This is a genomic window from Rubidibacter lacunae KORDI 51-2 (genome assembly GCF_000473895.1).
GTDB classification, from domain to species: Bacteria; Cyanobacteriota; Cyanobacteriia; order Cyanobacteriales; family Rubidibacteraceae; genus Rubidibacter; species Rubidibacter lacunae.
On the sequence record NZ_ASSJ01000082.1, the window covers coordinates 1 to 47222 of the forward strand.

Genomic DNA, 47222 nt, shown 5'->3' on the forward strand with positions numbered 1-47222 from the left:
CCCTACCTGGAGCAGTTTGCATCGGCGTATCCGCGGGACCTGCACGTGATGCAGGTCGATGGAGCGGGAGCGCACCGAGTAGGAGCGCTGAAAGTGCCCGAGAACGTAATATTGCTGCTTCAGACGGCTTACAGTCCCCAGGTGAATCCAATCGAGCGGTGCTGGGAATGGTTAAAGAGCGGACTGAAGTGGCTGAACTGCGGTGACTTGGAGGAACTCCGAGAGAAGGTCAGGAAGCGACTGCAGCTGGCGGGACGGGACCTCATCGCCTCGCTGACCGGGTGGCGGTGGCTCATGACCAGCTATCCGTGTCAGGACTTTAAGGAATTGGTATAAGTGCATAGATACCACTGGGAGTGTGTTGACGGTGCGGCGCTGGTCGCCCGCGCGCCCCATTTTACCGATGCTTTCGGCGTTTTTAACCCAGTTGATCGTCGTGTCCTTTTTCTATTCAGATCTTTTCAACTTCGATCGCCGCGCGACGGGACTGTGGTTCGGATTGTACTTAAGCGATTGCCTGGTAGGAACATATTATTTAGCTCGATTAGGCGGACGACTTGTTCCGGAAGATGGTCGCGTCGAAGTGAGGCGATCGCACAATTTACAAGCACTAATACTAGGTATTTATGGTGTGGGTTTGTTACTCTTTCCAGCGCTGTTCAGCGGTTTTTGGCCGTGGCCGTTAGATGCCTTTCACGGCCGGCTTTACAGCGCTATTTTCATAAGTGGCGCGATCGGATTAGCTTACTAGCCCGTGGGGGAACTGCCTTAGAAGTTCGCACCCTTGGCGGGCTACAAATCGCTGCGGGCAGCTTGGTCCTGGCAGCATTGGTATTAGTCGATGGACGCGTGCACAAAGTAGATTGGGCTGACGTAGGTACCTGGGTATGGCTGTGCGGGTTTGCCAGCTTAGCCCTACTTGGGGTGAGAGCGCTCTTAAGGAGATACCAATAAGTCATTCAACGTTAGAAAAGCGATTTAACGCATGCCAAATCAAAGAATCAGATTTGGCATGCGTGCATTAGGGCAACTCGAAAAATTGCCGGATTATGGTGTTAAGTGCGGCTGAAGTGCCCTTGCTGCCGTGCCGACCTTCGGTCTTGAGCGAATTAATCGAGGTGCCCATTAGCTAGAGCTTCGAGGATAACGCCATAGCTCCGGTTCCCATTTACTCTACGGGCAGTATTAGAAAAAGTAATGATGCATTGTAACGGTAGGCGATCGCCCCACCCAAGGGGAGGGAGCGCTCCCCAAGCTGCAATAGCATCCCAACCAGCCCCGCAAAATCGAGCGCGTAAAATGTAACGAATGTCTGTGCCGCCCGCGGCAATCCCCGCCAACGTCTTTAACTGTTGCCACCGATGGTCCAAACTCCCACCCGCACCGCCGCTGCCACCGAACTTGCCGACCTCGCGATCGGCACCATCCGCGCCGCCGGTTGCGAGTACGGCGACATTCGCATCTGCCGCGATCGCGTCCAAAATCTGGCCGCACGCGATCGCTCCCTCAGTTCCCTGAGCGACAACGTCAGTGCAGGGTTCGGCGTGCGCGTGCTGTGGAAAGGCTCGTGGGGATTTGCCGCCAGCCCGCGCCAGACTCCCGAAGCGATCGCGCGCGTTGTCGCCCTCGCCGTCGAGATCGCCAAAGCCAGCCACCTGACACAACAAGAACCCGTGCGGCTCGCACCCGTGGAAGCCTATCGCGACACCTTTACCACGCCGATCGCGATCGATCCCTTCGATGTGCCCGTCGATGAAAAAGCAACCCTGCTGCTAGAACTCAACGAGCGCCTGCTAAGCAGCGACGACGCGATCGCAAAAGCATATTCATTCCTGCGCTTCAGCCATCAGGAAAAAACCTTCGCCTCCACGGTTGGTTCGCTCATCGAGCAGACGATTTACCGCTCCTATCCCAGCTTCAGTTGCACGGCCGTAGCCAACGGCGATGCCCAAAGCCGCAGCTACGAGCGACCACCGCTGAATGTCGGTTACGAACACATCCGTCCCGACGATCTCCATGCCCAAGTCGAACGCGTAGCTGCCGAGGCGATCGCCAAGCTGAACGCACCCGAGGCTCCGGCCAGCGGCACCGCCGACTTGCTCCTCAAGCCCAGCAACTTGTATTTGACCATCCACGAATCCGTCGGTCACCCCACCGAACTCGACCGCGTCTTCGGCTATGAAGCCAACTTCGCTGGCACCAGCTTTGCTACCACCGATCGCCTCGGCACGCTGCAATACGCCGCGCCCTGGGTAAACTTCAAATGCGATCGCACCCAACCTGCCGGTCGCGCAACGGTTGGCTTCGACGACGAAGGCGTGCCCGGTCAGGATTGGTACGTCGTCAAGGATGGCAGGTTGGTCGATTACCTGACCGATCGTGAAACCGCACAGCGCCTCGGCCGCAAGAGCAGCAACGGGTGCGCCGCCGCCGACAGTTGGGCTAGCGTGCCCATGGTCCGGATTCCCAACCTCGGGCTCGAACCCGGCCCCGACGGCGGCAGCCACACTGCCACCCTCGCCGAGGCAATCGCCGACACCCGCGAAGGCTTTTTAATCGACGGCGTCGGCAGCTTCTCCATCGACCAACAGCGGCGCAACTTCCAATTTGGCGGCGACGCCTTCTGGAAAATCGAGCGCGGGCGCATCGTCGGCATGGTCAAAAACCTGACCTACCATGCCATGACCACCGATTTCTGGAATAGTATCGACGCGATCGGACCGGCATCAGAGCGCGAGCAGAGCGGCACCAACATGTGCGGCAAAGGCGAACCAATTCAGGTCGCCCAGATGACGCACGCCTGCGTCCCTGTCCGCGCTCGCAACATCCGCATTGGTCGCGACTCCTAGGCCTACCGAGGCGATCGCCGGGTTTGTGCCCCAGCTCTCGCGGGACTCAACCGGTACTGAAGCGCACCTCAACGCAGTCGCCGACCTCCAACTGCAGGTGTTCTTTAGCACTGCCGCAGTTAACCGCCACTTCCACCCAGCCATGACTGCCGACGAGCGCCACCACCCCGCCCGGCGCGCGATCGCTGTAGGACCGACAGCCCGGCACGACTGTCCCCGACGGCAAAATTAGCGACCAGGCGCGATCGCTCACCGCCGCTGCCGACACGTTCGAAACCAAATTGCCGAATCCGTCAACGTACTGAATGCAGCCGCGCCATCCCGCCCGCATGCGTTCGACCGCCGCGACCGGTAAAGCAACCAATTCTGACACCGCGATCGCCGGACCGAGAGCCTTCAGCGGAACGCCGGTTGCAAGGTGCGCTCCCACCGGCGCGAAGATATCCCGACCGTGAAACGTCGCACTCGGCATGTCCGTGCCCCAATAGTGCGGTTCTGTTAATTCCACCGCAGCAATCGCCGCGCGCTCGGTTAGCACTCCGCTCAACAGACCGTTATCCGGACCGACTAGAAATCCACCATCGAATTGCACCGCGATCCCGCGCCGGGCAGTGCCTACGCCCGGGTCGACTACCGCGACGTGTACCGTGCCAATCGGAAAAAACGACACGGCGCTGGCCAAGGCAAACCGACCTGCTGCCACATCCTGTGCTGGAATGCGGTGGGTTAAATCCACCACGCCGACCTGCGGTGCCACCCGCGCGATCGCGCCTTTCATCATCCCAACATAGACATCGCAATCGCCGAAATCGCTGAGCAATGTCAAAAAGCCTCGACTCATTGCAGCACTCCTCGCGCGAACTTGTCTCCCATTCACCCTACGCTAGACCCGTCACCCGAGATAATCTCCAGAAAAAATAATCGGTTTGATATAATTTCAGTAACATCGGATACCTAAGTCGTCCGATCTTTTCAAGTTAAGACATACCTAATTATCAATCCCCTCAGAGGAGAACGCTCGATGGTATCTAGCAACCTACAAGAGGCTGCCAAGCTGGCTGCCGCCGTGCATCGCGATAGTCTGCGCAAAAATATCCAGCACCGCCTGACGATTGCCCGCAATGAGGGCAACGAGCGGCTGGTGCGCCAACTTGAAGCCGAAGCGAACTACCTGCGTCTCGGCTGAGATTCGCCTACCAATCGACCGCGACCGTTGAGATCCCCACAGGTCTCCAGCTCGCCGGACGTCTTGTGCGATGGAGATACAGAAGTCGTGAACTGTCGGCAGAATGTCGAGACGCGATCGCTTGCAACCAACCTCGCCCTCGTCCTCCCCTTCACGAGGAACCCGCTAAGGGCATTCTGCAAACCAACCGTTTCCAAGCTCCCTTCCCTTGGCGATGAACTTAAGGATGATCAGGATCGCGGAGGGGCATGCAAACACGTGGCGCGATTCTAAGCACATTCAGCTCGACGCTGGCTAGTGGGTCCGGTGATACCCCAAGGGAGCAGTCGCTTGGTCCTCACCAGTCGCTGTCCGTAGGCGTGCAGTCATGATAGCTGCTGGCAGCAGACAACCATCGATTCCTATCTTCGAACAACCACCAAACCCGAAACATTGATGGGAAGCGCGATCGCGCGCTATGCAACTATCCGTAACGTTCGTCCGCTGAAAATTGCCGTTGTCCGGGTGCCCGTGCTAGCCTACTGGCGTAGGCAAAGTGCGCGCACTCTGCTGTCAGTGTGATTGAGGGTTGTTTCCGGTTCTGAGTTGGTCTTCGCCGAGGGCAGCTCGTTTGCACCGGAAGCCTAGTTTCATCACGGTTTCGTGTTCTCGGAGAAGCTTAATGTCCATCTATGTCGGCAACCTGTCGTATGAGGCGACAGAACAGGATCTAAACGAGGTGTTTGCAGAGTACGGCTCGGTCAAGCGCGTGCACTTGCCCGTCGATCGGGAAACCGGTCGAATGCGAGGTTTTGGGTTCGTAGAGCTATCGAGCGAGTCAGAGGAAGATGCAGCGATTGAAGCGCTGGACGGAGCCGAATGGATGGGTCGGGTCCTGCGGGTTAATAAGGCGCGTCCGCGCGAGAATAACCGCGGTGGCAACGGTCGCTCTGGCGGACGGCAGGGCGGTTTTGGTGGCGATCGCTACTAAGTGACTCAATTGCCAAAAGTGCGGCAACGGCGCATTGTTTTGCAGTCGCTGCCGCTCTTTGGTTGTGGGCAATTTTTAACTGATATCGCGATTGGAAGGTGTTGGGGGGTAAACCGGGTGCCTCTGCGGTCCGTCCACACCCCCTAACGGTCGCGATGTTGCGAATGTGTGCCTGCTCGGTGATATGAGGTAAACCAGGAAAGACAAATTATTTTTTGGTTTGCGGTTTACCCCACCTCTTCGAGCCCCCACAATGGCGCACCCCCCATGATTGCCAAACGGCTCCAAACGTTTGAGTGATTTTTTTTCGATCTGGGTCTGCAGCGTCCTGGGTCGATATTGTGAGGATCCACTCACATCTGCGCTAACGTGAAAAAACCATCAGTAGGAGGACTGGAATGGCTCAGGTTACGGTCGGACAAAATGAAGGCATCGAATCGGCTTTACGTCGTTTCAAGCGGCAGGTATCTAAAGCCGGGATTTTTCCCGACCTTAAAAAGCATCGTTATTTCGAGACCCCGATTGAAAAGAAGAAGCGCAAGGCGATCGCGCGCCGTCGCCAGCGCCGTCGGGCCTCATCGCGGTATGGCAATAGCCGCCGCTAGCCTACCCGGACTAGACCGTTGGGTCTTCCGTCCGCTGTCGGTTGCTCCGGCGAGTGTTCGAGACATTCCGTCTCCATGCACTTGTTAGAGCCAGGATGCGATGGGCAGGGCAATCAGCGCAACACCGCCGAGCATCAGAGTCACCCTAAGGCTCGCTCGGCAAATTTTTTTGAAAAACAAGCAGCTGAAGAGTACGCTAGTGCGCGTAATAGCGATCGGCCGAGCAACTGTCGTCAGGTCAATTGCTTGCATTAATAGCAATACGTTCGCGCCTTGGAACAATCCGATGGGTGCCGAGCACGCACCATTTTGGGGGATTTTGGCCGAGTTGCCGCGCGTCTTCAGCAGTATCATCGGACACATGCCCGTGTCAATGAAACTGAAGTTGGCAAGTGTCTAGAACGTCTGCGGCGAGTTCACATGCCGACGAATTAAATTCTTGAGGTCAAGCTCTAGAAATAAACCACGAAATAACATCAGTTACTGACCTTGCTGCTGGCATAGGGCGCGAAACAGATCAATTACGCCGCGGGAGCGCGCGCTTGAGATTGAGCGTGTGGGAGCCGCCGACCATTAGCGCGACGCCAACTGTGTCGGGGAGTGTCAAGATTTAGACGGCCACGAGCGACAAGCCACCATTAGAACCACGAGCGACAATGCCGCCAATAGAAATAGTGGAGTTGAGATGACGAACGTGAAAGAGAGCGACAGGTCCGAGTAATTGAGTGCCCTAACTTAGGCAGTATCGACACGATGTTGGGACTTTCGCCACATGCCAGCGCTAGTGTAAAGCTATCTTCGAGCAGCGCCCATTTGATTTAGACAAGTTACGGTAACTGCAGAATCAAGACAAACCCCGCTATCTCGACTAGGCAACACCTTATTCGTCGATCTGAGCAAGGACCTGCTTGCTGGCTAAGTCCTTACTGGCTACGTCCTTAAACAACTCTCTGCAGGTCCTCATTGCGGCGAATGAGATCACCCCATAGGCGTTTCCTCCGCAAAGTACAGCCACCTTCTAGATGCCCCAAACGTGCAGGGTGCCGACTCAAGCAGGGCGCTCCCGATTCATTTGCAAGGTCTGGATAACTGCAACCCGGTGCACCTGTTCTTCGGTTTGCGATTGATTTGAACCCAACGTGATTACCGATAACCCAACTAGATTACAGAAAAGCGAGGAATGGAACGCTAACGAGTTCCCCGGTTGCCGCATCGCTGTTCGCGCCGCCAAAGGTCAGTTGCATCCCGGCAGCAGCAAGCTTGGTACGAACGTATGCAAGGGCGATCGCGCCATCTGCAGTCGGGACGACACTGGTTGCGATTCCGACTTTCTTGCCATCCTGCAGAATAGGCGTTCCCGGCGCGATCGGGGCAGCGAGCTGCACGCCCCACAACTTTTGTTTAACGCCATCATAGGTTTTGAGTCGCGCGATCGTTTCTTGTCCGATGTAACAGCCCTTATCGAACGAGATTGCCCTTAGCAGACCGGCTTCAAGCGGATTGTAGTCATCCGTAAGTTCGCTGCCTGGCATGGGGCGACCTTGGGTCACACGCAATCGTTCCCAGGCTCGATCGCCCAGCGGTCTGGCACCAACGGCAATACAGCACTCCCAAAACGTCCAGGCCGACTCGCGCGGCACGATCGCCGTAAATCCCGGCAACTCCAGTCCACATCCTGGGGAAATGCGAACAGTTGTCCCGCTCTTGAGAGTTAAGAGTCGGTGTGTTGCGGCTGGTAGTGCCACGGACTGCGGTGCATCGGGTCGGTCGGCATCGGCATTCAAAGACTCTTGCATCAGCCGACCGAGCAAGATACGACTGCCCGGTCCGACCGCATCGAAGACAGCAAAGTGCGCGGATACATCGTCGATCTCGACGCGATCGGCGGGAAACAGGTAGCGATCGAGCCATGCTGGCAAGGTTTGACAGCCCGAGGGCGATACTAATAGCAGGAGGGCGTCCTCAGTGGCGTAAACCGTCGCTAAGTCAATGGTTCGCGCGGTCGAGGTTACGAAGACCGTCTCGCAGCTCGTGCCCGGTTGCAGCTGCCGAATGTCGTTTGTACTTTGGTTGTGCAAGAATTCCAGGCGATCGTCGCCGGTAACGCGCAACAGGCCCCAATGACTTCGATCGGTCAGCGCCACTCCGTTCATCGCCGCTGCGATCGCCTCTTCGTCGCAACCGTAGCTGAGGACCCGACCGGTGTCGGGATCGAAGGTCCCTCCGGCTTCGGCCTGTAGCGTGTGAAGGTCTGTCATTGGCAGTAGGTTCTGGTGAATTAGGAGTTGGCAGAGGCAGCCGGGTGGAGTGCCGAGCATTACGGCACGCAGCAGGATCATAAAGCGATTTCCCAATCGCCTGCAATTCGCCCCACACTGCTTGTCAAGGATGCGCTCGCGGGTATTTCGAAGCCTGCAGGGCAACCATTCCTTGCCATCTACTTCCGTCGCAGGGTCGAGGAGATCGCAACGATCGTACTTGCTGCTAACCGCGATCCCCACACGTTTTGCGTAAATAATCTCAAACTTCATCACAGGCGTTTGGATGCGATCGCTAGACTAAAAGGAAAGGGAATTAAAGACTAAACGTAAAGGGAATAAATAACTGTCATGGGTGAAGCAATTTCGCAGCCAACGGCAGGCAGTTCGCGTACAGAACAATTTGTTCTTTGGTATGAAGATGTAGATCGCGATGATGCGGGTTTAGTGGGCGGTAAAAACTCCTCATTAGGCGAACTGATCCAACAACTCGTCCCTAAAGAAATAAATGTTCCTCGAGGATTCGCGACAACAGCCTTTGCCTATCGATACTACGTGCGCGTCACTGGAATCGACCCGCAACTTCGAGCGCTCTTTACCAAACTCGACGTCAATGATGTTGATAGTTTGCAGCGCTGTGGGAAGCAGGCACGCGCGCTCCTCCTCAACACGCCGTTTCCACCCGAGCTGAACGAGGCGATCGCCTCGGCCTATCGTCAACTCTGCGCATCCTATGGCGAAGAAACTGATGTTGCCGTGCGCTCTAGTGCAACGGCGGAGGATCTGCCCGATGCAAGTTTTGCAGGACAACAGGAAAGTTATCTGAACGTTCAGGGCGAGAAAAGCGTCCTAGCAGCCTGTCAGCGTTGCTTTGCCTCGCTGTTTACCAACCGCGCCATTTCCTATCGCGCCCATGGTAGGTTCGACCACTTTAGCGTCGCTCTTTCAGTTGGAGTGCAAAAGATGGTGCGCTCGGATTTAGCAACATCTGGCGTGATGTTTTCTATCGACACCGAAACGGGATTTCAAAATACTGCATTGATCACCGCTGGCTATGGTTTGGGCGAAAATATCGTGCAAGGGGCAATCAATCCTGATGAATATTTGGTCTTCAAACCGACGCTTGGAAGCGGTTTCTGTCCGATTCTTGACAAGCGCCTTGGCAGCAAGGAAATGAAGCTGGTCTACGACACGGGCGGGTCGAAGATGACCAAGAACGTGCCCGTGTCCGTTCGGGATCGCGAGCGTTTCTGCCTGAGCGACGACGAAATTTTGCAGCTCGCGCGCTGGGCCGTGGAGATCGAGCAACACTACTCGCGCGATCGCTACACGCCGATGGACATCGAGTGGGCGAAGGACGGTCGCACGGGCGAACTCTTCGTCGTCCAGGCACGACCGGAAACCGTCCAGTCGCGCAAGAGTGGCAACGTACTCAAGACCTATCTCCTCAAGGAACGTGGCGAGGTGCTCGCGACCGGGCGCAGCATCGGCGAGGCGATCGGTCAGGGAAACGCGCGCGTTATTCCCAATGCCGCCCAAATGCATCTCTTCCAGCCGGGTGAAGTGCTGGTGACCAGTCGCACCGATCCCGATTGGGAACCGATCGTGAATGTGGCAAGTGCGATCGTTACCGATCGCGGCGGGCGAACCTGTCATGCCGCCATCATCGCCCGCGAGCGCGGCATTCCAGCGGTGGTCGGCAGCAACGATGCCAGCAAGGTTATTCAAACTGGTCAGGACATCACTGTTTCCTGTGCCGAAGGCGATGACGGCTACGCCTACGCCGGACTGCTGCCATACGAAATCGAGGAACGCGAACTCGGCGATCTGCCGCGCACGCGCACGAAAATTTTGCTTAATATTGCCAATCCCGAGCGCGCTTTTGCCCAATCGGTTCTACCGTGCGATGGCGTTGGGCTGGCGCGTTTGGAGTTCATCATTGCCAACCACATCCAGGCACATCCACTGGCGCTGCTGAACTTCGATACCCTCGAAGACCCCATCGCCAAAGACCAAATTGCCCGCCTGACGTGTCATTACGACAACAAGCCGGAGTATTTCGTCGATCGCCTGGCCCGGGGCGTGGGCGCGATCGCAGCCGCCTTCCATCCGCGCCCGGTCATCGTGCGCTTGTCGGACTTTAAAACTAACGAGTACGCGCATTTGCTGGGCGGCAGTGCCTTCGAGCCAATTGAAGACAACCCGATGTTGGGTTGGCGCGGTGCGTCGCGTTACTACGACCCGCGCTATCGCGAGGCATTTGCCCTGGAATGTCAGGGGTTATGGCGCGTGCGCGAATATATGGGTTTGACTAATGTCATTCCGATGGTGCCGTTCTGCCGCACCCCGGAAGAAGGGCAGCAGGTAATAGACGAGATGGCGCGTAACAAATTAGTACGAGGTGAAAACGGTTTACAGGTGTATGTGATGGCCGAGCTACCGAGCAATATTGTCCTGGCTGACGAGTTTGCCGAGATCTTCGACGGCTTTTCCATCGGCTCCAACGACCTCACACAGCTCACGCTCGGGCTCGATCGCGACTCCGCCCTCGTGGCGCACCTATTCGACGAGCGCAACCTCGGGGTTCGGCGCTCGATCCAGTCGCTGATCGAAACCGCGAAAGCCAAGGGGCGCAAGGTCGGCATCTGCGGCCAAGCGCCTAGCGACTACCCAGAGTTCGCACGCTTCTTGGTCGAAGCTGGCATCGACTCCATCAGCCTCAATCCCGATTCCGTCCTGAATACGTTGTTGACCGTCGCTGACGCCGAACGGCAGTAGGGGATTGCAACGAACGCAAACCTTTGTGTAGCCAGCTCAGCAATTGCTTGGACCACTCTGTAAGGCAACCTGCCAAGCATCGACTCGACAGGTCGCCCTGGAGAGGATCGCCCGGGATTGATGCGATCGCGTGCTATTAGGCAATCAACTCCTTCACTTTGGCCGCGATGCCGTCGGAGTCGATGCCCTGGTGCGGGAACTGCTCCCACAGGCCGCCGCAGCCTTCGTGGTACGTGCCCAAGTAAGCGTACTTCGGACTGTAGCCGCGCTCTAGGAGCCAAGAGCCGAAGCGGCTGCCCAGACCCGTGCGGCGGTTGAAGGCTTCTACCACCAACACGAAGGGTGCCTTGCCGACCTTCGCCATCATGTCTTCATCGACAACGTTGAGGGTGGACTTGTTGATCAGCCCTACATCGATGCCCGCTTGCTTGAGGCGATCGACAGCGTCCACCGCGCGATACAGCCCGTCGCCGAAGCTGACGACATAGCCGGCTGTGCCTTCGCGGACGACCTCGTCCTTGCCGGGCGCGAAGGTGTAGTCATTGCCATACAAGAGGTTACCGTCGGCATCGAGCAGGCTCGGCACCTTGGAGCGCGTCGAGAAAATAAAGCGCATGCCGGGGTTGGAGAAGACCGCGCGCACACAGGCGCGCATCTGACCCGAATCGGCGGGGAAATACAGGCGAGTTTCGTAACCGTCATCGAGACCGTTGTCGGCAAACATATTGTTCAAACCGAAGTGGCAAGTGTTGTCCGCCATGTCATCGATGCCCGCATGGGAGAAGTGGCACAGGAGGTTCGAGAAGTTCAGGCGTGCCATCGTGATCTCCGAGATGCACATCTCCAGAAAAGCGCTGAAGGTGGCAAAGATGCCTTGCTTGCCAGCCGCCATGCCGAAGCCCGCTGCCAGGGAGAGGTTGCCGCGCTCCATTATGCCGCCGCTGACGAAAATCTCGGGGTGCGCCGTACGGATTTGCTGGAGTCCGCACGACCCTTCGAGGTCGCTATCGACAACGAGGTTGTTCTTGCGCGCTTCGGGGGTCATGGCGTTGAGGATTTCCACAACCGTGTCGCCGAAGATATTGCGGTTCGAGCCCTTCTTGCCGTCGGAACCGATGTAGGTGTAGGAGGGCTTGGGCTTTTCAACGCCTTTGAGATAATTGACGGCGTCGGTCAGTCCGCGTCCTTCCAGGTACTGCAGCGCGAGGTCGACTGAAATGACATCGTGACCGTGGGTTTTGCCCTCGAGACCGGCGATGCCGGGGCACATCTTACGCTTGTTCATGACAGCGACCGGACCGTCGGCAGTGACGGCTTGGCACATGCGCGCGTAGAGACTGTCGAGGTCTTCACCATCACCCGTAAGGATTTGGAGGCCGAAGGCACCGAGGACTTTTCCGAGGTCGAAACCGGTCATGTATTGCGAGGGGTGGCCCGCGATAGTAACATCGTTATCGTCGATGAAAAGTTTGACGTTGAGGTTGCCAGCAACGGCGGCACGGGCAGCTTCGGCATCATTACCTTCCTGCTGGGAACCGTCCGAGCCGAGGCAGCAGACGACTTTCTCGGGGTTGGCGTAGGCAACCCCGTTGACGTACGGCCACATATGTCCGAGACGGCCGGAGCTGAACTTGACACCCGGGGTCAAGCCGAGTTCGGGGTGACCGGGCAGTTGCGAGTGGGCTGCGCGGTAGCTTAGCAGGCGCTCGGCAGGCAGATCGCCGTAAATGGCAGCCATCAAATACTGCGTTGCAACGCGGTGACCGGCTTCGTCGAAGAAGACCGGCACGAACATCTCCGGCTTGCCTCGGAAGAATGCATCGAGAATCATGACTTCGGGAACGGTATCGAAGGGACCGCCCGTGTGACCGCCGACGCCGCGCGCCGCGCCGGTGGCAGTGAAGAAGACGATCGCGTCCCGGCACAGCTGGATGTTGGCTTGGAGGGTGCTGCGTTGGGCATCGGTAAGCGTCGTGACGGCCGGGTCGAGCGCGAGAGGCTGAAACGCCGCGAGGTCGATCGGAAAGGCAGCTTTAGCAACGGTCATAGGAATTTCTCCTGGGCTGATCTGGAGCGCATCTCCTTTGCAGGATAGTGGGCGATGTCGACTGCTTACAAGCGCGATCGCGATCGCCTCGAGTTGCAAAGCGCACGAGCAGTTGGCAGTTGCTTCAGCGGCAAGGTTCCAGAAACTCGATTGGCTATGGAGCGCCGGCTATCGATCGCGGAATATGCTAAATCTCGGTCCCGGCAGTAAAAGCACCGGCCGCAGCATCGATCGCGCCCACCTGCAGCACTTGCACTACCTCGCCGGCCGCGATTGCGGGCTGTCCCAGCGGCACCACAGCCAAACCGTTTGTCCCGGCAAGGTTAATGAGGTTGCCCGAGCTGTGGCTCCCTCCTGCCAGCGAGAAGGTCAGCTCCCCCGCCGCGATCGCCAGCCGACCCCACAAATAGGTTTCGCGCCGACCGGCTCCACACAGATTGTCGCGCGTGCGAGCGGGGACAAATAGCGGCTGCCAGCCGCAGCGGCGTCCGGAGAGTTTCCGCAGTGCAGGTCCAACGAAACGCCAGCAGCTCGCCAGCGCCGAGACCGGGTTGCCCGGTAGACCGAAGTACAGGCAAACGCGATCGTCGGAAGTAAAGGTGGCAACCGTCAGGGGTTTGCCGGGTTTGATCGCAACGGCACGCACGTGCAGGGTGCCGCCCAGTTCTGCCAGCACTTGTTCAACATAGTCGTACTCGCCGACCGAAACCCCCCCGGTCGAAAGCACCACATCGGCAGTGGCAATCGCGTGGGCAATCGCGCCCCGCAAAGCATCCGGGCGATCGGGAATGATGCCAAAACGCAGGGGCACTCCGCCGTTCTGAGCGACCCATGTTGCCAGTGCGTGTTGATTGGAGTCGACGATCTGCGCGGGCTGAGGTGAGACGCCAGGGGCAACCAGTTCGTCGCCAGTTGAAAAGATCGCTACGCGCGGCCGTCGGTAGACGAGTGCTTCCGTGTGCCGCGCGACGGCCAGAACCGCAACTTCCGGCGGTCCAAGTAACGTGCCCGGGGAAAGCAGCGGCGTTCCGGCGCGATAGAACGAAGCGCGCGTGCGGACAAAGGTATGAGGCGGCACGGGCTCCCAGACAGCAACGCGATCGCCTTCGCGCCGCGCGTTTTCCTGGATGACGATCGCGTCAGCCCCGTCGGGCAACATGCCGCCGGTAAAGATCCGCGCCGCTTCACCCGGATCGAGCGACGCACGCGGCATGCGTCCGGCTGGAATCTCCTCGACAACTCGCAACCACCTTGGCTGCTGCGGACTGCAGTCTTTTAGGTCGGCTGCCCGAACGGCATAGCCATCCATAGCCGAGTTGTCCGCAGCAGGAAAATCATCGGCGCTGACGATCGGCTCGGCCAGCACGCGCTCGACCAAAGCATCCAGACCAGCAACTTCGCACTCGCGCAGCGGTGCGACCAATCCGAAGACAATCGCTTCGGCCTCGGCAACGGAAATCGGTGGGCTCATGGGCAGGTGCGGCTGTTAAGACGGACCCGATTGTAGTGCGCGTTTGTCCCAGTCCGCAGTAGTTGCGGAAGTTTTGTGCGCGATCCCGGCGAATGGCGATCGTTTTCCCCCTTCTCGAGCTCTGTGCGCAATCGTTCGGGTTTTATAATTAATAACAAGATGGATCTGGCTTTTAAAGCAGCATCCCGCGAACCACAGCGATATGCGGCCGAACAGCGTGGTCATGTGCCACCGATTGATGGTTGGTGCGACAGAGGAACATCAAGGGAACGGTAAGCTATGTCCGATCAAATGGAACTGACTCCTACCAACGTTGAGAAAGTGCTCGACGATCTACGACCGTACCTGATGGCCGATGGCGGCAATGTCGAACTCGTCGAGATCGACGGTCCGGTCGTACGTTTGCGCTTGCAGGGAGCGTGCGGCTCTTGCCCCAGTTCGGCGATGACTCTGAAGATGGGCATCGAGCGCCGCTTGTGTGAATTCATCCCCGAGATTGCCGAGGTACAGGCCGTCGCGTAGTACTGACGGCCGCTCTACGGCTCGAACCTCTCCCGACCGGGTTGGCGATCGCCAACCCGGTTTTTTGGTTTGCTCGGGCGCTCGATTGACCCGCAATCGCAGGCGCGTCCGATAACCAGCTGCGGCCGATTCGACACATCACTGTGAGTGCTGCCTAGATTTTTCACTATTGTTAGGATTGTGCTGCCCGAGGAGCGTGCATGAACCATCCGCTTTACATCGCGTTTATCTGGCATCACCACCAACCCTTTTGTCATACCCGCGGTCCGGGCAGCGCGACTGCCCAGTATGGCTTGCCCTGGGCGCGCCTGCACGGTATCAAGGACTATCTCGACTCAGCGCTGCTGCTGGAGCGCTATCCACAGCTGCATCAAACGGTTGGCTTTTCGCCGGCGCTCTTACAGCAACTCGGCGATTATGCAGGCGGTATGGCAATCGATCCGTATCTAGCCGCAACTCTGACGCCGGCCGAGCAACTCGACATCGAGACGCGCGCGTTTATCGTCGATCGAGGCTTTGATGCCTGCTACCGCACGCTCGTGGCACCCCACCCGCGCTATGCCGAACTATACGACTGTCGCGTCCAACGCGGTCGGGCTTGGTGTTTGGAGCATTGGACGCCCCAGGATTACAGCGACCTACTGGCATGGCAGAACCTGGCGTGGTTCGACCCGCTGTTCTGGGACGAGCCGGACATTGCCGCCTGGCTGCAGCGCGGTCGCGGTTTTACCCTCAGCGATCGCCAGCGCATCATCTCCAAACAGCGCGAGCTAATCGGCCGCATCGTCCCGCAACACAGCCGGATGCAGGCTGCCGGCCAGCTCGAACTGATTGTCAGTCCTTACGGTCATCCACTCTTGCCGCTGCTACACGACACCGATCTCGCGCGTGCCGCCCTGCCGGACCTGCCGTTGCCGCAGTCGCGCTTTCGCCGACCGGAGGACGTCGCCCGTCATTTGGATAAAGCTCGAGACTGCAGCGTCGAGTACTTCGGATACAAGTCGCACGGGCTGTGGCCTCCTGAGCTGGCAATTGCTCCAGACATACTGCCTGCGATCGCGCGCAGCGGCTTTCGCTGGTTCTGTTCGGACGAGACGGTGCTGAGCCGGAGCATGCAGCATCCGTTTCACCGCAACGATGCCGGCCGCCTGCGCGAACCGGAGTTGCTCTACCGACCCTATCGGTTGGCAACACCGGTGGGAGAGTTGACGGCAATCTTCCGCGATCGCTACTTGTCGGACCTCATTGCCTGCACCTACAGCACCTTATGTGCAGGTGCTGCTGCCGACGACCTGCTCGGCCATCTGGAGGCGACCGCGCGCGAACGGCACCGTAGCCTCGACGGCAGGCCGTGGTTGGTTGCGATCGCCCTTGATAGCAGCAGCGTTTGGGAACGCTATGACCGCGACGGTCTGACGTTTCTGACTGCGCTCTACGACCGGCTACAGCGCAGCACTGTCCTCGCACCGGTGACAGTAGCAGAGTACCTCGCGCGGTTTCCCCCACAGACGACGTTGCAGCCGCAAGGCTTGAAAAGCGGTTCCCGGATCCGCGGCGACCTTGCCACCTGGATCGGCACCCCCATCAAAAATCGTGCCTGGGACTTGCTGGCAGCTGCGCGTTCGCTTCTCGCCGAACGTCCGGAAGCCACGGAAGCAAACAACCGCGATGCTTGGGAGGCGCTCTATGCTGCTGAAGGCTCGGATTGGTTCGCGCGCATCGGGGCAGGGCAGACAACGGGCAGCGACACGATCGCCGACTGTCTCTTCCGCGAACACCTGACTGCGATCTACCGCGCGCTCAATCATCCCGTGCCGCCGGAACTCCGGCGCCCGCTCGTCCCACCACCATCAACCGACCCCGTGCTGCCGCAAGGTAGCCGTTCTCCTGCAGGGGCAGGCAGCAGCTTCCACTTTGCCTGGGAAAACGCCTGGCGGATCGATCTCAAAACGGGCGAGTCACCGCATCGACTCAGTCGCGTCCGTAGCCTGCAGTACGGTCTCGATCGCTTGCAATTCTATCTGCGCCTAGATTTTGCAACCGACGCGCAGCCGGGCGTAAACTTCCCCTCAGAGCTGCATCTGTTGTGGTTTTATCCCGGCGTGTCCCACGCCATCAGTCCAGCTCCGATCGCCGAGCTTCCGGACCGCGCCCCTCTCAACTACCTGTTCCGCCATCATTTGGGAGTGGACTTGCTGGCAAACTCGGTTTGGTTTGAGGAAGCGGGCGAGCGCTACACCTGGCAGCCGCGGCACAGCCGCGCGCGCGTGACGTGCGATCGCGGTTTGGAAGTTGCTTTACCGTGGGGGGATTTACCTGCCGCTCCCGAGACAATGATGCAGATGGCGATCGTCCCAGCTGATAGTGGCATCTACCGCGGGTGTTTTCCCAACATCGAACTGGTTCCCTTACGGGTTCCGTAAGCGCGCGCAGCCGGGCACCCCAGAATGGCATTCTTCGCTAGTCGGTGCATGCAGAGGAGCGGGCCGGGCGCGTGTCGCTGACAACGCGACCGTAGTCGAGGGCGATCGTGCGGTCGGCGCAGTGGAAATAGCGGTCGTCGTGACTGATGGCGATGACGGTTTTGCCGCGATCGCGCAGTTCCGGCAACAACTGCTCGTAGAACACGGCGCGAAAGTGCGGGTCTTGGTCGGCAGCCCACTCGTCAAAGACATACATCGGTCGATCTTCAAGATAGGCAACGAGCAATGCTAAGCGCTTGCGCTGCCCTTGAGAGAGTTGTGTGGTCGATAATCGCCCGCGCTCGATCTGCACCTTGCCGTCGAGTTGCAAGGTCTGCAAGTACTTCAAGGCCCGTGCGTCGAGGTCGGGCTCGTCAAATCCCAACAGGCGCTCGAACAGATAAAAATCTGCGAACACGGCTGAGAAATGCTGCCGGTACCAATCGCGATCGCCGGACTCCACGCGATCGCCGTCGAAGTAGATAGCACCCGCACTCGGAACGTAAAGTCCCAGAAGAAGCTTCGCTAACGTGGATTTTCCGCTCCCGTTCCCGCCGACGATGAAGACAACTTCACCGGGATGAAGCGTCAGGTCGATCGGCCCGAGCGCGAACTCGCTGCCGTCAGTCCCGCGGTAGGTGTAGGCTGCCGCACGCAATTCGAGCGTTTGCCAGCGCGATCGCGGCGCACGTGTCACGCTTGCTACTTCCGCACCGTCTTGAAGTTGTAATTTCAGGGCTTCGAGGTTCTGTAATGCAACGCTGGCGCGACTCACCAACGGCAATTTGTTGACGATGTTTTCCAGCGGACCGACCACAAAGGCAAAGGTCACAACGAAACCGGCAATCGCTTCGGTATCGATCGCGAACGCCTGAGGCAACGCGAACAAAATCAACCCGATTGCTACGAAAAAGATCGACTTGCCCCAACTGTCGGTGGTGGCAAACAAAATCAAGCCGCGCGCGCTCAGCAAGCGGTAGCGATCGGCCGTCGCGCGCAGGTCGGCCGTCAAGAAATCCGTGCGCCCGCGCGCGTGCAGCTTCAGTTCCTTGATCCCACCCGTTAGGGCAGCAAACTGTCCGAACAGCACGTCCTGGAGCGATCGCGCCTGCGCCAGCAACCCACGCCCGCGTCGCAGCAGCCAGCGGCAGCTGTATCCTGCAACTACTGCCAGTCCCATCACCCCCAGAAATACCCAGCCCGACAGCCAGGCAATGTAAGCAAAACAGCCTGCCACCACTGCCAGACTGATGCCTACGGGTGGCAGTAGGTACACCGCCGTGGCAATTGCCTGCACGTCCTCGGTCAGCCCGGCCAGCAAGCGGGGCGTACCCAAGCACTCCAGTTGCCGCAAGTCGGAAGCCAGAATCTGCTGGCTGAGCTGTACCTGGAGCGCAAACACCGAGTCTTGGGAGAGGCGTACCAGCAACACCCGCGCTAAGACGCTTGCGAACAGCGAGGCGATCGCCAGCACGATGAAGCTAGTGGCGTAAGCGATCGGGTTACCCGTCGCTTCACCGAGCTGACCGATGGCGGCATTGACAAGGGCGATTGCGCCGGCGGTGCAGACACCTGCTAACACGCTAGTTGCCAGAGCTAGGGTCGCTGCCCGCGCTGACGATCGCCATAGAAACTGAATTAAGTTCATCCAGCCGCACTCAACCGCCGAGCTTGGCTTTCACCAACGCTTGGATTTTCTGACCGTCCGCCCGCCCTTTCAGCTCTTTCACTAGCGGACCCATGACCTTACCCAGATCTTTGGCCGTCGATGCGCCGGCTTTCGCGATCGCCGCATCGACGGCGGCAGCGATTTCGTTGTCGGACAGTTGCTGGGGCAGATAGGTCTCGATGACTTCCAGCTCTTGTGTTTCTTGTTGGACTAGGTCATCGCGACCGGCTTGGCTGTATTGTGCGATGGAATCGCGACGTTGCTTTGCTTGCTTGGTTAATAGCTCGAGTTCGTCCGTTTCGCTGAGTGCGTCTTTGCCCTCGGCACGCAGCTCTATTTCCTTTTCCAGCAAAGCTTTCTTGATCCCGCGCACGGCTTCCAGACGCACCTTGTCCCGCGCCTTCATGGCCGCTTTGATATCGTCTCCCAGACGATCTTTCAAGCTCATCGTCAATTCACTCCAATGCACGGGCTAATTATATCGAGTTGCCGCGATCGCCCTCGAGTCCTCAGAAGGCAGCCACCAGCTGAGCGCCGCGCGCCTGTAGTTCCGCGCTTCGCTCGCCCGATAATCCGGGGTTATCACCGAAGCACGCGCCGACCAGCTGCGCGCCGCTGAAATTGGTATCGCTGAGATTAGCCGCTGTGAGATCGGCTCCCCGCAGGTCCGCTCCGCTCAAGTTGGTCAGCGCCAAACCGGCTTTGTGGAGATTCGCCCCGCGCAGGTCAGCCGCGCCGAGATACGCACCGCTGAGGTCGGCACCGCTGAGCTTAACCGCTCGCAGATCGGCTTCGTTGAAATCCACATCGTTCAGTTCGGCACCGCGGAGGTTCGCCCGCGCCAAGTTGGCACCGGCCAGGTCCAACCCGCTCAGCACCACCCCGCGCAGGTTGGCTCCGGCAAAGTCGTGAAGCGGATCGAGTTCCGCCCGCTCGCAGAGTGCCTGGAATTCGTCGGTCGGCACATCGGCGATCGTGGCTAGGAGCGTCCCGACCCAAGCTTCGTCAGCCAGCGGCACCAGCTCCGAAGCACGCTCTGCCGGGATGAAGTCGGGGCCGATAGAGACACTGGTCAGGGTGGGATTCTGCATGTCCCAGAGCGCAAGAGCCAATCGTCGTAGCAGAATGGCATGGGCATTGGGGCGAATGTCGTGTCGCCACAGTCCGTCTGCGGCTAAAAGCTGCAGGTCGTTGCGCGTGACGATTAAGTGCGCTTCTGCCTGCCAAGGACGCTTGCCCGAACGCGGCAGCAGCGTGACCCGTACGTCCTTTTCTTCTCGTTGCAGGTACGTTTCATCTGCCGCGAGCGTTAGCTCCCATCCCCAACTGCCCTCATCAGCGACGATCGTCTCGGCAGCACCCAATACAGCCCGTATGGTTTCGCCCGCATCCGGCAAGCGGGCCTCTGCAGCTTTGAGGACAAGTCGACAGCCTTTAAGGACTGCGATCGCGCGACCGGTTGCGATCGCAACGGGCTGACTGTCCAGTTTGAAATTGAGCCGCAGCGCGATCGTCCCGCCAGAGTTAGACTGACCGCCCAGAGCCAGACGGACGCAATGAGACTGAGGAAGCTTCAGCATGGTCGTTACCGCACAGCAAATCTTGTTTCGATCCTGCCACGTGCCCGCGTTAACCGCACTCACTGATACTTATGGGCTGCAGTCGGAGCATCGGTGATGCAGACGCCGTTGGCGCGATGGCCGTCGATACCTGGGAGCCCTTCCTAGTGCAAACCTTGATAAAAACGCTCGGACTGCTGCGGCGTCAGCCAAGGGGCCGCACTGCGCTCATCTGGAGATGGTGGCGGCTCGGCTGAGTTGCCGTTTGAGTTCGCTCGACCGGGCTTGATGTCGGGAAGAACGTAGGCGTGACGGTTGGCATCGTAAGCCAGCACCTCGCCCGTCACGATTTGATATACCCAGGCATGCAAGTGCAACCGCCCTTGATGGAGTTTCGAGCGGATCGAAGGATAGGTTCTCAAGTTTTCGATCTGCGTCAGCACGTTCTCGGCAACCGCGATGTCCGATTCTTCCTCGCGATCGCAGTCGGAATAGTTATCCACCAAAATCTGGAGCGTGGCAGCGGCATGGCGCAGCCAGTCGTAGACTTGCGGGAAGTCAGATTCGAATTTTGGCCAGTCGAGCAAGCCCTTCATGGCACCACAATGCGAATGGCCGCAAACGACATTTTGCTCGAAACCCAAGATTACACTGCGTACTCGATCGTCGCCCCCTCACCGCTGTTTGCAGCACCGTAGGGTGGAATAATGTTGCCAGCGTTGCGGATGACAAACAACTCGCCGATTTCAGCACTCGCAATCGGGTTTGGATCGACACGCGAGTCAGAGCAAGCAACGAACAAGACGCGCGGATTCTGACCGTGTGCGAGCTGCTCGAACAGATCTTGATGTTCGCTGAAATAATTGCTCTGAAAATTGCGGACTCCTGCAACCAACTTTTTCACGGTGCTATTGCTCCTAGCTCTGGGGCACAGCTCTGTAGCGATCGCTTATGGATCTCTCGCGCAAGAGGAGAGTCGCGAATACGCGATCCCAGATGAATCTTATACCAATTTGCAGGATGCCTACGCCAGATGGTGCTAGCGAGCCCCGGGAGTAAAAGTTCCCGAGCTGCCATTTGTCGCAGCACTTCCTAGAGTTGGTATTACCTGCCAGCGGCCCCTCAGTAAAATCCCCTACAAGAAAAGCTCCTGCAACAGCAGGAGCTTTTGAAAATTGCTTTGAATTGCTTCGACAATCGCGCAGGGGCGATCGCCCACTCGGTCTAGTCGAGTTCGCCCATCGACAGCACTGGCTCGGTCTTGCGATCGATGCCCTTCTCGAAGCCAGCTGCCGCTGCACGGGCGCGACCCGAGTGCCACAGGTGACCGACCAAGAAGAAGAATGCCAGCACGAAGTGCGACGTGGCCAACCAAGCGCGCGGCGAGACGTAGTTGAAGGAGTTAATCTCCGTAGCCACGCCACCCACCGAGTTGAGCGAGCCCAACGGCGCGTGCGTCATGTACTCAGCCGAACGACGAGCCTGCCAGGGCTGGATGTCGTTGCGGATCTTGTCGATGTCGAGGCCGTTCGGGCCGCGCAGCGGCTCCAGCCAAGGACCGCGGAAGTCCCAGAACCGCATCGTTTCGCCACCAAAGATGATCTCGCCAGTCGGAGAGCGCATCAGGTATTTACCCAAGCCCGTCGGACCCTGCGCGGATGCAACGTTAGCACCCAGACGCTGGTCGCGAATCAAAAAGGTCAGTGCCTGAGCCTGCGATGCCTCGGCTGCCGTCGGACCGTAGAACTCGCTCGGGTAAACGGTGTTGTTGTACCAAACCATGATCGATGCTACGAATGCCATCAGCGAGACAGCACCGATACTGTAAGACAGGTACGCTTCACCGGACCAAACAAACGCACGCCGCGCCCAAGCAAAGGGCTTGGTCAGGATGTGCCAAATACCGCCCCCAATGCAGATGATGCCGACCCAGATGTGACCGCCGATCACGTCCTCCATGTTGTCGACGCCGACGATCCAGCCGTCGCCGCCAAAGGGAGATCCAACCAGGTAGCCAAAGATGGTTGCGGGGTTCAGCGTCGGGTTGGTGATGACGCGCACGTCACCGCCGCCAGGAGCCCAAGTGTCGTAGACACCTCCGAAAAACATCGCCTTAAACACCAGCAGCAGCGCGCCGATGCCAAGCACGACTAGGTGGAAACCCAAGATGGTGGTCATCTTGTTCTTATCTTTCCAGTCGTAGCCGAAAAAGGACGAGTACTCTTCCAACGTCTCGGGTCCGCGCAGGGCGTGGTAAATACCACCCAAGCCCAGTACGGCAGACGAGACGATGTGCAATACGCCGACTACGAAGAAGGGAAAGATATCGGTCACTTCACCGCCCGGACCGACACCCCAACCAAGGGTGGCGACGTGCGGCAGCAGGATAAAACCCTGTTCGTACATGGGCTTCTCGGGCACGAAGTGTGCGACCTCAAACAAGGTCATCGCACCTGCCCAGAAGACGATCAGACCGGCATGAGCGACGTGTGCGCCCAGCAGCTTGCCGGACAGATTGATAAGGCGAGCATTACCAGACCACCAAGCGAAACCAGACGTTGCCTGATCCCGCCCGTATCCGGCGTAATTAGAGAGCGTTACCACGGGGCAATACCTCCTCGGGGAATACAAAGTTCTCGTGCGGCTGGTCTTGCGGTGCCATCCACGCCCGCAGACCTTCGTTCAACAGGATGTTCTTCGTGTAGAACGTCTCGAACTCCGGGTCCTCCGCTGCGCGGATTTCCTGCGACACGAAATCATACGCCCGCAGGTTCAGTCCCAGTCCGACCACGCCTACCGCACTCATCCACAGTCCCGTTACCGGCACGAACAACATGAAAAAGTGCAACCAGCGCTTGTTCGAAAACGCGATTCCGAAAATCTGGCTCCAGAATCGGTTCGCCGTCACCATCGAATACGTCTCTTCCGCTTGCGTCGGGTTGAACGCTCGGAACGTATTCGAATCCTCACCGTCCTCAAACAGCGTGTTCTCTACCGTCGCACCGTGAATCGCGCACAGCAGTGCACCACCCAGGATGCCAGCTACACCCATCATGTGGAACGGATTCAGCGTCCAGTTGTGGAAGCCCTGGAGGAAAAGAATGAAACGGAAAATTCCTGCTACCCCGAAGCTCGGCGCGAAGAACCACGACGATTGCCCCAGCGGGTACATCAGAAACACGCTCACGAACACCGCAATCGGTCCGCTGAACGCAATCGCGTTGTACGGACGGATGCCGACCAGACGCGAAATCTCGAACTGACGCAGCATGAAGCCAATCAGACCGAAGGCACCGTGCAGGGCCACGAACGGCCACAGACCGCCCATCTGGCACCAGCGGGTGAAGTCCCAGTTAGCTTCCGGACCCCACAAGAAAAGCAGGGAGTGACCGAAAGCGTCAGCCGGGGTGGAGACGGCAACGGTGAGAAAGTTGCAGCCTTCGAGATAAGAAGACGCCAGCCCGTGGGTGTACCAGGAGGTGACGAAGGTGGTGCCGGTCAACCAGCCGCCGAGCGCCATGTAGGCACAGGGGAACAGGAGCAGACCGGACCAGCCGATGAAGACGAAGCGGTCGCGCTTGAGCCAGTCGTCAACGAGGTCGAACAGACCCCGCTCCGCGACTGGCCGTCCTACTGCAATGGTCATTGTGTCAAACCCTCTTGCTGAAGCAATAATTTGCAAGATTCCTTAAAGAAGGACTTCATATCTCCAGGATAATAGACCTGTCTGCCTGAAGGTAGAGAGGCGATCCAGAGCGTTTGCCGCCTGTGCTGGCGATGCTCTCATCTTCCACAGCACTCTCTGGGCGAGAGTTCAACTGCTATGAGAGTGAGTCCCCCTTAACTTTTTTTAACGTTATCACAAGTTCTCCTAATCCTTGCACGCCTTAAAACTCCGCGCAAGTTGGGCTGCGGCTGCGTCTTGATGAGAGCGTCCGCAATCATGCCAGGCAGCGATTGCGCTAAGGGCGGCGCGCAAGAGTTTGCTCCATGACTCACAATGGAGCTGATCGCGATCGCCCCGGTCAGTTGCGCTAGGCGATCGCTGCTGTGAAGAGAAAGAGAAATCGGATCGGGACCCTATGAGTGCTGCTATAACGACCGATCGGCTGCTGCGTCAGACGGTACAGGGCTCGCGGCGTGCGAGTAACTATCTGTGGGCGGTGGTGACGGCGATCGGGGGTATCGGATTTTTCTTGGCCGGGCTATCGAGCTACTTCCACGTCAATTTGTTGCTGGTGAGCGACCCACGGGGCTTGCAATTCATTCCACAGGGGATTGCACTGTTGTTCTACGGTACGGTCGGGAGCGCGATCTCGCTATATCAATGGCTGACTATTCTGTGGGATTTGGGCAGCGGCTACAACGAGTTCGACAAGGATGCTGGAACGGCGACAGTGTTCCGGTGGGGGTTCCCAGGCAAGAACCGCCGTATCGAAATCTCGGTGCCGCTGGACGATGTGTTGGCGGTATACGCCGATATTAAGGAAGGGCTGAACCCCAAGCGATCGCTATACCTGCGAGTTAAGAACCGGCAGCCAATCCCGCTGACGCGCGCGGGTGAGCCGCTGCCGCTTTCGGACCTGGAAAGCTGTGGAGCGGATTTGGCACGGTTCCTAGGGCTGCCGCTGGAAGGCTTGTGAGCCCGTTGCCCACTGTCGCGATCGCGGTTCGAGCGATACGGGCACGCGGACGTGTCGACTGGGTGTTAATTTGTTGAGATCGTTGCGAAGTTGCGAGCTGGGATGAGGACTCTAATGAAGATGCGTGTTGCACGTTGGTTGGCGATCGCGATCGCAATGCTGTGGTCTGGGGCGCTGGCGGCATGTGGCTCGACTCCGGAAGCCACGGCAGTAGGAGAGACGGCAGCATCGACAGAGATCGCGAATAATTTTGCGGGAGTCGATGTCGAGCGACTGCCGCGACTGCAGGGAACCGCAACGGTAGAAATGGTCGTAAAGGGGCAGCCGATCGCGATCGAGGTCGATGGCGACGCCGCACCGATCACGGCCGGCAACTTCGTCGACTTGGTCGATCGCGGGTTTTATGACGGACTGACATTCCACCGTGTCGTGCGCGAGCCACAACCATTTGTAGTTCAGGGTGGCGACCCAACGGGGACTGGAACGGGCGGGTTTATCGATCCCGAAACGCAGCGCGAGCGGCAGATTCCGTTGGAGATTAAGGCAGAGGGTGCAGACGAGCCAGTATACGGCCGGCCGAGCGCGGTTTCGGAACCGCTACTGCGCCACGAACGCGGTGCCCTGTCGATGGCGCGCACGCAGGTGCCGAACTCGGCTTCGTCGCAGTTTTACATTGCACTGGCTCAACTGACGTTTCTGGACGGAGACTACGCGGTGTTCGGTACCGTGACCGACGGGATGGAAACGGTCGATACGATCCAGCAAGGCGATCGCATCGAGTCGGCACGAGTGACCTCCGGGCTGGAGAATCTCCAGCGTTAGGCGCGACTACTGAGGCGCGATCGCAGCATGGACGTGGTCGTCACGGGGATCGGATTGGCGAGCGCGCTCGGAACGGCAGAAGAAAGCTGGACGCGTTTGCTTGCCGGGGAATCCGGTCTGGTCCACCAACAGCCATTCCCCGAGCTGGCAGCACGGCCGCTGGGTATGTTGGGCGATCGTCCCAGCGCGCTGCCCGAGTTTGTCGATCGCGTGGCAGCAGCAGCGCTGCAGGACGCGGGGTTGGAACTGCCCCTGCCGGACTGCGGCCTGGTCGTTGGGTCGAGTCGCGGTTGCCAGGGGCTGTGGGAGCAACGAACGCGGAACGGGAATGGCGGGTCTCGTGCCCACTGGCTGGAGTTGCTGCCGCATTGTGCCGCGATCGCGGCGGCTCGGCATTTGCAAACGCAAGCGGCGGTGCGCGCTCCAGCAGCAGCTTGCGCGACGGGGATATGGGCGATCGCTCAAGCTGCAGAGTCGATTCGCTGCGGGGAGTACGATCGCGCGGTGGCAGGGGCACTAGAGGCACCTGTTACGCCACTCACGTTGACGGGGTTCGCGCGGATGGGCGCGTTAGCGCAGACCGGGTGTTACCCATTTGACACCGAGCGCGAGGGCTTAGTGCTTGGGGAAGGCGGGGCATTGTTTGTGCTAGAAGCGGAGCCTGTCGCGCGCGCGCGCGGGGCAACGGCATACGGTCGCGTGCTGGGATACGGCTGCACGAGCGACGCGCATCATCTCAGCGCACCCGCACCCGACCGGAGAATGGCGATCGCAGCAGTACGACGCTGTTTGCAACAAAGTCAGCTCGCACCCAATGCTGTCGACTACGTCCACGCTCACGGAACGAGTACGCGGCTTAACGACGCGGCAGAGGCAGCACTGCTGCAGTCAGTGTTTCCTCGCGGCGTACCAGTGAGTTCGACGAAGGGCGCGACCGGGCACGCTCTGGGAGCCTCAGGAGCTTTGGGCGTAGCGTATTGTATGAAAGCGATCGCGCAGCAGGTGTTGCCGCCCAATGTCGGCATCCGGCAGGTGGAGTTCGACCTCGATGTGGTAACCGCAGCGCGATCGCAGTCGGTACGGCACGCGTTATGTTTGAGCTTTGGCTTCGGCGGTCAGAATGCCGCGATCGCTTTGGGGGCATTTTGAGAAGGGCGATCGCGCATTCCAGCCCGGGGATAGCTCCCAACGCGGTTGGCGCAGCACAGTACCGCTGCATTCTAGGTACAGCACATGCTGCCAGCAGCAGTTCTGACAGTTTTCGATGGAGGACTGACTGCTGCCCGCACCCAGATCGATATCGATAAAGGTGCGGTAGTCCTTTTGCAGCATAAGGAGCAGGAAAATTCAGCTGTGGTTTCCACGATCGTTGGTGAGAGAGTCGGGTGAACACCGCCGCTATACGTACGGCCGAACAACCGACTTCACTGCTGTCAAACCGCGTGCGGAATCCTCAAGCAGGGCGATCGCGACGTTAAGATCTGGCAGTGCCGACGGTGCCGACAGTGACTATTCTGACCGACTATAACTGGGACGGCGATCGCGAGACTGCACGCCGTTACCCCGAACCCGCCCCCGATCCGGTCGATCGTCGATCGCCCTACGAGCACGATCGCGCTCGTATCATCCATAGCGTTGCATTCCGACGTTTGCAGGGAAAAACCCAGATCTTCGCGCCCGGTCAGGCCGAATTCCTGCGCACCCGTGTCACGCATTCGATCGAAGTAGCGCAAATCGGTCGCTCTTTGGCAGCGATCGCGGGCGTGCCCGACAGCCTCGTTGAAGCTGCTTGTTTAGCCCACGATCTCGGCTTGCCACCATTCGGACATGCGGGCGAAGAAACTCTCGATCGCCTCATGCAATCCTACGGCGGCTTCGAGGGCAATGCCCAAACTCTACGGGTAATTGCGCGCTTGGAAGAGAAAAGCCGCACCTATCCCGGACTCAATCTCTGCCGCTCCACCCTTCTGGGAGTGTTGAAATATCCCTACCGTCGCAACCCGCACCGCAACAAGTTCCTATACGACGAAGATCTCGATGATTACGCGGACTGGCTCTTCGCCGGCACCGATGCCGAACCGATCGCGACCGATAGTAAGAAGGTGCTGCCCCGATCGCTGGTTTGCCAGTTGATGGATTGGGCCGATGACGTGGCGTATTCCGTGCATGACATGGAAGATGGATTGAACAGTGGTTTTCTATTGCCCTCGCTACCGCTTAGATGCATCGTCGATTTGACCTGGCAGCGCCTGCAGAGCTACTACCCCAGTGGACTGTGTTGCCTCGATCGCGATCGCGTTGGCGAGATTTTGCAAGAACTCCGCGATCGCCTGGAGCAGCCCGATAGCACCATCCGCGAAGTAATGCGCTATTACATCAATCGCTTCGTTACCAGCATTGCCGTCATAGCCACGCGCAAGCGCCCGCGCAGTCTGTTCGACTTCCGGCTCGAAATTCCCGAAGCCGTACGCCATGAATGCGAAGCATTCAAGCTGCTAACCTTAGAGTTCATTATTTGCGACGAGCGCACCTCCACCCTCGCCCGCAAAGGCCGCGAAATTCTCACGCGGCTGTTCCACATTCTGTTTGAGAATGCTAGCCCCTGTGCCGGGGAACTCCGCTACGTCCTGTTTCCGCGGGCGGTGCGCCCAACCCTTGCGGCCGTCGCCGACGACGAAGCAATCCGCGCGCGCCTCGTTTGCGATCGCCTGGCAGGACTCACGGACGGGCAGGCGCTTCGCCTTTACAACCGTCTCTTAGAATCGACCGGTAGCTCGCCTTTTGAACCAGTTTGATCCAAACCGAAAACTGACCGGTGACGTGACGTATTGAGTTCGACCCGAGAGGATGCCGCCCTCGCGAAATTTTACCAGCATTGGAGTTCGCGAGAAATCGGGTTGCTAGTTGTTGGTGACTGCTGGGGACGCGATCGCGGAGGCTGCAAGCAGCAATCGTGTCATATCAGATCCGCGCAATGAATTAGGGTTTGCTGAAAAAGTCCACAAAACGAATTTAGGAGGCAGAGAGCTTATGGAATCTGGCATTTACCATCTATCCCCAGCTTTTTGCCTCGGATTCTCGGCCCAAGTGCAAGGGTTTTGAGGCTCTGGTGCCTATAACCTTGCACTTTTCTTGCATAGAAAACGCTGAGATCCTTTCATTGCAGGGATTCCAGCCTTTTTCAGCAAGCCCGAATTAACTTGCCCGATCTTAAGACGCGGGGGCTGCAAGAATTCCTGCAATCTGACTCGGATAGTGTTCTGGCGGATTTTGTATCACCGAACCCCATGGCAGAGATCTCGACTGCCCGAGTTTCAGTCCAGCAAACGGAAAGTGGCGATCGCGACTATTCCGGGTCGTGCCAGCGTCCGTCGGACTTAATCAGCTCGATCAGCGCTTCAACGCCTTGAGCTTCCGGCACCTTTAAGATCTCTTCTTTGCCCCGATAGAGGGAGATGTAACCGGGTTGTTTGCCGACGTAGCCGTAGTCGGCATCTGCCATCTCGCCAGGACCGTTGACGATGCAGCCCATTACGGCGATGTCCAAACCGGTTAGGTGTTGTGTTGCCGAACGGACCTGGTGTAATACCTCTTCCAGGTTGAACAACGTGCGCCCGCAAGACGGACAAGCTACGTATTCCACCATTGTCTTCCGCAAGCCCAACGCTTGCAGGATGCCATAACACACCGGGATTTCCTTCTCGGGCGCCTCGGTCAACGAGACGCGAAGGGTGTCGCCGATGCCTTCTGCCAGCAAGGTAGCAATACCGGCAGTGGATTTGATCCGTCCGTACTCGCCGTCGCCTGCTTCCGTGACGCCAAGATGCAGCGGATAGTCCATGCCCAGCTCGTCCATGCGCTTTACCATCAGACGGTAGGCTGCCAGCATCACGGGTACGCGCGATGCCTTCAAAGAAATCACTAAATTGTGGTAATCGAGGGATTCGCAAATGCGAATGAACTCCAGCGCCGACTCCACCATGCCTTCCGGAGTGTCGCCGTAGGTGAACAGCATTCGCTCCGCCAGTGAACCGTGGTTGACCCCAATGCGCATGGCTTTGCCGCGATCGCGCAGCGCCACGATCAAGGGTTCCAGGGTCGAGCGGATCTGCGCGCCAATGTCCTCAAACTCTGCCGAGGTGTATTCCTCGCGCCCGCTCTTGGGCTTCTCGAACAGGTACAAACCTGGATTGATCCGCACCTTGTCGACGTGCTTGGCAACTTCTAGCGCGATCTTCATGCCGTTGTGGTGGACGTCGGCAACGAGGGGCACGGGGCTATAGGTAGCAATCAGCTTCTCGCGGATCGCGGCCAGGGCTTTAGCGTGAGCGAGGCTGGGGACAGTGACGCGCACGATCTCGCAGCCGATCTCGTGCAGGCGGCGAATGGCAGCGACCGAACCGTCAATGTCCAACGTATCTTCGTTGATCATTGACTGCACGACTACTGGATTACCGCCGCCGATGGTGACATCGCCAACGCAGACCGAGCGAGTGCGCCGCCGCCGGATAGTGCCGTCAAACTGGTCGATTGCTGCGTCAGTCACTCGGGCTGAGCGATCGGAGTGGGGGGTTGAGAGCGTTTGCATAGATCTAGCAGGCGCGTTACACGAATCTCTGAACTCATTGTGAACCCGATCGCGCCCGCCGTCGTGCCTGAATGCACTTAGGTCGAAATTGGCGCATTGAATTGGATCGCGTCGAGCAAGCGGTCGAGGTCGAAGTGCTCGCTCATCAGCTCGCGCACGCAATCGACTTTAATCGGTTCCTGGATGCGCGCGCGGGCGAAAACCCGTTCGACAATCTGCACTGTCGTCAGCGTATCGAGATCGACATTGAGAATCGGCACTTCTAAGGCTTCGGCACGCTGCAAAATAAATTCTTGCGGATCCACTTGACCGGTGAGAATCAGGCAATGAGCGGACGTTTCCATTGCGGCAAGCTGCAAGTCGCTGCGATCGCCGCCGGTAATGACGGCTAAATTGCGCCCCTTGCGGAAGTAGCGCAGCGCCGAATTAACGTTCATCGCGCCGATGGTCAAGTTTTCGACCATCAGATCGAGCCGATTGGCGCAGCACAGCACCCGCGCGCCCAGCTGGTTGGCAATCTCGCGCACGCTGACGCTCTCGAGTAATTCGCTGCTCGGCAGCAACCCGAACACCGGGATACCGTGGCGCTCCAAATAGGGGCGGACGCTTTCGGCCATCAGGCACCGCTGGGAGTCGGGGACACTATTGATCGACACGCCGACTAAACGTTCGCCCAGCTGCTCTTTCGCGGCTAGAACCGCATCGACAGAACGCGGCGAGCGTCCTCGCACGACTAACAACACCGATGCATCGAGTGCTTCGGCCATCTGCTCGGTAGTGAGCTCGAATAATTTACCTTCGGTGAGCGTTGCGGGCGCTTCGACTAGCACCAATTCGGCTGCTAGGGAGCGGACAGATGCGCACAGCTGCTGGCGCAAATCGCGATCGCTGCCCTCCTGGAAAGCACGATCGAAGGTGCGCTCGTCGAAATAGGCGATGGGTTGACCGACACGGCCGGGTGGTAAGTCCAGCATTGTTGCGACAAGCTGCACGTCTTCCTCAAGCAGCGAATCCACTGACTTCGGCTCGACAAACGAGCCGAGGGGCTTACTGTAAGCGATAGGGATGCCGCGATCTCGCAGTTGGTTGGCTGCGCCGAGCACGAGCGCCGACTTGCCGGTATGGGCTTCGGTCGAACCGATCAATAGAACTCGTGCGGATTGTGCCACGCCGTCACTCCTGTCTTTCGGTATCTTTGTGCATGTTCAACTGTGCCTCGTTCCCACGCGGTTATCGTCGGGTATGTCATCGGCGGGCGCTGCTGCTCGCATCAAAGCCAGGACTGAGCCGCGCTCATTCGTAAAAGCTTTTCGTAAAACTCCTTGGGGAAATCCATCAATCTGCCCCCTTTAGCAACGCGGATGACATCAATTAGAAAGTCGATGAACTCCGAGTTGGTCATATCGACCTCGTAGGTCAGGTCGGCGCTGCCATCAAACTGCAAGCGACAGCGCGTCAGTTCTGACGGCAGCTTGGACACGAACCAAGTCGCAACGTAAGGAACGCTCTGCGCGTTCTCGATCGAGCGCTCGCCCTCAAAGTTGCCCTGTTGATAAAGACCGAGCGCGAGCGGCAGGAGCTTCCGCTTTTGTCCCTGGTAATAGGGCGCGTAGAGCATTACATCTTCGTTGCCAGCGGGTTGGATGTCTGCGAGGGCAGGCATAAAGCTTTCGGTTGGCGAGAAAGTTGACGGAGACGACGAATACGTAACAATCTTAGAGGACTCTGTCGGAATCTGCAGCTTTGGCATCAGCAAGCCATCCTGCTGTCAGTCAAAACGATGAGGTTATTATTGAAGAGGTGTCAGTCCACACGATATCGAAGGCAAGGGCCTCAAAATCCGAGATAACATTCTCTAACGTTTTCAGAGGGTCTGGTATACATCGCGATCGCTGGCATCTCCTATAAATTGGCAATACAACGGGGCTTATCCATACATTTCATAGCGACTTCTCATGCCCGCGATCGCTGGCTTGCCGTTGCTCGACGTGCACTTGGTGTTAGTTGCTACTCGTCGTGAAATAACACCAATAACGGCCCGGCGGTATCCATCCACGCGATAGCTATGTAACTGCCGCCGCACTAAGGCGACGGTTTTCGGCCAGGCGTCCGTCTTCAAGGTGAATGATGCGATCGGCAATGTCCAGAATGCGACTGTCGTGCGTCACGATTAAACTCGTGCAACCTTGTTCGCGCGCGAGCTTCTGCACGATCTCCATGACCGAGCGACCCGTTACGCCATCCAGCGCGGCGGTTGGTTCGTCAGCCAGCACTAACTTGGGATGGCTGACCAGTGCCCGCGCGATTGCCACCCGCTGCTTTTGACCGCCCGATAGCTTGTCTGGAAAGTAGTCGATGCGATCGCTCAACCCCACTGCCTCCAGCATCGCGATCGCGCGCTCTTCTGATTCGCGAGCGTGATAGTCGTGCAGCTTTAGCGACATCTGGACGTTTTGTTTGGCTGTTAGGTATTCGAGTAAGTTGTTGCCTTGGAAAATATAGCCGGTATGGCGCCGCACGCGGATCGATTCGCGCTTGGGCGCGCCGACAAGTTCGCGATCGAACACCCGCAAACTGCCAATTTGTGGCGATCGCAACCCGCCAATCAAGGTCAACAGTGTTGTTTTTCCCGAACCAGATGGTCCGGTCATGATAACAATTTCACCGGCGTGTAAGTCGACTTCGATGTCGAACAGGATTTGTTTGCGCAAATCTCCCGTTCCAAAGTAGTGGCAGAGCTGCCGGGCTGCAACAATTACTCTGCCGAGTTCGCCGCCAGATGCCGTGCGTGCAGTTGTCGAGTTTGATGCAAATACAGACATCACTTGCCCCTTGTTTTGTCGGCAGAACAGTAAGTAGGGAAAGTCGCACGGAAGACAAGCGCTCGCGCCTAGAAAATGTCAGCTGGGTCGGCTGCTTGGAGCTTGCGAACGGCAAGCGCACCCGAGCTAAAACACATGAACGCGGTCAGCACGAAAACCGAGCCCGCGCGCGTTAGGGTCATGAGCATTGGCAGCCCTGTTGCCGCCCGAGCCAGCGCGTACATCCCGCTCGCGATCGCCAATGCAGGCAAGTACCCCAAAATAGCTAGAATGAGTGCCTCCTGCAGCACCACCTGCAATAAGAAGCGATCGCGGTAACCCATCGCTTTCAGCGTAGCGTACTCGGGCAAGTGCTCGGAAACGTCGGTATATAGAATCTGGTAAACGATCACGATGCCGACGATCAAACCGATGATTAAACCCAGCGTAAACACGAATCCAATGGCCGTAGCTTCCTGCCAGTAGGACAACTCTGCATTGATAAACTCCTCGCGCGTAAACACGATTACGTCTTCCGGCAACTCTTGACGCAAGCGTTGCTGTACTAAATCGGGATCGACACTAGGTTCGAGCTGGAGGACGCCAATCTCGATCTCGCTGGGATTGCGTTCGGGGAAGATGCGCAGAAAGTTCAAGTCACTCGTGATCAAATTACCATCGGCACTAAAGGAAGCTCCGAGTGCAAATAAGCCGCCGACAATAACGCGCCGCTGACCGACTTCAGTGATGACGAGCTCGCCGCTATCGTATAATTCCGGGATCGGCCCAAACTCGGCCCGAGAATCCTCATCGAATAAAACGACGTCCTCGATCGTCGTGCGCGCTAAGTTCTCCTCAATTCCAGGGAAATCCAACACATTTGCCACGGGATTGACGCCAAGGACCATCAAACTGCGCGTGCTGCGATCCACTGGATTCTTCCACAATCCAAAGCCAATGTAGATCGAGTGAGCCGATGCAACCCCTTCAACAGCAAGTGCTTGATAGACGCGGCGGCGCGAAAAGGTTGCGAGCGCGATGAGCGCGCTTGATTGCGGGCTGACCAGGAAAATATCGCCGTCAATGCGCTCGTGCAATATGACCGAGCTTTTAAAAAGTGCCGATTGAAAGCCGAGCTGCATAAACATAAGAACATCAGCGAAGCCGATGCCGGCAAGGGCGATCGCCAACCGTAGCTTGCGATGAGACAGTTGCAACCAACCGAGAGGATATTTCATGACCGTTGGAAGAAATCGATGTCGAGAGATGCGGACGATCGCCGCAAACAGTGCGGTTGATATCGGCAGGCACTCCGTTTGCTTTGAGCGATCCCTAGCGCTCGATCTTGACGATGACCTGTGAGTTGGTCAGACCGCTGACGCGATCGCTGTCCTCGGGATCGAGCAGAATTCTGACTTCGACAACGCGGGCGTCTACGGACGCAGCTGGGTCGGTATCGAGCACGTCTTTCTTGCCGATTTTGAGCCCGATCCGGGCCACCGTGCCGTGCAGTTCGCCCGCGAACGTCCCGTTCTCGCTGACCGCGATCGCCGGCTGACCCAGTCGGACGCTTCCGATATCGCTTTCGTAGACCTCCGCCACTGCAACCATGCGCTGCGTTTGACCGAGTTCGATGATGCCGGTTGCTTCGTTTTCGGCGATCGCCTCGCCCGCGCGGGTGAGTACGTCGATGACCTGACCGTCGATCGGCGCCCGCACGGTGGCCAGTTCGAGTTCGGCAGCGGCACGCATTACGTCCGCACGCGCTTTCTCTAGCTCGGCAACGGCAAGCTGCACGTCCACGGGGCGGACCTCGGTAATGCGATCGAGCGTTGCGTTGGCTTCCTGAATCTGCCGCTCTAAGGCGCGAATGGTTTTGGCTTGCAGAGCAATTCCCTCTCCCAGCCGTTCGCGCGCAGTTGCCACCCCGAGGACGAACGTATCGAGGGCAGATTCCGAAATTGCCCCTTCATCTGCCAGAAACTGATTGCGCCGCAGGTCGGACTCTGCGGTCAGCAACTCCGCGCGCAGGCGTTCGACCGTTGCTGCCCGCGCGAGCCGCTCGCCTTCCAGTTCGGCTTCCAGGCGCCGGATCTCGGCTTCCTGGGCGGCGATTTCACCTTGCTTCGCACCAGCTTGCACGATCGCCAAATTCGCCGCCGCCACCTGCACGGTTTGCTCGGCAGCGGCCAGAGCCGCCGCGCGGCTGCCGCGCGTTTCGAGATAAGCAATGGCATCGCCCGCCGCCACGCGATCGCCTTCAGATACCAGCAACTCAGCTACTTTTGCCCCGCGCTCCGACGGTGCAACGCGCACGACTTCACTATCCGGCTCCAACCGCCCGAGGGCCGTAACGGCAGTGACTGCCGGCAGCTCAACCGGCGGTGCATCTGCTGTCGGCGGCTGCCCGCGATCGCTCAAGACTGCCACACTGATGCCAGTTGCGGCCATACCCGTCATAGATAGGGCGAGCGCCCAACGCCAGCGCCCGATCGCGCTAGTGGACTGCTCTTGCATCGTTACGCCCACGGTTCTTACCTCGCCAGGGAACTAGACTGGACGGTACGGCACGCTTGTTAGACTAGACTGTACGGTTCGATGATGTCAAGATCGGGTTGAGTCCGATCCACTGCACTTCTGCTGGTTGTGTTGTCATTAACTGAGCCCCCGGGCTGCATCCGTTCGCAGGTCTCCATCGGTTTCAGCTGCCGGTTTGCCAAACAACTTGAATATGCTCAGGTGAACGCTCGTGGTTGACTCTCATGCCTTGACTGCAATTGCTGCTGCAGAATTCGATCGCGATCGCATCGGCGAGAAAGGGCAGCAGATCTTGCTCGGCGCGATGCCCGAGTTTCTACAGCGCGGCTATGCTGGGACCAGCATGGAGCGCGTGGCGAAGGCAGCAGGAGTCTCCAAGCAAACGCTTTACAGCTACTTTGTCGATAAGGACGACTTGTTCGTGACGTTGGTAAAGTACCTGGCAGCACAGCAGTTTCAGTTGGTGTGGTCTGAGCCGTTGGTGGGTGCTCCAGACGTTGTATTGCCGGCGGTAGCCCGGCGGATGCTGAGCAAAATCGGATCCGAGCCTCAGTATTTTGATTTCTGCCGCTTGGTCATAGCGGAATCCGGCAAGCGCCCCGAGCTCAGCCAGGCGTTTTTGGCAAACGTAGCTAAACCCGCGATCGCCACGCTAACGAGTTACTTGCGCGACTGCCCGATCCTCAACTTAGCGGATCCCGAGGCGACGGCGCGGATTTTCGTCGGTACGATCGTGCACCACGTGCTCATGCAGGACGTACTGCACGGAGCAGCGATCGCCCCGTTCTCTGCCGATCGCCTCGTCGAGCAGTTAGTGACACTGGTGCTCGGACAACAGCGACCGTCTAGCTGAGCGGCGACGGATGAACGCGCGATCGCGTTAGCCCCCAGCGAGCGATTGTTTTGGCGATGCAAACGGTGCGGCGGTTGGCAGTGCCTCGGGAGCAAATGCGAACGGGTGATTCTTGCAACTGCGGTGGGGACGTCATGGGAGTCCAATCGAGCACAACTTAGGCTGGCAATCGAGCTTGCCAATCCTGCGTGACGGCGACCCCGTCCGCCAAACTGTAAGATTTATTTAACATTCGCGCTCGTAACTACCGAGGAGAAATTATGACCGTTGCCAGCGGCATCCCCACCTTCTGCCAAGGAATCCAGTTTTTTGCCGATAAACTCCCCGGTTTTGAAGCGTACGGGACCGCCCCCGCGATCGCTGCTGGCGAGCGTCGGATTGTCGATCCAACCGATAAGTCCGCGGTGTACCAGGCTCTGCTGGCAGCAGATGCCCTGCGCTATTTGACCTTGCAACTCACGGCCAGTAAGGCGTCCGGGCACCCCGGCGGGTTTGCCAGCATCGCCGACGCGATCGCCGGACTGTTTATGCTCGGCTACAAAAACGTCCTGACCGAAGTCGGCCACCACGCTCCCGGCTTCTACAGCACGATGTTCCTCGACCGCTCCTTAGAAAATATGGACATCGCGACGGTCGCCCAGATGCAGGAGCGCTTTCGGGAAATGCACGGCCTGCTGGGGCACCTGTCGGGATACATTCCGGGCTTGTTGAATCCGGCGGGTCCGCTGGGTCAGGGGCAGCATTTTGCCATGGCGGCAGCGAAGTTGCATCCCGGCGTGTTGTTTCCAGTGACAATCGGCGACGGCGGGATCGGTGAACCCTATGTGATGAGCAGTTTCGGTCACTTCCACACGTCGTTCCCGGAGGTGACGAACTTCCTGCCAATTTTGGTGTGGAATGGTTTTAGCCAAGAGCACCACAGTATGGTCTCTACTAAGTCCAACGAGGACATGCTCGCCTATTGGCGGGGCAATGGCTTTGAGAAGATCGTCTTAGTCGATGCCAAAGATTACGACGATGCCAACCAGCCGGGCGCTTATGTTGACAGCACGGAGTGCTCGCCGGAGGCACGGATGGCGTTTACACAGGGAGTGCTGACGGCGATCGTGCAGGCGGCCGACTCTGCTCTCAGCGGCAAGCTGACGGTGTTGATCGTCAAGCAACTCAAAGGAGCAGGCGTCCACAAACGCGGCGCCAAGTCCCACAATCTCTATCCCGGCGACACGATTGAGAAGGACTACATCGCCAGCGCGCTGCGGACGAGATCGCTGACTCCCGAGGCTTGGCAGCTCGTGCGGACGAACTTCGAGCGAGCGGGAGGCGGGTCCGCCGCGCAAACGGCGATCTCGGAGTCGGAATACCCGCTACCCCCGCTAGAGAACCTACCGCTGCAGGAGTTTTCGCTCGGCGACAAACAGGTCGCCACGACGGCGATGGGCGCGATCGCCGCGGCTGTGGGTCGCCAGGATCCGAACTTCATCGTGACCAATGCAGATGGGAACGCGGCGTCGGGTATCAACAACATTAATGTCGCCCTAAAAATCATCCACCCGACAACGGACGATACATACTTCCAGCAGCCGAGCGGCCAAGTGTACGAGCCGCTGAGCGAGGATGCTTGTGCGGGTTTGGCAGCAGGTCTGGCGCTGTTTGGAGCGCGGACGCTTTGGTGTTCCTACGAGTCGTTTGCGATCAACGGTTTGCCGATTTGGCAGACGGTCACGCAGGCAATGGCCGAGTTGCGGCACCTCACACCGTCAACGGTGACGCTCTTTACCGCGGGCGCGCTGGAGCAAGGTCGCAACGGCTGGACCCACCAGCGCCCGGAAATCGAAAACTACTTTGCGGCGATGATGCGTAACGGCAACATCTTCCCGCTGTTCCCCTGCGATGCGAATGGCATTCAGGTTTGCTACGAGTGGGCACTGGGCACCAAGAACAAGGGCGTGACGATTACGGCCAGCAAGTCACCGCTGCCGATTCGCAGTACCTGCGAGCAGACCCGCGCAGCGCTGAAGGATGGAGCGTTCGTTCTCCAGGAGATTCCAGGCGATCGCCTGGTAGTTTTCGCGGTTATCGGGGACATGACGCTGATTCCCACCCTGGAGGCGGCGTCGTTGCTGCAGGAACGAGGAATTGGTTCGCGGGTGGTGTCGGTGGTGAGCCCGCGCCGCCTCTACCGTCCGAGCGATGTAGCCTGGCAGTCGTGCTCGGAGCAAGACAGCGGTTTCTTGGACGATGTTGGCTTTGGCGCGCTGTTCGATGGAGACGCCCTGATTGGTGTGACGGGCGGATCGAGCGCGATGCTGGAGCCGATAATGTTGCGGAGTTCCTGCCCGCGCGACACTCTGGCGTGGCGGCGCGGCGAAACGGCATCGAGCGCGGCTCAGATCATGGCGTTCAATGGGTTGACGGCAGAAAACCTGGCCGAGCGTGCGACGGTGTTGCTCTAGGCAGTCCTTTAGCCTATTGGCGGAGAGGCTACCGAGCAGCTCCGCCATACTCAGTAGTGAATGTATTTAATGGGTTTGCTTGACCTGCAGGCGGAGTATTCTCAATCAAGGTGCTTCTTTTCTGCATGAAGTGCATCGTCCGCAAGAAGCTTCAGTTCGGTTTGTAGGGCAAAAGAAGAGAGCGTCCAGACAGTTTCCAGAACAGAATTAATGATGCAAGGGCGTTCTAGGCTGAAAATTCTCAAACCATATCCTCACCTATCTCGCCTAAAGAGACTTATTCGACCTCTACCAATATTCGAGCAGATCGGGTATGTATTCCGCGCTGTCAGCACCTCAGTCTGCATTTGCCCCCGCAGTCGATTGCATGGCGAGTTTGGTTAGGTTCGGTTACAGTTTCCGAGCCGATCTCCGCGGGGCGGAAGTTCGAGCGCTAGAGTAGATCGCGATCGCTGCCTGTAACGATCGCCCGCTTGGATTCGAACCCACTATGACACAAACCTACTCGGTTGAAATTCGCCACCAAGGCAATACGCATACGATTCAGGTGCCTGCCGATCGCACTGTCCTCGACGCCGCTCATGAAGCTGGCATCGACCTGCCGAGTTCCTGCACGGCTGGCGTTTGCACGACTTGTGCCGCCCTCCTGCTCTCCGGCGAAGTCGACCAGTCAGAGGGCATGGGCGTTTCCCCAGAACTGCAAGCTGAAGGCTACGCTCTCCTTTGCGTTGCTTTTCCGCGCTCCGATCTCAAGCTCGAATCTGAGAAGGAGGATCTTGTGTACCAGCGACAATTCGGAGCGGCCCGCTAGATCGACCCGTCCCAATAAACCCCAGCCGAGTAAACTTTGTTGCCATTGCTCGGACGGACGCAGCCGAGCGCCTGCGCCCCAAGTCCTGCGACACTAGTATCTAACCGAAACCGTATCGCGATAACTATTAACGCGATCGCCCCATCTCTCTCGAGAACCCACCATGACCACGCACTTCATCGAAGCCGAAATCGACCTTCACAGCTCGCCCGTCGAGCTACAGCGCCAAATCGAAACCGAACTGCAGAAGCGCGGTGAGCCCCTGCGCTGGGCGGTTACTGCCGTCGATCCTCAACGCCAGAAAGTTCGCGTTGAAGCCATCGTCACTGCCGAAAGCGAGCGGTGACGATGGCGGCGCCCGCTCCAACGCAACCGCCCTTCACCGTGCTGTTGCTCGTACCGACTGGCATCGGTGCGGCAATCGGCGGGTATGCTGGCGATGCCTTACCGGTAGCACGCGCGATCGCTCAGGTTGCCGACTGCCTGATTACCCATCCCAACGTACTCAACGGCGCGCAGTTGTACTGGCCGCTGCCAAACGCACTATATGTCGAAGGTTACGGACTCGATCGCTTTGCTGCTGGCGACTGGGTACTGCGTCCCGTTACCAGCAATCGTATCGGTCTGTTGCTCGATGCCGCGATCGAGTCGGACCTCCGTTTACGCCACCTGCAAGCTGCAGACGCTGCCCGCGCCACCCTCGGTCTGGACCTAACCGAATACGTCATCACCGACGCACCGCTCGCTGTCGAGCTGCGAACGGCGACCTCCGGTGTGAGTTGGGGTACGCTCGGCAACCTGGATAGTCTGCTGCGCGCGGCCGAAACCCTCGTTAAACAAGCGGGGGCAACCGCGATCGCCGTCGTAGCCCGCTTTCCTGATGATGCCGACAGCCCTGCGCTCCAGGATTATCGCCGCGGAACTGGTGTCGATGCGCTGGCTGGAGCTGAAGCCGTTATTTCGCATGCGATCGTGCGAACCTTGCAGGTACCCTGCGCTCATGCGCCCGCACTAAAACCGCTACCGCCCGATCCAGACCTGTCACCGCGAGCAGCAGCCGAGGAGCTCGGCTACACGTTCTTGCCCTGCGTGCTAGCAGGGCTCGCCCGCGCGCCCCACTTCGCTGCACTTACCGGGTGTCGCCCCGGCGACCTCACTCGCGATTGCATCGATGCGATTGTAACGCCCGCTACTGCTTGCGGCGGCAGCACCTTGCTGAGCCTGAGCCAAACCCGTACCCGCGCGATCGCCGTAGCTGCCAACACCACGCAACTCGCCGTTGCGCCCGAACCCCTCGGCATCAAAGCGACCCGAGTAAACTCGTATCTAGAGGCAATCGGCTTACTGGTTGCCCAACGCGCCGGGGTAGCTACCGACGCTCTCCACCCGCACATTCCTCCACTGCGCCGTTTGTTACCGTGACCGGACCCAACGTGCCCAATGACCTGCCGAAACCAACACGCGCCCAGATCCTTATCTTTATGGGGATTACGGCGATCGTGCTGCTGGCCGTAGCGAAGTTCTGGCAGGCGCTCGGTCGCGTGCCGTTGTTGCCCGTAATCATTAATCCCCAGGGGATCGGACTCGGTCTGGGAGCGGCAGCAGCCATCACGCTTGCCAGCGGCATGGCCTACCGCATTTGGCCGGCTTATCAGCGCAGTGCTAGCGAATATTTGGAACTTTACGTCCAGCCGCTGGCGTGGCCGGATTTGCTCTGGTTGGGGCTGCTCCCCGGTATGAGTGAAGAGTTGCTATTTCGCGGTGTGATGATTCCGGCCTTTGGATCGGGAATTTGGGCGATCGCGGTCTCCAGCTTGGTCTTTGGTATCCTTCATGTCAGCGGCTGGCCGTACCTTGCTTGGGCAACTGCCATCGGCATCGTTCTCGGCGTGCTTGCCGTGGCGACGGGTAACTTGCTGGTACCCATCGTGGCTCACATCGCAGCCAATATTGCTTCGGGCTGCATCTGGAAGCTCGGTCACCGCATGGAGACTTAACGGCAGCCATGGAGCCCGCTGTTTCTTATCGTGTTTTGGTCGATGCTTGGAGTAGGCGACCGCGCGGGCAGGTTAAAGATACCTACCGTTCCAATCGTGTCGCTCTACGTGCTATGGAACAGTCGAATTTTGCCCGCCGACCCGACGTTGCGCTTGCCCTCGGCATAGCCATTAGCATCCTCGTCGCACACGCAAGCGCGCTGTGGTGGGGAGGCGCTGGCGATTTACTCGGCACCAGCCTGCTATTGTGGCTGGCAATCGCCTCGCTGTTATGGGATAAGCGCGAAACCTTTGCTGTCGAGAGCGGGATCGTCTCCAGCGCGATCGGTCTTGGGCTTGTCGGCTTGGTAACCGTCCGCAACTTTTCTCCAGAAGGCTTCCACCTGCGGATTTCTCCGTTGTTGGCATTCTTGGGCTTGGGCTTGCTCACGGTGGGCGCGCGCCACTTACATCGGTATTGGAAGGAGCTGTTGATTTTGGGGATGCTCGCGCTCGGGCCGCTGTACGAGCTGACCCTCAACATTATTAACCTCCCGAACTTGACGGCTACCTTCTCCTCGTTTGCTCTGTGGTACGCGGGCTTCGACGTCGCCCGCGAAGGATTGAATATTTACCTGCCAGGCGGAATGGTAGAAGTTTACGGCGCATGTTCCGGTGTCGGCAGCATCATGCAGATGACGAATTTAGCGGTGTTGTTTCTACTGCTTTTTCCAACCAACTGGGCGCAAAAAATTGCGTGCGTGGTTGTCGGGATCGCACTCGGGTTTGCAGTTAACGCGGGCCGCATCGGCTGGCTAGCCGTATTGGCTGCAAAGGGCGATCGCGCCGCGTTCGACTACTGGCACGGCGGCAATGGCTCGCTCGTTTTTTTTGCCTTCAACGTATTGCTGTTCTGGGGATTTGTGTGGCTGACTGTGCTGCGCGAACCGCAAGAAGTGCCCCAGTTACAGGTCGATGAAGACCTCCCGAGAGGGGAGCTTGACGAAAGGGACATTTGAAATGGCAGACTCGCCGGCACCTCCGTTCCGGTTCCTTGGGCGATCGCGTCTGGTGCTGTTGGCGATCGCCTATGGCTCGACAGCAGCGATGGCTTTGCACGCCCTGCTAGTGCCGCCCGCCGCCGAAACTCTCCCGGCGATCGAGCTGCCGATAGCGGTGCCGCTGTCGGGTTGGCACTCCATTGGTACGGAGGTGTGGGACCCGACCACCGACCAAGCCCGCATCTACCGCTACCGTGCGGGGGGGCGCGAGCTAACAGCATCGGTGCGCTATCTCCCCTACAGCGACGGCAGCGTCAGTCGTGCCTTGCAACTGTATGCAGGCGTCACACCTGCGTCGCTGCAAATTGCGAAGGTTTGGGTCGATCCTCTTGGGACTTACGGTTATTTCGTTGTTGAGGGTAAATCATCGATTGTCGGCTGCGTCAACCCTTACGGCGTTACAACCTTAACCGAACAGCAGTTTGCTCAGAACGTGTCCGCCCGCGGTTGGCAGCTGCAGCGCTTCGTAACTTGGCTGCTCGGCCAGCAGGATTTGATCGATCGCAGTTGTTTGTTTTCAAGACTTGACCTGCCGGTACGAACAAGCGATCGGCGCGAGGATCGTCCCGACCTCGAAGCAGCTTGGCTGGACTGGGTGCGTTGGTGGCAGGCAAACTTCCCCCGCACCGAGTTAAGAACGCAGCCGCAGCCGCATACGCATTCATCTAGTTCTTCCAGTGCGAGTTCTGGTACTTTGCCTACTCAATCCGTCAACTCAGAGGGAGAGTCGAGCCCGTGACCGTTCCTATTAAAAGCCACATTAGTCCCCCTTCAATTTTTGTTTTGCGATGGATCGGCTATGGCTTGCTAATCTTTGCTTTGTTAGATCTGCTGACGATACTTTACCCTCCAGACTTCCTCAACCCGCGCTGGGAGTTACAAACAATTGGTGCGCTAGTCGAGCGCGTGCCCGTGCCGCTGATCGGGTTCGGCTTGGTGTTTATGAGCGATCCGGATCGAAGGCCGCTCTTAGAGCGCTTGGCGATCCAGGGACTGTCATTGCTGACCGCTATTCTCGCGATCGCGTACTTCTTGATGGTCCCGCTCGGCATTGTCGATACCGTCCGTATCAACAAACAGCTCAACCAGGAAACTGCTAAGCAAATTGAGACCCAATTGGAGCAGTTAAAACCTTTCGAGGAGCGCATTCAAACGGCCGCGGGCGGTGAGGTTGTTGGCCTGGCTCGTGCCAATCAGAATGTCCTCGGTCCTCTCGAAGGCTATCGAGAGCGCGGCATCGAACTTGCCGATACCGAAGCTCTGCGGGCGGAGATGCTCGCGCGTGTCAAGGTCATTCACGAGAACGTCGAACGCGAAGCCGACATCGCGCGCGCGCGCAAGTATCGCCAGCTCATCGAGAATTCCGTTAAATGGAACATCGGGGCGCTGATCGGTAGCGCGCTCTTCACGATGATCTTTCGCGGCACGGTTGGGGTTCGACGTGCAAAAAAGTAGCCGATTCACGAGCGGCATCTTGCAACGGATGGAATGCTGGTGCCGGTTCGCTGACGGGCCATTGCCTTCGGCGAAGTGATGCGCGAAAAAATAGGAGACTAGTAGGCGCACGGATCGTTTGCCGAGCGAGGCATCTTCAACAACCCCACTAACGAACGACCAGAGCGCCTTGCAACCTCCTGCTAGCAAGTCGCTAAGAGCGTCGAACTAGCTCGCTTTGCGATAGGGCACCTTCGACAGGAAATCGACGTTCATAGCCGAAACGCTGGTTTTTCCCTCGCGCTTGGCACTGGCAAGACCGCGCGCAACGCCCAGGAACTGACGCGGATCGCCATTGCGAACCTGCTTTTCTTGGGGGATGAAGCGACGCACCGTACTTTGCCAGACAATCTGCGGGAATCCGAGCTGCTGGCGATGATACGCCTCATAGCGCGGCGTCTTGAGATTGAAGGGCGTCTCGCCGCTGTCGCGTTGATTGAGGACGCGGCGGCGCTGGAAGGGGACGTAATCCTCACCGAAGTTGGCAAGGTACTCCTCGCTATCGACTAAATCGTCGATGAAACCCCGTACGCCTTTAGAGACAATAACAATCGACCAAGCAATCTTCTCGCGCTCGTTATAGATATCGCGACCTAACAAGCGCTGGACGCAGATTTCCACGAAGCGATAGTTGGTATTCGGCTCGTGATTCAGACGCCGGAATACATCCGAGCTAGCCAGCCCGCGCACGAATTCGCGTACGGTGAGCTGACCGAAGCGAAGCTGCGACTCAAGGAATGGTTGGCGGTTGCTTTTAAGGATTTGATGTTCGCCGAACACTTGGCGGTACGCCGCCCAGATGATGGCATCTACGTCAGATGCCGTTGTCATCGACGTATCTGCGCCCATCTGCATCCGCTCTTCGCTCCCGACCTCATAGCCATCAACTCGCTGGTTTTGGCAAGTCGGAGCGTAATTCAACAAAGGTATCGGCACGTGTGACCCTCCGCGTTGTTACGAAATTCTTAAAGAACTTAAGCCCGATTCTAATTTAACCGGGTAGCCAGCGGGTAGCAAATTGTCAAAGGCAATCCGACTTCCACTTGCTAAAGTGCGACGGGCAGATGCTCAGAGTGCTTGTATCAGAAGCGTTCGAGCCCTTGCTGCCGACCGTACTCCGCTCGCTAGCGAGCGCCCACTATATTAAGGATTGTTGCCAATTGCAACAATCCTTCAAGAATCTCGTTTTGCGCAAGTGCAGGACATTCTGGGGGAAGAGCACCGAGCGCACAAGTTACTTGCCATCCAAGCTGCAGCAAGTGGGGGATGTGGCAGTTCTCTATTGGATTGCGGAGGTTGCGCCTGGCAGTCGCTAACGCTTGGTTGTTCGCGATGATTTAGTAGGATGCGGGGATGGTTGCAGTGTCTTTCAAATTGTCTCTCAGATTACTATTCGTCTCGACTTCGGTTGGTGTACTGGGCACGGGTCAAGGCGGCGGCGTGGAACTGACGATCGCCTGTCTGGCACGGGAGCTGTTACGGCGCGGGCACGACGTGTTGGTAGCTGCCCCGACCGGCTCGCGACTGGACGGAGTCCCGATTGTCGAGATTCCGGGCCGTTTACAAGTCCCCGCCCAGTCCCAGGAACGGGATGCACCAATTTCTTTGCCGCCCGACCCCGTGTTGGGTAACCTCTGGGATTACGCGCGATCGAGGCAAGATAAGTGGGACGCGATCGTCAACTTCGCCTTCGATTGGTTGCCGTTTTACCTGACTCCCTTTTTCCGTAGGCCGATCGCGCACTTCATCAGCATGGGATCGACGGGCGATGCCCTTGATGGAGCTATGGCGCGCGTTGCCGAGCGCTATCCAGGGACGGTTGGCGTCTATACGCGAACGCAAGCTGCCACGTTTACGTTCGGCGATCGCTGTCGGATCCTCGGCAGCGGCATTGACTTGGCGCAGTATTGCTTTAACGACCGACCGGAAGCGGCAATCGCTTGGCTCGGTCGCATTGCTCCCGAGAAGGCCCTTGAAGACGCGATCGCCGCCGCCCGGCAAGCTAACGTCCCGCTGCGGGTGTTCGGAAAGCTGCAAGACGAAGCTTACTGGCAGCGCATCCAACGCGATTTCCCGGACGCACCTTTCGAGTACGGCGGCTTTCTCCCAACCGATCGGCTCCAAGCCGAAGTCGGTCGTTGCCGCGCATTGCTGATGACGCCGCGCTGGGTGGAAGCGTTTGGTAACGTAGCGATCGAAGCGCTGGCTTGCGGCGTTCCCGTAATTGCCTATCAGCGGGGCGGCCCGGCCGAAATCGTCTGTGACGGCAAAACCGGCTTCCTCGTCGAGCCCGACAGCCCACCCGGGCTGGTTGATGCGATCGCCCGCATCGATACTATCGACCGGAGTGCCTGCCGCCGCCAAGCCGAAGCCGAATATTCCCTGCCGGCTTTTTGCGATCGCTGGGAAACTTGGCTCCACGCGGTCGTTGCTTGCCAGCAGTCAGCGCTCTAGAGTGCTTGCCGTAACCCATATGGTCTGGCTTGTTATCGCTTGCAACTTGGTCGTGGTCCTCGTCAATGCTTACGTGGCGGCGGCGCTGTGGCGATCGCGACGCACCTGCGCTCGCCTTGCCGATACGCTAGAAGAGCTGGAACTGACCCTGCCGGTGTGGTTGGTCGATACCGCAGCTGCTCTGGCGTTCGGACACGACTGCCTTGCGGACGCCCGCAACCGTTCCCGACAGCTGGGTAGACTGCTGCAGGGCGGGCAGCTCTTACTAAGACTGCTAGAGCAAGCGCACTCAAACTAACTCGGGCTTGCTGAAAAAGTCCACAAAGTAAATTTAGGGGACAGAGAGCTCATG

45 protein-coding genes and 1 pseudogene are annotated in these 47222 nt (G+C 58.5%); 27 read left to right on the forward strand and 19 right to left on the reverse strand.

The window, feature by feature from the left end; all coding sequences use genetic code 11:
- From KR51_RS20340 to KR51_RS15695, 3 genes and pseudogenes are all read left to right on the forward strand, one after another.
- Positions 1-336: pseudogene (locus tag KR51_RS20340) on the forward strand (hypothetical protein); the annotation flags it as partial.
- 25 nt (positions 337-361) lie between these two features.
- Positions 362-751, forward strand: coding sequence for a hypothetical protein (locus KR51_RS15690; RefSeq protein ID WP_198016815.1), 390 nt, complete (start codon positions 362-364; stop codon positions 749-751).
- Positions 752-1361: 610 nt separating this feature from the next.
- Entirely contained in the window at positions 1362-2849 is a 1488-nt protein-coding gene (locus tag KR51_RS15695; protein WP_022609100.1) for a TldD/PmbA family protein, read from the forward strand.
- Positions 2850-2895: 46 nt separating this feature from the next.
- On the opposite strand, the gene KR51_RS15700 is transcribed toward KR51_RS15695, so the two are convergent.
- The gene (locus KR51_RS15700) at positions 2896-3690 is read right to left on the reverse strand and encodes an SAM hydrolase/SAM-dependent halogenase family protein (RefSeq protein WP_022609101.1); all 795 of its coding nucleotides are present in this window, start codon (positions 3688-3690) and stop codon (positions 2896-2898) included.
- A gap of 180 nt (positions 3691-3870) precedes the next feature.
- Between KR51_RS15700 and pirA the strand changes: the two genes are divergently transcribed.
- The 4 genes from pirA to KR51_RS19930 all read left to right on the forward strand — a co-directional run bounded on the left by pirA (position 3871) and on the right by KR51_RS19930 (position 6010).
- Positions 3871-4035, forward strand: coding sequence for an arginine synthesis PII-interacting regulator PirA (gene pirA / locus KR51_RS20345; protein WP_022609102.1), 165 nt, complete (start codon positions 3871-3873; stop codon positions 4033-4035).
- 661 nt (positions 4036-4696) lie between these two features.
- Positions 4697-5005, forward strand: coding sequence for an RNA recognition motif domain-containing protein (locus KR51_RS15705; RefSeq protein ID WP_022609103.1), 309 nt, complete (start codon positions 4697-4699; stop codon positions 5003-5005).
- 398 nt (positions 5006-5403) lie between these two features.
- Complete coding sequence (gene rpsU / locus KR51_RS15710; protein ID WP_022609104.1) at positions 5404-5610, forward strand: 30S ribosomal protein S21; 207 nt, start codon at positions 5404-5406, stop codon at positions 5608-5610.
- 169 nt (positions 5611-5779) lie between these two features.
- On the forward strand, positions 5780-6010 hold the full coding sequence (locus KR51_RS19930; protein ID WP_156915154.1) for a hypothetical protein: 231 nt from the start codon (positions 5780-5782) through the stop codon (positions 6008-6010).
- Between the two features lie 763 nt (positions 6011-6773).
- Here the strand turns inward: KR51_RS19930 and ygfZ are convergent.
- Positions 6774-7868 (reverse strand): CAF17-like 4Fe-4S cluster assembly/insertion protein YgfZ, encoded by a 1095-nt coding sequence (ygfZ, locus tag KR51_RS15720; RefSeq protein WP_022609105.1) that lies wholly within the window; start codon positions 7866-7868, stop codon positions 6774-6776.
- Between the two features lie 351 nt (positions 7869-8219).
- Here ygfZ and ppsA point away from each other — a divergent pair, with 351 nt between their 5' ends.
- Positions 8220-10646, forward strand: a complete 2427-nt coding sequence (ppsA, locus tag KR51_RS15725) for a phosphoenolpyruvate synthase (protein ID WP_022609106.1) — start codon at positions 8220-8222, stop codon at positions 10644-10646.
- 136 nt (positions 10647-10782) lie between these two features.
- Here ppsA and KR51_RS15730 read toward each other — a convergent pair whose 3' ends face one another.
- Positions 10783-12693 carry a transketolase C-terminal domain-containing protein gene (locus KR51_RS15730; RefSeq protein ID WP_022609107.1) on the reverse strand — a complete coding sequence of 637 codons (1911 nt, stop codon included), beginning with the start codon at positions 12691-12693 and terminating at the stop codon, positions 10783-10785.
- A gap of 54 nt (positions 12694-12747) precedes the next feature.
- Between KR51_RS15730 and KR51_RS19935 the strand changes: the two genes are divergently transcribed.
- The gene (locus KR51_RS19935; RefSeq protein WP_156915155.1) at positions 12748-12903 is read left to right on the forward strand and encodes a hypothetical protein; all 156 of its coding nucleotides are present in this window, start codon (positions 12748-12750) and stop codon (positions 12901-12903) included.
- Here the strand turns inward: KR51_RS19935 and KR51_RS15735 are convergent.
- A complete protein-coding gene (locus KR51_RS15735) occupies positions 12881-14164 on the reverse strand; it encodes a molybdopterin molybdotransferase MoeA (RefSeq protein ID WP_022609108.1) in 1284 nt (427 codons plus the stop codon). The genes KR51_RS19935 and KR51_RS15735 overlap by 23 nt on opposite strands.
- Positions 14165-14443: 279 nt before the next feature.
- On the opposite strand from KR51_RS15735, the gene KR51_RS15740 reads away from it, so the two are divergent.
- The gene (locus tag KR51_RS15740) at positions 14444-14686 is read left to right on the forward strand and encodes a NifU family protein (RefSeq protein WP_022609109.1); all 243 of its coding nucleotides are present in this window, start codon (positions 14444-14446) and stop codon (positions 14684-14686) included.
- Between the two features lie 200 nt (positions 14687-14886).
- A complete protein-coding gene (locus KR51_RS15745; RefSeq protein ID WP_022609110.1) occupies positions 14887-17109 on the forward strand; it encodes an alpha-amylase/alpha-mannosidase in 2223 nt (740 codons plus the stop codon).
- Positions 17110-17146: 37 nt separating this feature from the next.
- Here the strand turns inward: KR51_RS15745 and KR51_RS15750 are convergent, their stop codons facing one another.
- The 7 genes from KR51_RS15750 to psbD all read right to left on the reverse strand — a co-directional run bounded on the left by KR51_RS15750 (position 17147) and on the right by psbD (position 24022).
- Positions 17147-18796: a cyclic peptide export ABC transporter gene (locus KR51_RS15750; protein ID WP_022609111.1), complete on the reverse strand. Its 1650-nt coding sequence runs from the start codon at positions 18794-18796 to the stop codon at positions 17147-17149.
- Positions 18797-18806: 10 nt separating this feature from the next.
- Complete coding sequence (locus KR51_RS15755; protein ID WP_022609112.1) at positions 18807-19265, reverse strand: GatB/YqeY domain-containing protein; 459 nt, start codon at positions 19263-19265, stop codon at positions 18807-18809.
- Positions 19266-19326: 61 nt separating this feature from the next.
- Positions 19327-20397: a pentapeptide repeat-containing protein gene (locus tag KR51_RS15760; protein WP_022609113.1), complete on the reverse strand. Its 1071-nt coding sequence runs from the start codon at positions 20395-20397 to the stop codon at positions 19327-19329.
- A 143-nt stretch (positions 20398-20540) separates the two neighbouring features.
- Positions 20541-20972, reverse strand: coding sequence for a carbonic anhydrase (locus KR51_RS21445; RefSeq protein ID WP_456300046.1), 432 nt, complete (start codon positions 20970-20972; stop codon positions 20541-20543).
- A gap of 50 nt (positions 20973-21022) precedes the next feature.
- Positions 21023-21280: a carbonic anhydrase gene (locus KR51_RS21450; RefSeq protein ID WP_456300047.1), complete on the reverse strand. Its 258-nt coding sequence runs from the start codon at positions 21278-21280 to the stop codon at positions 21023-21025.
- Between the two features lie 320 nt (positions 21281-21600).
- The gene (gene psbC, locus KR51_RS15770; RefSeq protein WP_022609114.1) at positions 21601-22980 is read right to left on the reverse strand and encodes a photosystem II reaction center protein CP43; all 1380 of its coding nucleotides are present in this window, start codon (positions 22978-22980) and stop codon (positions 21601-21603) included.
- Positions 22964-24022, reverse strand: coding sequence for a photosystem II D2 protein (photosystem q(a) protein) (gene psbD, locus KR51_RS15775; RefSeq protein ID WP_022609115.1), 1059 nt, complete (start codon positions 24020-24022; stop codon positions 22964-22966). The genes psbC and psbD overlap by 17 nt, the downstream gene beginning before the upstream one ends.
- A gap of 436 nt (positions 24023-24458) precedes the next feature.
- Here psbD and KR51_RS15780 point away from each other — a divergent pair, with 436 nt between their 5' ends.
- The 5 genes from KR51_RS15780 (at position 24459) to dgt (ending at position 28636) form a co-directional block, all read left to right on the forward strand.
- A complete protein-coding gene (locus KR51_RS15780; protein WP_022609117.1) occupies positions 24459-25019 on the forward strand; it encodes a photosystem I assembly protein Ycf4 in 561 nt (186 codons plus the stop codon).
- A 114-nt stretch (positions 25020-25133) separates the two neighbouring features.
- On the forward strand, positions 25134-25841 hold the full coding sequence (locus KR51_RS15785) for a peptidylprolyl isomerase (protein ID WP_022609118.1): 708 nt from the start codon (positions 25134-25136) through the stop codon (positions 25839-25841).
- Between the two features lie 27 nt (positions 25842-25868).
- Positions 25869-26990 carry a beta-ketoacyl-ACP synthase gene (locus tag KR51_RS15790; protein ID WP_022609120.1) on the forward strand — a complete coding sequence of 374 codons (1122 nt, stop codon included), beginning with the start codon at positions 25869-25871 and terminating at the stop codon, positions 26988-26990.
- A gap of 84 nt (positions 26991-27074) precedes the next feature.
- Positions 27075-27230, forward strand: a complete 156-nt coding sequence (locus KR51_RS19940) for a hypothetical protein (RefSeq protein WP_156915156.1) — start codon at positions 27075-27077, stop codon at positions 27228-27230.
- Positions 27231-27346: 116 nt separating this feature from the next.
- Positions 27347-28636 carry a dGTP triphosphohydrolase gene (gene dgt, locus KR51_RS15795; RefSeq protein WP_198016816.1) on the forward strand — a complete coding sequence of 430 codons (1290 nt, stop codon included), beginning with the start codon at positions 27347-27349 and terminating at the stop codon, positions 28634-28636.
- 551 nt (positions 28637-29187) lie between these two features.
- On the opposite strand, the gene ispG is transcribed toward dgt, so the two are convergent.
- The 6 genes from ispG to KR51_RS15825 all read right to left on the reverse strand — a co-directional run bounded on the left by ispG (position 29188) and on the right by KR51_RS15825 (position 35759).
- Positions 29188-30429: a (E)-4-hydroxy-3-methylbut-2-enyl-diphosphate synthase gene (gene ispG, locus KR51_RS15800; RefSeq protein WP_022609125.1), complete on the reverse strand. Its 1242-nt coding sequence runs from the start codon at positions 30427-30429 to the stop codon at positions 29188-29190.
- Between the two features lie 77 nt (positions 30430-30506).
- Positions 30507-31598 carry a phosphotransacetylase family protein gene (locus KR51_RS15805; RefSeq protein ID WP_022609126.1) on the reverse strand — a complete coding sequence of 364 codons (1092 nt, stop codon included), beginning with the start codon at positions 31596-31598 and terminating at the stop codon, positions 30507-30509.
- Between the two features lie 101 nt (positions 31599-31699).
- Positions 31700-32092 carry a type IV pilus biogenesis protein EbsA gene (ebsA, locus tag KR51_RS15810; protein WP_022609128.1) on the reverse strand — a complete coding sequence of 131 codons (393 nt, stop codon included), beginning with the start codon at positions 32090-32092 and terminating at the stop codon, positions 31700-31702.
- A gap of 400 nt (positions 32093-32492) precedes the next feature.
- On the reverse strand, positions 32493-33251 hold the full coding sequence (locus KR51_RS15815; RefSeq protein WP_022609130.1) for a DevA family ABC transporter ATP-binding protein: 759 nt from the start codon (positions 33249-33251) through the stop codon (positions 32493-32495).
- Between the two features lie 68 nt (positions 33252-33319).
- Positions 33320-34468, reverse strand: coding sequence for an ABC transporter permease DevC (gene devC, locus KR51_RS15820; RefSeq protein ID WP_022609131.1), 1149 nt, complete (start codon positions 34466-34468; stop codon positions 33320-33322).
- A 94-nt stretch (positions 34469-34562) separates the two neighbouring features.
- Positions 34563-35759: an HlyD family efflux transporter periplasmic adaptor subunit gene (locus KR51_RS15825; protein ID WP_022609132.1), complete on the reverse strand. Its 1197-nt coding sequence runs from the start codon at positions 35757-35759 to the stop codon at positions 34563-34565.
- A 220-nt stretch (positions 35760-35979) separates the two neighbouring features.
- On the opposite strand from KR51_RS15825, the gene KR51_RS15830 reads away from it, so the two are divergent.
- Positions 35980-36621 carry a TetR/AcrR family transcriptional regulator gene (locus tag KR51_RS15830; protein WP_022609133.1) on the forward strand — a complete coding sequence of 214 codons (642 nt, stop codon included), beginning with the start codon at positions 35980-35982 and terminating at the stop codon, positions 36619-36621.
- Here KR51_RS15830 and KR51_RS19945 read toward each other — a convergent pair.
- Positions 36614-36757, reverse strand: coding sequence for a hypothetical protein (locus KR51_RS19945; RefSeq protein ID WP_156915157.1), 144 nt, complete (start codon positions 36755-36757; stop codon positions 36614-36616). The two genes, KR51_RS15830 and KR51_RS19945, sit on opposite strands and share 8 nt — an antisense overlap.
- A gap of 124 nt (positions 36758-36881) precedes the next feature.
- Here KR51_RS19945 and KR51_RS15835 point away from each other — a divergent pair, with 124 nt between their 5' ends.
- From KR51_RS15835 to hpsJ-A, 8 genes are all read left to right on the forward strand, one after another.
- The gene (locus tag KR51_RS15835) at positions 36882-39074 is read left to right on the forward strand and encodes a phosphoketolase family protein (protein WP_022609134.1); all 2193 of its coding nucleotides are present in this window, start codon (positions 36882-36884) and stop codon (positions 39072-39074) included.
- A gap of 490 nt (positions 39075-39564) precedes the next feature.
- Positions 39565-39885, forward strand: coding sequence for a 2Fe-2S iron-sulfur cluster-binding protein (locus tag KR51_RS15840; RefSeq protein ID WP_022609135.1), 321 nt, complete (start codon positions 39565-39567; stop codon positions 39883-39885).
- Between the two features lie 163 nt (positions 39886-40048).
- On the forward strand, positions 40049-40231 hold the full coding sequence (locus tag KR51_RS15845) for a hypothetical protein (RefSeq protein WP_022609136.1): 183 nt from the start codon (positions 40049-40051) through the stop codon (positions 40229-40231).
- A gap of 2 nt (positions 40232-40233) precedes the next feature.
- Complete coding sequence (locus KR51_RS15850) at positions 40234-41307, forward strand: DUF3326 domain-containing protein (RefSeq protein ID WP_022609137.1); 1074 nt, start codon at positions 40234-40236, stop codon at positions 41305-41307.
- Positions 41304-41882 carry a CPBP family intramembrane glutamic endopeptidase gene (locus KR51_RS15855; protein ID WP_022609139.1) on the forward strand — a complete coding sequence of 193 codons (579 nt, stop codon included), beginning with the start codon at positions 41304-41306 and terminating at the stop codon, positions 41880-41882. Before KR51_RS15850 ends, KR51_RS15855 begins: the two co-directional genes overlap by 4 nt.
- A 113-nt stretch (positions 41883-41995) precedes the next feature.
- Positions 41996-42880 carry a cyanoexosortase A gene (gene crtA, locus KR51_RS15860; protein ID WP_040656557.1) on the forward strand — a complete coding sequence of 295 codons (885 nt, stop codon included), beginning with the start codon at positions 41996-41998 and terminating at the stop codon, positions 42878-42880.
- Position 42881: 1 nt separating this feature from the next.
- Positions 42882-43661, forward strand: coding sequence for a cyanoexosortase A system-associated protein (locus tag KR51_RS15865; protein ID WP_198016818.1), 780 nt, complete (start codon positions 42882-42884; stop codon positions 43659-43661).
- Complete coding sequence (hpsJ-A, locus tag KR51_RS15870) at positions 43658-44377, forward strand: HpsJ-like protein, cyanoexosortase A-associated (RefSeq protein ID WP_022609142.1); 720 nt, start codon at positions 43658-43660, stop codon at positions 44375-44377. Before KR51_RS15865 ends, hpsJ-A begins: the two co-directional genes overlap by 4 nt.
- 207 nt (positions 44378-44584) lie before the next feature.
- Here the strand turns inward: hpsJ-A and KR51_RS15875 are convergent, their stop codons facing one another.
- Entirely contained in the window at positions 44585-45352 is a 768-nt protein-coding gene (locus tag KR51_RS15875) for a phycobilisome rod-core linker polypeptide (RefSeq protein ID WP_022609143.1), read from the reverse strand.
- A gap of 438 nt (positions 45353-45790) precedes the next feature.
- Here KR51_RS15875 and KR51_RS15885 point away from each other — a divergent pair, with 438 nt between their 5' ends.
- Both KR51_RS15885 and KR51_RS15890 read left to right on the forward strand, forming a co-directional pair.
- Positions 45791-46870: a glycosyltransferase family 4 protein gene (locus tag KR51_RS15885; protein WP_408638138.1), complete on the forward strand. Its 1080-nt coding sequence runs from the start codon at positions 45791-45793 to the stop codon at positions 46868-46870.
- Positions 46871-46889: 19 nt separating this feature from the next.
- On the forward strand, positions 46890-47168 hold the full coding sequence (locus tag KR51_RS15890) for a hypothetical protein (RefSeq protein ID WP_022609146.1): 279 nt from the start codon (positions 46890-46892) through the stop codon (positions 47166-47168).
- The last annotated feature ends 54 nt before the right edge of the window (positions 47169-47222 follow it).

Bases quoted from the DNA above. Each gene is read 5' to 3' on its own strand.
- KR51_RS19935 (WP_156915155.1), top strand. From the start codon at position 12,748: ATGTCGACTGCTTACAAGCGCGATCGCGATCGCCTCGAGTTGCAAAGC.
- ebsA (WP_022609128.1), bottom strand. From the start codon at position 32,092: ATGCCTGCCCTCGCAGACATCCAACCCGCTGGCAACGAAGATGTAATG.
- KR51_RS15730 (WP_022609107.1), bottom strand. From the start codon at position 12,693: ATGACCGTTGCTAAAGCTGCCTTTCCGATCGACCTCGCGGCGTTTCAG.
- crtA (WP_040656557.1), top strand. From the start codon at position 41,996: ATGGAACAGTCGAATTTTGCCCGCCGACCCGACGTTGCGCTTGCCCTC.
- KR51_RS15845 (WP_022609136.1), top strand. From the start codon at position 40,049: ATGACCACGCACTTCATCGAAGCCGAAATCGACCTTCACAGCTCGCCC.
- KR51_RS15790 (WP_022609120.1), top strand. From the start codon at position 25,869: ATGGACGTGGTCGTCACGGGGATCGGATTGGCGAGCGCGCTCGGAACG.
- KR51_RS15840 (WP_022609135.1), top strand. From the start codon at position 39,565: ATGACACAAACCTACTCGGTTGAAATTCGCCACCAAGGCAATACGCAT.
- KR51_RS15815 (WP_022609130.1), bottom strand. From the start codon at position 33,251: ATGTCTGTATTTGCATCAAACTCGACAACTGCACGCACGGCATCTGGC.
- KR51_RS15890 (WP_022609146.1), top strand. From the start codon at position 46,890: ATGGTCTGGCTTGTTATCGCTTGCAACTTGGTCGTGGTCCTCGTCAAT.
- ygfZ (WP_022609105.1), bottom strand. From the start codon at position 7,868: ATGACAGACCTTCACACGCTACAGGCCGAAGCCGGAGGGACCTTCGAT.
- KR51_RS15700 (WP_022609101.1), bottom strand. From the start codon at position 3,690: ATGAGTCGAGGCTTTTTGACATTGCTCAGCGATTTCGGCGATTGCGAT.
- devC (WP_022609131.1), bottom strand. From the start codon at position 34,468: ATGAAATATCCTCTCGGTTGGTTGCAACTGTCTCATCGCAAGCTACGG.
- KR51_RS15865 (WP_198016818.1), top strand. From the start codon at position 42,882: ATGGCAGACTCGCCGGCACCTCCGTTCCGGTTCCTTGGGCGATCGCGT.
- KR51_RS15750 (WP_022609111.1), bottom strand. From the start codon at position 18,796: ATGAACTTAATTCAGTTTCTATGGCGATCGTCAGCGCGGGCAGCGACC.
- KR51_RS15785 (WP_022609118.1), top strand. From the start codon at position 25,134: ATGAAGATGCGTGTTGCACGTTGGTTGGCGATCGCGATCGCAATGCTG.
- KR51_RS15780 (WP_022609117.1), top strand. From the start codon at position 24,459: ATGAGTGCTGCTATAACGACCGATCGGCTGCTGCGTCAGACGGTACAG.
- psbD (WP_022609115.1), bottom strand. From the start codon at position 24,022: ATGACCATTGCAGTAGGACGGCCAGTCGCGGAGCGGGGTCTGTTCGAC.
- KR51_RS21445 (WP_456300046.1), bottom strand. From the start codon at position 20,972: ATGAAGGGCTTGCTCGACTGGCCAAAATTCGAATCTGACTTCCCGCAA.
- KR51_RS15835 (WP_022609134.1), top strand. From the start codon at position 36,882: ATGACCGTTGCCAGCGGCATCCCCACCTTCTGCCAAGGAATCCAGTTT.
- KR51_RS15705 (WP_022609103.1), top strand. From the start codon at position 4,697: ATGTCCATCTATGTCGGCAACCTGTCGTATGAGGCGACAGAACAGGAT.
- KR51_RS15745 (WP_022609110.1), top strand. From the start codon at position 14,887: ATGAACCATCCGCTTTACATCGCGTTTATCTGGCATCACCACCAACCC.
- ppsA (WP_022609106.1), top strand. From the start codon at position 8,220: ATGGGTGAAGCAATTTCGCAGCCAACGGCAGGCAGTTCGCGTACAGAA.
- KR51_RS15760 (WP_022609113.1), bottom strand. From the start codon at position 20,397: ATGCTGAAGCTTCCTCAGTCTCATTGCGTCCGTCTGGCTCTGGGCGGT.
- KR51_RS15740 (WP_022609109.1), top strand. From the start codon at position 14,444: ATGTCCGATCAAATGGAACTGACTCCTACCAACGTTGAGAAAGTGCTC.
- ispG (WP_022609125.1), bottom strand. From the start codon at position 30,429: ATGCAAACGCTCTCAACCCCCCACTCCGATCGCTCAGCCCGAGTGACT.
- KR51_RS15735 (WP_022609108.1), bottom strand. From the start codon at position 14,164: ATGAGCCCACCGATTTCCGTTGCCGAGGCCGAAGCGATTGTCTTCGGA.
- KR51_RS19940 (WP_156915156.1), top strand. From the start codon at position 27,075: ATGCTGCCAGCAGCAGTTCTGACAGTTTTCGATGGAGGACTGACTGCT.
- KR51_RS19945 (WP_156915157.1), bottom strand. From the start codon at position 36,757: ATGACGTCCCCACCGCAGTTGCAAGAATCACCCGTTCGCATTTGCTCC.
- rpsU (WP_022609104.1), top strand. From the start codon at position 5,404: ATGGCTCAGGTTACGGTCGGACAAAATGAAGGCATCGAATCGGCTTTA.
- KR51_RS15695 (WP_022609100.1), top strand. From the start codon at position 1,362: ATGGTCCAAACTCCCACCCGCACCGCCGCTGCCACCGAACTTGCCGAC.
- pirA (WP_022609102.1), top strand. From the start codon at position 3,871: ATGGTATCTAGCAACCTACAAGAGGCTGCCAAGCTGGCTGCCGCCGTG.
- KR51_RS15850 (WP_022609137.1), top strand. From the start codon at position 40,234: ATGGCGGCGCCCGCTCCAACGCAACCGCCCTTCACCGTGCTGTTGCTC.
- KR51_RS15755 (WP_022609112.1), bottom strand. From the start codon at position 19,265: ATGAGCTTGAAAGATCGTCTGGGAGACGATATCAAAGCGGCCATGAAG.